This window comes from Salinicoccus sp. CNSTN-B1, assembly GCF_054792835.1.
This window is the reverse complement of record NZ_JBTWMN010000004.1, coordinates 115,344-173,014: the sequence shown is the minus strand read 5'-3', so window position 1 is coordinate 173,014 and position 57,671 is coordinate 115,344. Positions and strand designations below refer to the sequence as shown.

Sequence of the window (57,671 nt, the reverse complement as noted above, 5' to 3'; positions counted from 1 at the left end):
TGACCGCATCGATGATGGACTGGTCATCAAACCGGTCTGAGGTTCCAAGGAATGCACAGATGATTGCACCAAGAAGGCATCCTGAGCCTGTCACTCTCCCCTGTAGGGCATGGCCGTTACCCATTATCGAAAGTCCGCTGTCAGTCATAAGGGCGTCTTGCTCACCTGTAACAAGTACAGGGGTCCTGTACCGATCATAGGCCTTGCCTGCAATTTCTTCGGCAGGAGTCTCTTCTTTAGAGTCGACCCCCTTCATATTGCTTTCAGCTCCTGATAGTGCATGCATCTCTCCGGGATTCCCCTTTATGAGTGAAACTTTATGGCGTGACAATAATTGTTCTGTAATCTCGACTCTGAAGCGTGAAGCACCAAATCCGACTGGATCAAATACAATCGGCACATCATTCCTGTTTGCTTCCTTCATCATCTCATCCATGACCTGTAGTTTGGATTGATCTGCAGTACCGATGTTGATGAGGAGTGCAGAAGCGGATTTCATCAGATCTGAAGCTTCTGCGACTTCCCCGCCTACAAGTGGCGAAGCGCCAATCGCAAGGAGCCCATTAGCCGTGAAGTTTTTGACGACATCATTTGTGATGCAGACAACAAGCGGGTTCATCTCTCTGAGTCTATTTACATTATCCATGAATTACTCTCCTTTATAGCTGAAATGGCTGACCGGTCCATTACCTTTTCCGATATTTGGGTTATGTCTGATTGCCGAAGTGATATAGCGCTTAGCGGTACGGAAACTTTCTTCGATTGATTTCCCCTTGGCCACCTCTGCTGTCATCACTGCTGAAAATGTGCATCCTGTGCCATGTGTGTTGGTTGTATCGATACGCGTTTCACTGAGTTCTATTGCGTTGTCTGCAGTAAATAAATAGTCTGTGGGGCCTGAATCCAGATGTCCGCCTGTTATTACAACGCTCTGCACCCCGATGTCATTCAGGAAAATATCGGCAGCTTTCTTGATATCCCCCTCACTACTGATTTGTTGGCCACTGATCTTCTCTGCTTCATGTATGTTTGGTGTAACGGTCAAAGCAAGGGGTAAAAGCTGTGTTCTGAGAAATTCAGCAGCATCTCCATCTATGAGTGGATCACCGCTTGTGGCAATCATGACCGGATCGATGATATAGGGGACTTGGTGGCGTTCAACACACTCTTTTATGACTGCCATCATCTCTTCGTTGGCAATCATGCCGCTTTTCATGGCGTCTGGTACTTCGTCGGAAAAGATGCTGTCCAATTGCTCCTGTAGAAACTGTCCCGGGATATTATGGACATCTTGGACGCCGATGGTATTTTGTGCGGTCAGGGCGGTGATTGCAGCCATTCCAAACACCTCTTGTGAATGGAAGGTTTTGATATCAGCCAAAACACCAGCGCCGCCAGTCGGATCGGTCCCTGCAACAGTCAACGCAATGGGCATTCTAGACATTCATATCCACCCCGCCCAGTGTTCTCTTGTCATCGCCATATTGAAGAACCGCCTTTCATGCTCTGCACTCTCTCTGAAATTTTTGCGCAGCAGGCCTATTTCATCATCATTCATATTCTCCGCTTCTTTGTCGATGGCGTTGAACATCACATCAGCCGTCTCATCGATATTGCTACTGTAGAATTCGAACCATCCCCGGTATTGGTGGTTTTCCTGGAATACGTTTTGCGCCATCGCCTTTTCCGCCAACTTTTGATAGATGTAGGGGCACGGTGCCATGGCACTTAATGTGAATGCGATATTTTCCTTAGCATAGGCGTTATAGTACATATGTTTAATATAATGATCGGCAGAAGGATACCATTCTCCATCCTTTATGATTTCTGCATATGGCTTTCCTACAGCTCTTGCCAAAACTTCATGTGCCTCGACCTCTCCCCCAAGTATGAAACGCATCTCTTCGAGAAGATATTCCATCATGTCCTTGGAAGTGGTCTTCGAGATCAGCATGGCATAAATATTTGCGAATTCTTCAAGATATAATGCATCTGCCTGAAGATAGTGGATGAGTGAAGCGTGATCAATATCTTCATTTATGAGCCCCTGGATGAAATCATCCCCGTATATTTCGTCAATAAACTGCTCTGCATCCTGCTTCAATTGTGTACTTAACATCATAATCCTCCTATTTAGAATGATAAAAACCCATTTCCAGCGTAGGAAATGGGTTTAGTATGAAGACAGGATATGTCCGACCATCCCACATTCCTTACGCTGGCATTATCCAGATCAAGTCAAAGGGATCGGTCTGTGACCGTCTCAGCTAAAAAGCACCCCTAGTGGTGTTGCGTATTCAGTTGATTATCATGTTAGCCGACTCATTCCTCAAAGTCAAATATGGATATGAGTCATCAGACTGTCAATGTGTTTCAATGATTTCCCGGGAAATTTGACGACATCAATGATAGATAGAACATCGAGGGTCATCAACCATTAAAAAAGATATGGCCACACGGCCATATCTTTTACTCGGCGCTCAACTCGTCATGGATCAGATTGATGTTGTAATTCAGATACTTGATATAGGTGTCCACTTCTTCTCCCGGTTTTCCAATTTCATCGGAATAGATGGGTTTTTTGGAAAAGGAACGCCCGTCTGATCGGAGACGGTCTCCATCGGACGCGGATCGACGTTCGATTCGATGAAGAGTACAGGCACGTCATTTTCTTCAATGAATGAAACAAGTGAATTTATCTGGTTGGGTGAACCGGTATCTTCAGTATCAATTGCCCATATATACCCTTCCTTCAAACCGTAATCACTGGCAAGATATTGGAAGGCGCGTTCACTTGTAACAAGTACCCGACCTTCTTTCGGAATGTCATCTATCTTCTGTTGGTACTCCCCTTCTACATCTTTCAATCGTTTAAGATATTCGTCAGCCCGCTTCTCGTAGTTTTCTTTTCTTTCCGGGTCTTTTTCAATGAAAGCGTCACGCATATCCTCTGCCATCTTTATCCCCACTTTAGGACTGATGAAAGCATGCGGGTTGATTTCTTCTGCTTGGGTCTCTTCATCAGTGATGTACATCGGTTCGATGCGGTCTGATAGGGAGTAGACATCGTCTAGGTCCTGATTGACGGAATCGATCATTTTAAAGAACCAACCATTTCCACCACCCTCAAGGTTCAAGCCATTATAGAAAAGAATATCCGCGTCAGTGGCCTTTTTCATGTCTTTAGGAAGTGGTTCGTATTCATGGGGATCCGTGCCGGTCGGTACGAGGTTATGAATGTCGACATCCTCGCCTCCAATCTCACGGGCGAGATCCTCTAGAATCGTAAAGGATGTGACCACTTTCAATTTATCATCCTCATTCGCTTCACCCGCAGCACTGCTTTCATTTGAACAAGCATTCAACACTAGTACGACCATCAACAGGCCGATCAGATAAGTAATCTTATTCTTCATGTTTAATCTCTCCTAAAAATTTATAATGGCTCATCAATTATGATTTTTTCATCTTGCGAAGCTTTGGCCACAGTACGCCTTGCCTTGGAGAAAAAATCAGCACCAATACAAAGAGGATGGCAGAAGCAATCGCTATGATAGGGCCGGACGGCAGATCATGCATGTAGCTGTAATAGATGCCGACCACTGCAGCGCTGGCTCCAAAAATTGAAGATAATACGATCATGATGGATAGGCGGTTCGTCAGCAGATAGGCGGTCGAGGCCGGCGTAATCAGCAGGGAGACTACCAGTATCACCCCGACTGTCTGCAGGGAGGCGACTGCAACAAGTGTCAGCAGTACCATCAGACCATAGTGGATGAAACGGGTGTTCAAGCCATAAACCCGTGCCATCGTCTCATCGAATGTTGCAATGAGAAGTTCTTTATAGAAGACCACGATAATGACGATGACCAGAAGGCTGACCCCTGCAGTGATCCACATATCGGAAGTCCTGACATGCAGGACGTTACCGAACAGTATCTGCGTCAAATCTGTTGCACTCTGCGCTTTTGTAATCAGTATGATCCCTAGAGCCAAAGCAGTTGAGAACACTATTCCGATTGAAGCGTCTGTCTTGATTCTACTGTTTTGGCTGATGCCACCTATACCCACAGCAGCGATCACTCCTGCTACTACAGCACCATAGAAATACGAAATACCCAACATGTAGGAAATGGCGATGCCAGGCAGTACTGCATGCGAAATGGCATCCCCCATCAACGACATTCCGCGCAGTACGATGAAACTGCCGATTACACCGGATATGATGCCGACCATTATTGAAGTGATCAAGGCTTTCTGGAGGTAATCATAGAACAATAGGTCATTCAAAAAACTCATGATAGTTTACCTCCCATGTTCTCTAAAACAGCTAATGGCGCATTAAAAGTTTTCTCCATCAGATCTGGGGTGAACACTTCAGCAACCGGCCCTGCAGCAACCAGACCGCCATTCACTAAGATCAAGTCATCAAAATAATCTTCTACTTTGGTCAGGTCATGGTGGATGACGAATAGCGTTTTTCCCTGATCCCTCAAGTCCTTCAGAATTTTGATGATGACTTCCTCACTGTGGATGTCGATTCCAACAAATGGTTCATCCATGAATAAGATATCGGCATTTTGAGAGAGACTTCTCGCTACGAACACCCTTTGCTGCTGTCCACCTGAAAGTTCACCTATCTGTTTATCGGCGAATTCTTCCATTCCGACTTTTTTTAATGCTTCCATGGCTATTTTCTTTTCTTTCTCTTTAGGGCGGCTGAATAGGCCCAATTTAGGATAGGTGCCTTGTATCACCGTGTCTTTGACCAGGATGGGGAAATTCCAATCTATATGTGATCTTTGAGGAATATAGGCGATATTCTTACGGATTTTATCGATGGATTTTCCAAATATCTGTACCTCCCCGAATCTTTTGGCACCAAATCAAGGACTGATTTTACAAATGTTGATTTTCCGGAACCGTTCGGTCCGATAATGCCGATCAGTTTGCCCGAATCCACTGAAACATCAAAGTTTTTTATGGCAATTTTATTAGAATATGAAACGGTTAAATCTTTAACGTCGAGTGACTGCTCCAAAACGTGATCCCCCTATTACTATATATCCCTCTGGGATAGTTAATATTAGGGGTCCCTAAGTTAGGGCTCCCTAAACTTAATTCACTATAACAAAAGTAATTGGTTTTTACAAATAAAATTACTAAAGATATGCAAATTTACAGTCATTTAAGTAAATTACATCAAAAAGGGGCCTACTTTGTTTAGTAGGCCCCTGCTAGAATCAACTTTCAAATTTGCTTAGTTTATTGACTTTTTCTTCATACTTCGGCATTTTATTCTTCAATAGCAGCACTAATGATATGAGGATGAAAGCTGCCAGTATCGTCACGAGCAATACATAGATCACCGTACTGAAATTATAATCGAATCCTTGATTGAACACTGCATCCCTGAAACCGGTCACTACAAAGGCCATCGGCACCACTTGATAGAGTCCTTGGTAGAAATCGCTTGAGGTCTCGATCGGGAAAGTACCGGCACTTGATGATAATTGAATGATGAGCAGTACAATGCCTAAAAACTTCCCGAAATTCCCAAAAATCATGACAAGCAGTCCAATCATTGCAATGGAGGCAGTCGACCACACTAGCATGGCCAAGAAAAATTTCCCGTGACTGGCGATTTCAATCTGCATAATCCAGACAATTACAATATATAACAGTGTCGACATCAATAAGGCATGGCTAAGGAACAGTGAGATTCTGCTCACCCACTGGCGTAGTACAGATTGTCTGTCTTCAAAAATCTTATTCATCGGATAGACGACATTGAAGGTGATGCTGCCGATGAACAAGCTTACTGCAATGATGAGCGGCGCAAAGCTCTGGGCATAATTCTGAGTATCTACAATACTTTCAATATCCAGATTGACGGGTGTGGCAATGGCTTTTGCACCATCTTCTGTAAATGCAATATCGTTTTCGTCCAACTGGGATAAAACTTCGTTGAACCTTGTATCAATTTCATCGAGTGCACCAGCAAGTTCTCCCGAACCTTCTACCAAATTCCCTGTGCCAGACTCAAGCTGTGATAAACCGGAATTCAATTCGCTAGCTCCTTGAGCCAACTGGGAACTGCCCGCTTCAATTTGCCCTGCACCGTCTTCCAGTTCTCTTTGTGCACCCAGGACCGCCTGGGCATTGTTGCCGAGAATTGGTGAAAATTGTTCCAATTGTCCTGTGAACTGCGTTTCACCATCATGAAGTGCTTTTGACGACTGACTGAGCTGAGCGGCCCCCTCATTAACCTCAGCAGAGCCCTGATTCAATTGGGCAGTGCTTTCTTCAGCTTCGATCAATCCATCATTGAGATCATGGGCGCCATTTTTAAATCAGCCAATGCCTGCTTGGCTTCATCACTTTGTTCCGAGAGGTCATTCAGTTGGCCGATGAGTGTAGATGTATAAGTTTCAGTGACGCTCGTTTTTACAGTATCCGTCAGCATGGAACCTGCCTGTTCAGACATTATCGAGCCGATGAAATTATGCCCTGGGTTCGTTTTCAACACCATATCTACTGGTTTCGGATCATCACTCAAAAAAGTCATTGCATTGTCGGAGGCATCTTCAGGAATCCGCAGATAACCGTACGAATCCCCTTTTTGCAGCGCTTTTTTGGCCTCATTCAAGTCGGTGAACTGCCAATCAAGCTGATCATTCCGCTTAAGTTCCTCTTCTATTTCTGCGCCTAGATCAATATCTTCGTTACCCTTATCTTCGTTCACGACATGGAAAGCCATATCATCAGTACGATCATAGGGATTCCACATGGCACCGAGAAAGATGGATGCATATATGACTGGTAATAAAGAAATGACGAGAAGGGAAGTTAGAAGCATTGGTTTTTTGAAGATAAATTTAAAATCTTGGAACATTGAATCACCTTTCCATTATTTGTGCTAAAATATAATTAATGAACACTGTGTACAATAAAATATTATATGTCGTTTTACTTATTGTTCAATGGTTAATATAATCCATTGTGTAGGATAACCAACATAATACTAAGAAAGGTTGGGTATTTTTGAAGAAAGATCTAAGGGTACAGAAAACATTACAAAGCATAGATGATGCAATCATCAAGCTATTGAAAGAGAAGTCATTTGAAAATATTACGATAAAAGATATAAGTGATGAAGCGATGATCAACAGAGGAACTTTCTATAGCCATTACAGCGACAAATATGAGTTGATCGAGAGTTTTCAAGTCGCGCTTGTTTCTGACATCGAGGCATTGTTGTACGGTAACATTGTGGGTGAAAGCTACAGTGAAATTGCAGAAAGCCAGATTAAAGAGACTATCCTGAAAGTTTTTGAGTACCTTAAGGAAAACCGAATACGCGTGTTGACGGTAGCCAACAGTGTGGGTACCACAGAGTTTGCAAAGTATTTTTCCCGTCATATGTATGATTTCTATAAAGTGAAGAGTGAGGAGTTCGGTGTGGATTTGAACTCGGAAGGGTTTACGGATTACTTGATAACATATGTGACGAATGCACATATGGGCATATTTTTGAAATGGCTCAAAAATGACTGTCAGGAATCAACCGAAGAGATGGCGGGTCTAATTGAAACATTCACCATAAATGGCGTGTTTAAGGCAGTTGATATATGAACCGCTGCTGATAAGCTGAATAAGGGTTTGTCCGAGCAATAGCAAGATAAATATGTAAACCCAGAACTGAAGAGTGGGCGGAAGGTGACTGAATTGAAGAAACTACTGTATCTATTTACCATTATCATTATATTGGCGGCATGCCAATCCCCCGAAAAGGCAGAGCAGAATACAAGTTCTGTAAAAGGCTCCCAAGGCGAAGAAAACAATCCGGAAGAGATAGAACAAAAAGAATCTAAGTCTATCGAAGAATCGAATTATCCAGGGATAGATATCATTACTGAAATTGAAGACACTGAAACATTGAATGCAAGCACGCAATATCCTGAAACCGCTGTTGATTCCATTGATGGTGCAATCAAGCAATATATTGAGGCTGAGAGGGGCTATTTCAATAAGCAACTTGAAGATTTTGAAGCGCCGCCTTCAGGCCAAGAGGCAATTTTCAACCTCAGCTATGAGACCGAGCGCGTAAATGACAACCTTTATACATTCGACTTTACTACGTATATGTTTACATATGGGGCCAATGGCGAGACGAGAAAGAATATAATAATGGCTGATGTAAAAGAAGGAGAAGTGATAGAAGGTCAGGAAATATTCGATGATACTGCAGAAAATAGGGGATTACTCTATGATTATATTCTTGAATATGCAGAAGAAGATGAAGACTTGAGCCGCTATCTATTTGAAGATGAATTGAAGGAATGGATTGAAGCACCGGATAATGACTTTAATAATGTTTATATAACCAATGTTGGATTGAGTCTGTCATTCAATCAATATGAAATAGCAGCGGGTGCTGCAGGGAGCATTGAGGTTGAGATACCTTCCGATAAAGCACGCAATCTTGTAAAAGAAGAATACACTCAATTCCTGACTGCGTCTGACGAGGAGGATGACACAGAGAAGGAAGAGGATGCAGAAGCGAAAGTATATACTGAACGATCCATTGATAAACAAGCAAAGAAAGTGGCACTTACTTTTGACGATGGCCCCCATCCAGAGCATACTTTGAATATATTGAACACACTTGACCAGTATGATGCAAAAGCAACATTCTTCATGCAGGGCAAAAGGGTAGAGTATTATATGAATGCAGCAAAAGAGGTGGCAGAGAGAGGTCATGAGATCGGCAACCATTCAATGAATCATCCAGATTTCACCACACTTTCCTTTGAACAGATCGATTTTGAAGTATCTCGGACCAATCAACTGATAATGCAGGCGACAGGTTTGAAGCCTACGGTCTTCAGACCGCCGTATGGAAGCACAAATGAGGAGATCAACAATTTCATCAACATGGAGCCAGTCCTCTGGACGATAGATACGGAAGACTGGAAAAATAAAGACCCCGATATAATTGAAGAGAGGATAAGAGTTAACATGCATGATGACGCTATTATTTTAATGCATGATATCCACGGAACAACAGCTCAAGCACTGCCTGATATTTTGGGATATCTGTCTTCTGAAGGGTATGAATTTGTAACTGTTTCAGAATTGGATTAATAAATTGCCCCGCTGATATCATAAATTGATATCGGCGGGGCTTTGATTTATCTAAATGGGAAGTATGATCAGCTATCAGGTTGTTCTACGAATAGATACTGCGAAGCGGAACTGCGTAGCTCTATATCCATACCTTGGGTTAGGTTCTTGACCAACAGTGAATCATTAGCTAAGTCACGGCTGATAACTGTCAACTTGTCTCCGACATTCAGCTTTTTATTTTTAAAATAGGATACGAGATCACTCTCATTGACTATCCTGGAAATAAGCAATGTTTCTTCTTCCTTGGCTTCTGACAAACGGTAGATGTGATGTTCCTGATTGTCTATCAGATTCAATGGAATGGCACCTCCATGAGGGCAATAATCAGGGTATCCAAGGTATTTCTCTAAACGATCGGCCAGGACGTTACTGGTGGCATGCTCCAAAACTTCTGCTTCATCATGGACTTCATCAATTTCAAACCCCAGATTATCGACAAGAAACACTTCCCATAGACGATGTTTATGGATAAGGTGTTTTGCACGCTCAGCCCCTTCGGGAGTCAATAGACTGCCTTTATAAGGAAAATATTCGGTCCACCCTATTTTTTCAAGGCTGACCATCATTTCCGTAACTGTAGGCGGGGATGTACCCAAACGCTCTGCTATTTCCTTGTTAGACACTTTTGTCGCCTGGCCACCCAAATCGAAAAGTGCTTTAATATAATCTTCTTTTTTAGGACTCATCTCGACTCTCCTTATATTCCGGGCTGGGAATAGGCATATTGGTATTTGTCTTGTGACAACATCTGACCATTATTATAGTTTATAAATGACGTGAGGACAAAATTTATTATGTACAGTGAAAGATTGAATCGTGAGAAAAAAACCCTTACCACATGGAAGTCCTCCACATGATAAGGGTTGATATATTCTAACTTACATCCTACCACCAGTTATTTTGCTGACGGAATGCCATAGCTGCTTCTACAGAACCGTAACGTTCTTGAGCATAGTTGATCATGCCTTTTGTCTGTGTTTCAACAGATCCAGTACCCCAATGTTCTTTTGTTTGACCTAGGCCGCTATAACCGAGGTGATTGACTGCATTCGGGTTACCGCTTGATTCCTGGCATAACGATATTAGTCCACATTGCTTGCGTACCACCAGCAGCGAGGAACTGTTCTTTTACTGAACCGTTAGAAGCTGCCTGTGGGCTTGGAGCAGATTGTTTTTGTGTCTGCACTGTTTCCTGGACAGGTTCAGGTGTAGAAGTTTCAACAGATTCTGTTTGTTGAGGTGCTTGCTCTTGAGTATTGTTTTGAACTGTTTCCTGTGTATCGTAGGATTCAGTCACTTTTGGTGCAGGCTCTTGAGTCTGAGCTTCCGGCTGCGGCGCTACGCTTACGCTGTTATCGTAGCCGCCGTAAGACCAAGTGTACTGCGTACCGTTGGATTCGAAGCTGTAGTCCACACCGTTAAGAGTGAAGTTATACTCATAAGCGCCTTCATGTATTGGAGCATTGTTCAATTCAGCAGCGCCATTTTGGGCCATTGCCGCAAGCTCTTCTTTGTTGATGTCCTGAGCAGATGCTTCTGCAGATTGGCCAGTAGCGAGTGAAGTGATTCCAAGTCCAAGTGCCATAGTAGTAGTCAGTATTGTTTTCTTCATAAAAATTTCATCCTCCAAAAAGGTATATATTAAACGTAGTCTAACCGTTGTGTTCATCATGATTAAGGTGTTTATTTCTAAGACATTGAATAATATATCATGGATTGGAGGATGGTGGGTTACAGTCCAATAATAAGGAGATTACAATTTAGGCCTGACAGTGTAATATTGACATCTTACTGTATTATTTCTGAATATTATTATACTAAAGATGCTCTATTGGCCTTTTTTACGTAGTTTATCCCGAAATTAGAGCAGTTAAACAATAATTCGGCTGAAATGAAAATAATCCACATCACCGGGATGTGGATTATAGCATGTTCTGTATGCGGTTTGAGGATGTCACCCTAAATTTCAATGGATGGAGGTCTAGATGTACCTCCGACCTCTTGCAGTCGCAAGCTGTTCTCCTTCTTCCATGTATTTTTCAATGCCTTCGGCTGCCCGATATGCCAATGCACCGATGGTAGGTGTCGGGTGGTGTCCGCCGAACTGTGGGAAGGCAGATCCGCCCACGACGAACAAGTTATCTACATCCCACATCTGAAGATAGTTGTTTACTGCAGATGTTTCGGGATCGTCTCCCATGACAACACCACCGGTATAGTGTCCGCCAGCATATACATGGTCGAATTCATCTGGGACTTCCCCATCTTCGATGATGTCAGCACCCATTTCTTCCATGATTTCGTGACATTTTTCGATGCCGAATTTACCGATGTTCCTTTCCTGATCGCCAAATTTATAAGTAGCGCGTAAGAGAGGATCGCCATATTCATCTTTATATGTTGGATCAAGGTCGAGGTAGTTATGCCAGTAGGACATGGTAATCGCTGTATACCATATTACCAATGAACGATAGGCATAATGGAGTGATTTGTCCTTGTACTCTTTCCCCAGCTTGGTGTATCTCCTGGTACATGGCCACTGCTGGAGATAGCTCCAAATCCATATTGTCTCAATTCAATGGCACCGCCGCCGATGAAATCAAGGTCCGAGTGGTCGAAGTTATCTGCAGCATAATCGTTTACAGCAGCCCCGAGCGCCCCGGCTCCCATATAAAGGTTGAATTTCTCATTTTCGAAATAACCACGTGCGCCATGGAAAGCAGAGTTATACTGGCCATTGAAATTACGACCGATCGTACCTTTTTTCGTCTCGGGATCGTATTGTTCACCGATATCGGAAAGCATCAACAGACGGTTATTTGAAAATGCGAATGCTGCCAATACGACTACATCTGCAGGTTGCTCATATTCGTCACCGGTGGCTTCGTCAACATACATGACACCAGTTGCTTTCTTAGAATCATCATCGTACAGTACACGGCGTACATTCGCACGTGTCCTCAGTTCGAAGTTATCCTGTCTTGAAGCAGTTTTTACTACGGTTGCGATAGGATCTGATTTAGCAGAGAAATCACACCCGGCTCGTGTACAGAATGAACAGTACATGCAGGCGTTGAGCTGTTCCCCATCTGGATTCTCGTAATTTTGTGAGAGGTTGCCTGCTGCAATCTGGAAAGGGTGCAGGCCGAGATTCTTTGCCGCATCCTTAAAGAGCTTCAACGAAGGTGTTTCTTTTAGAGGTGGGTTTGGCCATGGTTTCTTTCTCTTTGGTGCCATTGGGTCCTGCTCTCCTGAAATGCCCGCAGTATATTCCCACTTCTCGTAGTATTTCTCCATCTCATCATAAGTAATGCCCCAATCCTGAAGGTTCATATCTTCAGGGATTTTATCTTCACCGTAACGATCGATCGTCTGGCTCCGTATTTCGAACTCATATGGCCAATAGCGGTACGAGGCACCAGCCCAGTGTACGCTGGCTCCGCCGACACCAGTTCCAAGCTGCATATCTTCCATTGTGCGCACCGGCAAAGCAGTTTCATCGATTTCATTCCTTGAGGTGATGGTATCCCCTGAAAGTTCCTGCATGATTTGATATCGGTTATCGAACCTCAGTTCATCTTTGACGCCGACATAATCTTCCCGGGTTTTATCGACACCTTTTTCCAGTGCCACAACCTTTTTTCCAGCTTTAGCCATCTCGGCGCTTACGATGCCTCCGGCCCATCCCATACCTACTACAACGACGTCCACCTTATCTAACTTTTCGGCCATCTATATGCCACCTCCCTGATATTGCCTCAATGCTTCTGGTTCCAATGACTGGAACTCTTTTGATTCTATTTCATTAATCCATCCCATACGCGGTCCAGGATATTCGATCATTTTCCATCCTTGCATATCCTTATTGCCACCATATGCAGGATCAGAATAGACGCCTTCTATTGTCATATTTCTGAGCAGGTTAAAGAAGAATTCAGAAGTTACCCCTTTAATGTCAACGTCCCCTGCTTCGAAACTTTTCAAGATTTCATCTTGTGCTTCCCCGTCAAGATCCGGGAACGCCTTATCATGTTTTTCGTTGCTCACTTCATCCAGACGTCTCAAACCGAAAAGGAATATGTCCCCACGTATCAGTTTTGCCTGAAGTCCATGTGTGTCTGAAGCCATCGGTTTAAAAGGCCCCATTGTGTAATCTTGGCTGTTCTGGCCGTAGAACCCACTCATCTGGCGATCGATGAAGTAAGGCACGCCGAGGGCAATAGCCCCAGGACCATTGTCATCTTCAGGATAGATACGCTCAGTGGCTGCAGCCAACGTTTCGAAATCTTCACTCCGGCTGAAGAAAGTACGTGCAGCCACATTGCCGTCTTCGGCACCAGAATCGGATCCGGTTGTTTCATTGGAAGTTGCGGTTTCTTCATCATCGAATAGGTCCGTTTGATCCATGACGACCCCGCCGAGTAAAGAACCTCCAATGATTCCGCCGGTAAATACTCCGGTGGTCTTCAAAAAGTCACGTCTCGAAAATTGCTTTTCATTATCATTGCCGCTCATAGTCATTCTCCTTCCATAGGGTTATTTAGACATAAACTGGACATATCCATACTTTAAGTCTAACTTTAAACTTAGCGTTGTCAATGAGCATATGAAAATAAAAAAAATAGTGTATTGCCGCTCTATTCAGAAACAATCAAATGTTGGATATAAATTTATGTGAATAGATATATCAAGACGGTTGTGGCTCATGAAATGGAATTAATAGAACGACTTTTTAAGGGTAATCGGTTGGAAAAGCAATACCACCAGGGGTATAATAGGAGTTAGTAGAAAGGAGGATACAGATGTTTTCAATATTTAATCCAGTAAAATCTGTTTCCACGGAAGAATTGGCTGAAGCACTGCAAAGGAATAGCAAACTACTCGATGTAAGAACTCCAGGAGAATACCGTTCCGGTCATATCAGAAGATCGATCAACCTACCATTAAATAAGATAACTGATTACAAAGATGACTCAAAGCCAGTCTATATCATCTGCCAATCCGGCATGAGAAGTAGGAAAGCGACAAAAATCCTCAGAAAAAATGGTGTAGAAGCCATAAATGTCCATGGCGGAATGAACCAGTGGCGAGGCAAGCAAGTGACAGGGAAATAATAAGAAACTGACAGTACCATTCAAATTAATATTCGGGTGATACTACACAAATGGGTGGTTGTACAATAGTCGGGATTGTAATCTGAGTAATGCATGGTACATTGGAAAGGAATGGTTTACTCGGTGTAAAAGCATGATTCGGCATCAATGGCCATATAAGAATAATGGGAGTGTGGGTATGGATATTAAGGTTCTGTATGAAGACAATCATCTTCTTATTGTTGAGAAGCCAGTGAATCTACTTGTGCAAGGAGATGATTCGAAAGACGAGGATCTACTGAATATATTAAAAGGGTACATTAAAGAAAAGTACAACAAGCCAGGGGACGTCTACCTGGGACTGGTACACAGGCTTGATCGCCCTGTGGGAGGCGCGATTGTGTTTGCGAGGACTTCAAAAGCCGCTTCAAGATTATCCGAAGCATTGAGGACTCATCAGATTTATCGTAAGTATGTTGCTGTAACGCGTGGACATCTGCCTGAAGACCGGGGTAGGTTGACCGATTATCTTTGGAAGGACCGCAGCAAAAATATAGTAAGTGTGGTCAAGCCGGATAAAAAAGATGCTAAACAGGCAGTGATGGATTACAAAGTTCTAAAAAGCAACGAAGAAGGCAGTCTGATTGAAATTGAATTGAAGACAGGACGTTCCCACCAGATAAGGGTCCAGCTGGCCAATCAGGGGACACCTCTTTATGGTGATCAGAAGTACGGTCGAAGTATAAATAAGCCAGGTCAGCAAATAGCACTTTGGGCCTCGAAATTGAGTGTGAAGCATCCTACAAAAGACGAGATGGTTGTTGTGGAGTGCCCACCACCAGAAACGTATCCCTGGTCCTATTATATGTGAATTAATGAAGAACCCCAGTCCATATAAAACCCCCTCCCTAGTCAATAAATTGATTTAGGAGGGGGTTTTATGATAAATCCTTGAGGTTTTGTGTTCAGGTCAATGGCGGCATTTGTAATTAATCTTCTTCTTTTAATCCAGTCTTCAAATCTTTGGCTTCAAATACTTTAGTCCTAGCCGGATAACGGGGATGATCTTCCTTTAATGACCGGAACAGTGACCACATCATAAAGATGATGACAAGTGAAAATGGTAGTGCCGCGATAATCAGTAGGTTTTGTATACCTTGTGTGCCGCCCGTGTAGATCATGATGAGGGCGAAGGCGGATAAGGTGATGCCCCAGATGATCTTGACTATGCCACTTGGAAAATTATTTCCATTTGTCGTCAACATCCCGATCACGTATGTCGCCGAGTCGGCAGATGTGATAAAGAATACCGCGATGACGATAAGGGTAAGCAGACTCAACAGGAAACCTAAAGGATAATTCTCAAACATTGCAAACGTCGCAGTTTCCGTTGCGAATCCTGAAATATCCGCTATGCCATTCTCCTGCAGATTGATTGCCGAACCTCCAAATACCGCAAAGAATATGAAGCATACGAGTGTCGGAGCAAATAAAACGCCCAATATGAATTCTTTGATGGTCCGCCCTTTCGACACACGGGCGATGAAGATACCGACAAATGGAGCCCAGGAAATCCACCATGCCCAGTAGAAAACGGTCCAATTTTCAAGCCATGCAAATGCATCACTGTCATTCATGGGCAGTCTCAAGCTCATATCGAAGAATCCGGAAATATAATTCCCAAGAGAATTGGTAAACATATTAAGGACATAAAGTGTAGGGCCAACAAGGAAAAGGCCGATCAGTACTACCACTGCAATGACCATATTGAAATTGCTCAACATTTTAATCCCCTTATCGATCCCAGACCAGGTCGACCATGTGAAGAGCAGAGTCGCTACGGCTATGATGAGGAATTGGACAAGAAAATTAGCGGGAATCCCAAACAGGAAGTTGAATCCCTGATTGATCTGTAAGGCGCCAAAACCGAGGGTTGCAGCTACTCCCGTCACTGTAGCGATTACAGCAAGCACATCCAGGAAGGTGCCTAGGGCACCCTGCATCAATTTTTTCCCAAACAAAGGCGTTAACGTGGCGCTTACGAGGCCTTTATAGCCTTTGTGAAAATTAAAGTAGGCAAACACAAGTGCCACTATGCCATACACCGCCCATGCGTGTATGCCCCAGTGGAAGAAGGAGAACTGCATAGCCTGATCAATGGCTTGCTGCGACCCGGGGGATGCAATAGGTGATGAAGAAAAAGCATGGCTGATTGGTTCGGCTGTGGTCCAGAAAACTAGCCCTATGCCCATTCCGGCACTGAAGAGCATCGCAAACCATGAATGGAGGGAAAATTCAGGTTCTTCTCCTTCCTTACCAAGGGTGATGTTGCTGAATCTGGAAAAAGAAGATAGATACAGACAAAAAGTATGGCCAATACCAACAGCAGATAGTACCAGCTGAAATTTGTGGATATGAGTGATGTTACATACTGCGTAGATGACTCCAGTCTCTTAGGTACGGCTGCTCCCACTGCCACGAAGAGGATACAGATGGCTAAAGCCCACCAAAATACTGAACTAATTGATTTTTTATCATTCAATTCAACCACTCCTATATATGAAAGAATATGATGTTTCCCGGGAAATGCCCATGGAGGTTGGAATGCCTGCTGATCTATCAGCAGGCATTCCAATCACATGGCTATTCTACCAAGTTGGCTTTAACAAGATAATCTTTTGCAACGCGGTAAGGGTCTTCATTTTCAACCGCAACTCTATAGTTCATCTCCTGCATTTCTTCGTTCGATATTTTACCTGCCAACTTGTTCAATGGTTCTACTATTTCGGGATGCTCCTCCAAATAGGCCTCCTTGAAAAGAGGTGCACCTTGGTAAGGGGGAATACATTCTGGTCATCCTCCAGGATTACCATCCCGAATTGTCTGAGTTCAGCATCAGTTGAATATGCATCGACAAGATTGATGTCACCACTCTCCACCGCCTGGTACCTCAGGCTCGGTTCCATTGTGCGTACATTGTTGAAGTCGAGGTCATACGTTTCTTTTATGGCTGGATAGCCATCTGTCCTGTCGCTGAATTCAAGTGTGAAACCAGGTTTTATCTCATCTTCTATACTTCTTAGGTCCCCTATCGTTTCAAGATCATTCTCTTCTGCAAACTCTTCCTTTACGGCAAGTGTATAGGTATTATTGTATTCCATCGGTTTAAGAAGCGTCATATCAAATTCATCCTCCAGGCTGGATTTGGCCTGTTCATAGACAGCTTCTTCTTCTTTGGAGTCAAGCTCTTCCTTAGTCAACTCGCCAAGGACTGTCCCTGTAAACTCAAGATAGCCGTCAATGTCATCGGATTTCAAGGCACTGAATAGGAAAGAAGTCTTACCGAGTCCATCTTCGACTTTAACTGCATAGTCTGTTTCTTCTTCAATAAGTATTTTATACATATTTGTGATGATGGAAGGCTCTGTTCCAAGTTTTCCGGCGATGGTCACTGTTTCTTCCTTTTGGGAGAAGAGCGGCCCTACTGAGATCAGCAACATGGCCAGAAGTATTGCACCGAGCGTAATGGTTATTTTCTTATAGGATAGATTCTGGATTATCCGAAGCGCAACATCAAAGAATATCGCAAGCAATGCTGCAGGAATAGCACCGAGTATAATCAGGGAAGTGTTGTTGCGGTCGATCCCGAGTAATATCAAGTCCCGAGACCGCCAGCCCCGATTAACGCCGCGAGTGTCGCTGTTCCAATGATAAGTACCATGGCTGTACGTATACCAGCCATTATGACAGGCATTGCAATGGGAAGTTCAACCTTTGTCAGACGTCTCATTGGCTTCATGCCTATCCCGCTCGCTGCTTCAACCAAGGAATCATCCACTTCATCGATGCCCGTAAATGTGTTTCTGAGTATTGGCAGCAATGCGTATATGACGAGGGCAATCACTGCCGGCACTTTACCAATGCCAAACAAAGGTATCATCAAGCCGAGCAGTGCGAGAGAAGGTATCGTCTGCAAGACAGCTGCAGTATTGATGACTGCTTCCGATAGCTTTTTTGTTTTCGTAAGTGCGATGCCAAGTGGTACTCCTATAAGGACTGCAATAAGTAAAGCGATGAATGAAATCTGGATATGTTCTATCAAAGTGGTGAGGAGTTCGCCTTTTCTATTGCTGAAAGTTTCGAAAAAAGTACTCATTAGCGCTCCTCCTTGCTGCTAGACATGTACCTGAAAACATCTTTGGGACGGATCCGCTTCCTGCCCTGGTCAGTAAGGACGATTACACTGTCATTTTCCGACAAGCGATCAAATGCATCACGAAGAGAAGCATTGCCTGAAAGTTCAGGAACACCGATATTTTCCTCCCCATCTAATGGGGGTATTTCTTTAGCCAATTCGCCTAAAGCCACTTGTTGCATACGATAATTATCCAGGTCGCCAATGAATTCCCTGACGAAATCATTGGCAGGTTGTGACATGAATTCGTCAGGAGTGCCGATTTGTTCAACTCTACCTTCCCGCAGCAAACAGATTCTGTCACCAAGTTTCAAAGCTTCCTGAATATCGTGTGTGACAAACACAATGGTTTTTTTAATCTTTTTCTGAAGGTCTACAAGATCATCCTGGAGTTTTTCCCGACTGATCGGATCAAGTGCGCTGAATGGTTCATCCATGAGGATGACAGGCGGATCTGCTGCAAGAGCCCGGACGACCCCCACCCGCTGCTGCTGACCCCGGATAGTTCACCCGGATAGCGATTTTTAAACTGTTTGGGTTCAAGTCCGACCATATTCATCAGCTCGTCTATCCGGGCGTCAATCTCCTTGGTGGACCACTTCTTCATCTGTGGTACCTGAGCTATATTTTCTTTGATGGTCATGTGCGGGAACAATGCAATCTGCTGTAGGACATAACCGATATCCCACCGCATTTCATAGACCGGATATTCACTGATGGGGTTATCCTTGAAATAAATATATCCATTTGATAAGGAAATAAGCCGGTTGATCATCTTCAAAGTGGTGGTCTTGCCACAACCTGAAGGGCCGATCAGAACAAAAGTCTCGCCTTCTTCAATGTTGAAGCTTACATCTTCGACCGCTAACTTGTCGCCGTACCGCTTGGTAACATTTTCAAATTTAATCATAGAGTCTCTCCTAGTTAAATGACTTATTAGGTATGTGAATGGATGGGAAGGTCAGGTCTCGGCAGGATAGACGACTGTACCATCTTCTTCAATAATAGGCATGGCGCCCCACTTCCCGAGCTCATGTTCAACAACCTGGGGGGCCTCCTTGTCATAGATCAGATGGTGCACATCCCAACCGTTTGCTGCCATCCAATTGCTGATTATAAGCCGGTGGCAGCGTGCAGGGTGTCTTTCAGAACACATGCAGGCTACTTTATAGTCATCAGCTATGGCTTTGATTTCTTGAATCCCTTCCATAAACTCATCTGTCAGGGTGTAATCGGCGTAATTATGAAACGATTGGTTGCGCCATCCATCGTTCAGATTACTCCCCACTACGGAGGAGATGCTTTTTCTACCACCGAGAAGCGGATGATGCCGATAGGTTATATGTGATTCTTCGAGCCATTCGCTCATTTGTTCTATATCAAAATAAGGATGTTTACGGCTATGGGGAAATGCTCGTATATCAGCAATATAATCAATCTTTTCATAAGCGAGCAATTTTAGGAAGTCGGTTTGGCTATTTGTGGAATGCCCCACTGTATAAATGTCCATAACAGCCACTCCTCCAGTCTAACATTCTTGATTCATTAGAAGTCCCCTGGCAATAAGCAGGGGACTCTGTTAATTTTTAAATTTTAAAAGCAGCGGCACACTTACAGCAGCGGCACCTAATACGAGTGGGTACCATTTCATGGATGAATTTGATCTGCTGGCGCGCGTGCTTCTTTTGCTAGAACCAGTGACAGAATCATTTTTTTTCGAAGAATCCTTCTGTCCCAGCCCTTTTAGTATCTGTAGCGCCATATTTAGCCCTGCCAGGACTTCCGGGTCTTTCAATGCGGCGAAGAGCTCCCTGTAACCGGAAGATCGGTCACTTTTGTCATATTTGGCAGCTTGGGCAATCCCATTATTCAATTTATGGGCGACGGGCTCCAGACTATCCATATCGAGGCTACTGAGCAGTTCAAAAAGCAGCAGCAGATTATGGATTGAATGAGGCGCCTTGGAACCGTCCAAGGCTGTAACAAGGCGAGTGACGATTTTACTGCTTTGACCAAGCGAGGCATTTGCTATATTGAAAAATTCACGCTCACGCATTTTTTCCATCATTTTAAGAACATCGTTCAATGAATCTTTATGTTCTATAAACAACTCTTCGATTTCGTGCAATGCCTTATCATGCTCAACTTCCGGGTCGACTTTCATTTTATGGATGACTTTTGTCGCTCTTGCCATTATTTATTCGACCTTCTTTCCTTTACGATATCACCTGGGAAGATATAATCATCTCTTGCCCACTTCTCCTCGACGCGTACGCCTATCTGAGGCTGAGGATTTCCATTACGGTGGTTGATTCTAGGCATTGGGCTCTCTCCTTTCGGTTCGAGAACCTCCATTTTAACGGAGACTTCCTTATATGCAGGTGTATCCGTGTCTTTATCGGAGTGGGAACTGGTCAAGTAGTTTATCGCGCCTTCACCATTAGTGTTCATCGGCAGATAAAGCTGATTGCCGAACACCCGGTCTGTAACGATGCAACTTACTTTGACGCTACCGTAAGGCGAGGTTAATCTGACTACTGTGCCATCTTCCAGATTACGTTCCTTGGCAAGTTCGTGTGAAACTTCAAGGAATACTTTCGGAGTCTTTCTGGTGATGCCTTCAGATTTATAGGTCATGTTCCCTTCGTGGAAGTGCTCGAGTATACGGCCATTGTTGACATGTAGGTCGTAATCTTCACCAAATTCCACTGGCTTTGTCCAATCCACCGGCCACAAACGGGCTTTGCCATCAGGGAATGGGAACTTGTCTTCGAATAGGAGTGGCGTATCAGTACCATCTGCATCTACAGGCCATTGCAGACTATCATACCCCTCGAGTCGGTCATAGCTTACACCTGCAAACATCGGTGTTAATGAAGCTGCCTCATCCATGATTTCTGAAGGGTGGCCATAATCCCAGTCAGCCCCCATACGGTTGGCGATTTCGACGATGATCTGCCAATCTGGTTTAGAATCTCCGAGCGGATCCAAAACTTTGTAGAGACGCTGGAAACGCCTTTCTGTATTGACAAAAGTCCCATCTTTCTCAAGACTCGGACTGGCAGGGAGGACGACATCGGCGTATTCACATGTTTTGGAGAAGAATATATCCTGAACTACGAAGAAATCGAGTTTCTCAAAAGCGGAATGTACATAGTTGATATTAGAATCGACGATGCCCATATCTTCACCCTTAAGATAGAGGACATCTAATTTGCCATCGTGTATGGCGTCAACCATTTCATGGTTATTCAAGCCTGGTTCCTTCGGTATTTCAGAGCCCCAACTCTTCTCAAAGCGTGCCCTTACCTCGTCATCAGTAACAAACTGATAACCTGGGAAACGGTCCGGCATGCTGCCGAAGTCACTAGCTCCTTGAACGTTATTGTGTCCACGCAGAGGGTATGCTCCGGCACCTGGTTTCATATAGTTGCCTGTAACGAGCAATAGGTTGGATATGGCCGTACTTGTATCACTGCCCCCACCATGTTGTGTGACACCCATGGCCCAAAGTATGGAAGTGGTTTCGGCCTGGTGAATGGAGGTGGCTATCTCAATCAGTTCATCTTTCGACATTCCTGTGGTTTCGGAAGCATAATCCAGTGTGTATTTATCTAGACTTCTGATGTACTCTTCGACATCATTGACATGCTCACTCAAGAAGGTTTCGTCATGCCACCCCTGATCGATGATATATTTCGTGACAGCAGATAGCCATACTAGGTCACTGCCGGGTGCAGGTCTGACAAACAAATCCGCACGATCTGCCATTTCATGTTTGCGCAAGTCTGCGACAATCACTTTTTGGCCATACAGTTTCTGGGCACGCTTGACACGTGTTGCGAGTACAGGATGTGATTCTGCTGTGTTGGACCCGATTGTAATGACAAGTTCAGCTTGACCGATATCCGTGATGCTACCGGAGTCCCCACCGTATCCGACCGTACGCCATAGCCCCATAGTAGCTGGAGATTGGCAATATCTGGAACAATTATCGATATTATTTGTACCGATGACACCTCGTCCCAATTTCTGCATTAAATAGGATTCTTCATTCGTACACTTTGAGGAAGAGATGAATGCTAACGCATCTGGCCCCTTCTTACTCAATGTTTCTTTGAATTTACTTTCTATAAGGTCAAGCGCCTCTTCCCATTCTGCTTCGCGGAAGGCATCGCCCTCTCGTATCAGTGGTTTTTTCAGACGTTCTTCACTATTGACGTAATCCCATCCAAACTTCCCTTTAACACACGTGGAGATACCGTTAGCAGGCGCCTCCTCCTGAGGTTCTATTTTTAATATTTCGCGGCCTTTTGTCCAGACATCGAAAGAACAGCCGACTCCGCAGTAGGTACATACGGTTTTTGTCTTTTCAATTCTTTCTTCGCGCATCTGGGCTTCCATATCTGAAAGGGTCATCAAAGAGCCATAGCCAGTTTCTACATCTTTAGTTATGTTGACCATTGGTCTGAATGATTCTTGCGCCATCCCGGTCAGGAAACCGGCCTCCCCTTCCATACCAGTCTCCATCATGGCATTACAAGGACATACCGTCGCACAATGTCCGCAGTTTACACAGGATGATTCATCTATCGTCGTATCATTGTCCCATATGACCCTTGGCTTTTCGAGAGTCCAGTCAATCAGGAGTGTTTCGTTGACCTGGAGGTCTTGGCACGCCTCGACACAGCGTCCACATAGAATACACTGGTCAGGATCATAGCGGTAGAATGCATTTCGATTGATTTCCGCCCCCTTTGTTTCATGGGGAGTGTCCTGGTGTTCGATTCTCATCTCTTTCACTGTATTATGTATCTCACAGTTCCCGTTGTTGAAATCACATACTGTACAATAGAGCTCGTGATTACCGAGTATACGATCCATTGCGATAAGTTGCGCTTCATGCACGTCATCACCAAGTGTTTCCACCACATCTCCAGGCTGTAATTCTGTGGAACATGAACGTACAAATTCTCCATTGACTTTTATGATGCATGTATCACATGTTTCAATCGCACCAAGGCTTGGATGATAACAGAGGTTCGGTGGTTCTAGGTTAGTGTTCTTCAAATAATTCAAAGCTGTAGTATTTTCTTCGATTGATTGTGTACTGCCGTTTAAAGAAACATCGAAAGGCTGCATGATAAGATTCCCCTTATTAGACAGATTTATAAAGTATTTCCCTTATGAAAACGAATCCAAACATTTTTATAAGCTTTTATATAGGAAAAGACTTTTTAGGATGCGAACAGCATAAGAGTTGCTTATCATTCTACTATTAATGTAAATAAATAGAAAGTTCGAAATTAATGTTGAAATTAAGGGCGGCAGACCAGTCAGTATGCTTGATGATAAGAAGGTGCCGGAGTTCGGCGAGGGGAACGATTCGAAAAGTTGTAACGGTTTTAACTAAAGGGGGCGAAATTTATAACGCCATCTATTGAATAGGAAAGAGATAACGGGGAAGAAACGCTTAGAATGCTATAAAATAAACGTTTTTAAATAATAAATAACGCTGTGCATTATAAATTTAAGTAATGCACAGCGTTATAAATAAAGAAAATGGAATATATACTTAAATACTTTGCTGCCTGTTGCCAGGGAAATCAAATTCCTATGTTTCAATACTTTTAGGACGAGGATTTTCTTTGGGATGAATATAGGAATAATTTTCGACTTTTTCAGCAGGTATAAGTCTTTCTGTTATTTCATATGGGGTACTGTAGTTCATTTCAGAAATGACGAGCGAACCATCTTCTTTTATCGATTCTATATAAGCGACATGTCCCAGTTCCCCACGTTCCGTTTGTAACACAGCTCCAGGAGTGGGTTCTTGGTCTACTTTATAATCATCATCGGTTGCATTCGAAGCCCACATCTCAGCATCATACCAGTCCACTCCTATCATATTGCCATCCTCTTTAATTTTTTCAAATACATAAAAGGTGCACTCTCCTTTCTCATAAGCGTTATACACCATAGGATCAGGGAGGACCATGTATTCTATCTTAGCCCACAATCCATCTTCCATCTGATTGTCTACGTAATAAAGACCAATTGCGAGCAAGGCTATGATGGTGGCTGCAAACCATTTTTTCACGTGGAACATCTCCCTTTAATTACTGATGTTTGGTGGTCTAGATCAAGTGTTTAGAAGTGTAGTTATTTAAAAAAAAGCAGCTGATGGCAGCTGCTTTCCTCTCTGTTCATTCACTTTTTACTGAATGTTTCAATTAGACTCAATAAGCTGAGCGATGCCCATTTAAGAGCGTTCTTGCTACCTTCGAATCCATGCCCTGCTTTAAGGTGCTTAAATACCGCAACACCTAAGACGCCACTGATCATCAGTGAACCGATACGGTTAAATGATTTGCCGAGGAATGACGCAAATAGGAATAGTGAGCCGATAGCTTCGAGATAGCCTGCAATCTTCATCTGGTCTGGGTAACATTAAATTCTTTTTCGAAGTCCTCTCCCATTTGACCTTCATTTTCTATTTTTGCCAGACCGCCTTCAATGACATTCTTGCCTATGTAGGCATTTAATAAATATTGTATCATTAACAACATCTCCTTTCATAATCTATAGTTTCTCAGACTGAAGCAATAATGTCATCAAATATGCTTACTTAATGTAAGTGCTAACGGATATACCGATATGACATCAGTTTTTGTAACATATCAATCTCTTCCTGCAGTCTTATGCCGATATTTGTATCCTTTATTTTCTTCCTCTCAACTTCCTCATCAACGACTCGTCTGACGGAAAGTGCATCTGCTCCATGCCTCAGCACATTTTCTTTCGAATTGAAGTGCTGGTGAGCCACTAGCTGCATGCCATATGAGTTGAATAGGAGGGTATAGCCAGCTATGCCGGTCGTTTTCTGGTAGGCTTTCGAAAAACCTCCATCGATGACGATCATTTTCCCATTGGCCTTAATTGGATTCTCTCCATCTCTTTCTTTAATAGGTGTGTGCCCATTGATGATGTGTCCGCTAACGGGATCCAAATCAAATTCTTCAAGCATTTTTTGACACATCTCCACATCTTCTCTCAAGTGATAATAAGGGTTCTTCTCTTCTTTATGGGAGCTTTTGTCAGCGATGAAATACCGTTCAAACGTCGTCATTGCACGTTTTCCGAACAAGGAAGAATATTTTCCTGTCCATAGATACCAAACAAGGTCAGTGGCAAGATCATCCGTCTGTTCGAGGTTGGAGAATGATTTGCGCAGGTAGTATTCAAATTTATCAAGTAGCTCCCGTCCTTTATAGACGGCTCCATCTATTTCCATGGCTTCCATATCACCGTTTTCGTCAACTGGGATACATCCATGTATGAGCAAATTGCCATTGTATTTAAGGTAGAGGTTCCCCTTTTTCATAAGAAAGTTCATATGCCGTTTCAACTTTTCAGACTGTTGTAAGGATAGTAGCAGTTTATCAATAACTTCCTCCTCTTCTTCAAGAAGTCGGGTCGGATCATCGGGGTCGACTGTAGAGAAGCAAGTATGCTGTAGAGAATAAGTTTTCCCATAAACTGTTATTTTGTGGTTGTCGTAATCGACTTTTTCAAGTACCAGACGCTCGTCCATATCAAAATACGGACGACGCTTTATTATGGGGGCCTCCAACTTGAATTGTATCATTGCGATGGCTTGATGGATTTTAGTAATCTGTAGCTTTTCCTGTTCCGGGAGGGCAATGTCTGAGTGCTGTTTTGGATGGAACTGCGGATTATCATCATAATATTTCTCTGCCAAGTTCAAAAGAGGTCTTAAGTTTATACCGTAGGCATCTTCAATGATATCCAAGTTATCATAGCGGGCGCAGATGCGTATGATGTTGGCAAGGCACACTTTAGAACCTGCGTAGGCGCCAATCCACAATACGTCGTGGTTACCCCACTGGATATCGAGTGAATGGTAATCGATGAGTGTATCCATTATCTTATCGGGTTCCGGACCACGATCATATATATCGCCTACAACGTGAAGGTGATCTACGACGAGGCGTTGCGTAGTATAGGAGAGACCTGTTATGAGTTTCTCTGCTTGCCCAAGTGCAATGATTTTATCTACGATGGTTTCGTAATAAGATTTTTTGTTTGTATCTTCATCACTTTTGTAAAGCAGCTCTTCAATGATATAGACAAACTGTTTTGGGAGAGCTTTCCTAAGTTTAGAACGTGTATATTTCGAAGAGGCGTAGGAAATCAATTCAATCATATGATGTATTTTGGTTCTATGCCATTCATTTAATGCCTGTTTCGAAGCCATCTGATCCTTAACCAGCTTTAATTTTTCTTCAGGATAGTAGACGAGCGCTGCAAAATCACTTATTTCATCTTCAGTCATGCGGTCTTTGAAGACATCGTGAATCTTAACGCGTACGTTACCCGATCCATTCCTTAATACATGCTGAAAGGCTTGAAATTCACCATGGAGGTCGCTGACAAAGTGCTCAGTTCCTTTTGGAAGGTCTAGTATCGATTCAAGATTGATGATTTCGGTCACTACTTTTTCTTCGCTATCGAACTTGTCAGAGAGAAGGTCCAGGTATCGGGAAGTCATGTCTCTTCCCTTACTTGCTTCCTCATTGAAACCGTTACCAATAGAATTCGCCATTAAATACACTCCCATTTATATGTTATCCCCATTATACTTTAAATGACCATTTTCATAAATCGAATTTAAATAATTATATACAGATCATCTCCGTGGAGAGTCTATCCAAGAGTAGATTCAATTCATATGAGCAATGGTGTCATAGACATTGCTTTTAAATGCTAAAACATTGTGGGGGTCCATAACGCCATAATAACGTCGATGCACCTATGTATGTTCAAATGGAGGATAAATCAAAATTGCTCCTTCAGCCATCTATAATTCAAAAAATAAAAAAAGGGCCGCTATAAGCCCTCTTAGTTATGGCGGGAATACGAATAACCTGCTCATTAATTATAGGAATTTCTATCGTTACCATAGCATTGGAAGATGAAGATCGAATAGCGCACCAACACGTAAGTTACAATGACTACAGCCAAAGCCAATTCGAAGATCGAAGCGAATTTCAGTACTTCATTAGCCAGCCCACCATCATCAACCAGTTGAAAAACTTTGATGATCGAGGTGGCTGAGATCACTACAGGGAATGTGAGAGCAGCATAGCTTGGATGAAATTTATATCGCATGATTTTAGGCAACATGAAAACAATGAAAAAATATAGTAGTTGTGATAGAGCGAGCAGTATATAGACGATGCTCTCCGATGGTTGGTCTATAACAGATAGATAACCGGTCAAACATAATGATCCTGGTGCAGCAATAATGGCGATAAGCGGCAAAGTCGATTGTGTGGCCTTCCTTTTGATCAGTTGGCTTATGACGATCGGCAAAAGCACAAGATAGAAAGCAAGCGCAAACCAAATGATGATCTGCCCAAACTCTGGGCCAAAATTGCTTGATGTGGCCGGAATGACCCCGATACCTACAAACGTAACAAACCACCCTGGATTGATGTATTCTGACCTCATATTACTAGGTGCAAGGAAATATAAAGTGAAGAATCCCATAAGACTGAAATGAAGTATTATAGCAACCCACCATATGAACAATATGATTGAATCATGTACGGTAAAGCGACTTAGTGTATGACAGAGCATCATCATGGACATTGGGAAGGTCGGAGAAATGGCTGCAACGACTGGGTTATCTAAGGTCTTTAAAGTATCTCTGCCTGTGACAGTAATTTTTAAGAAAAATAAAAACATCATCAGTATCCCAATTATGGTGAAAGTCCATCCGATTCTGCCATAGTGTATTGAGAAAAAAAGATGGCCGAGGGATACTAAGCCGAGTATCAATCCACTTATGGAGACGGGGATTTGGGTAAGAAAATGTTTCATATCATGGCACTTCTTTTCTAATTTAATAATGAGGCATCGTGTAAATGAACACAATAATATATTGTAACGAATCGACTAATGATTATCAATCTGAAAATGTTGCTCAAACACAAAGAGCTTAGAGCCTAATCACTAATTTTGTATATGGAAACGTATATTGAAAGAGTGCTCCCGTGACACCACTTCACGATCGAGTCAGAAGAGGTGCCTCTTTTTTATGGGTCTTCTTGTACTGGTTCGATTCTTGCCAATTATGAAAATCCTGAGCGCTATCCCACAATGTCAGAATGACGTAGTAAGGGCCAAGATTCAGCTTTCATAACACGGAGTGCTTTAAAGCCTGTCACAGTAGCAAGGTTCGATTGACGATTCAAAAAGCGTGCTTCAAAAGCTTTTTCCATACCAGTATTGATATAGACATTATTCAAGACGCAAAATCCTTTTGTTTCCAAAGATCCTTTACTTTCAATTATTGAGTAGCCTTTTTCTTCAGAATTACTTCGTATTATCGCCTTTTCTTCTTCTATTGAAACCTGATAGTTATTCTCTACATCTGTGAGAATCATATTGCCACCTCTTCATTTGGTTAGTTCGACACAGATATGACTGTACCCATATGGATAATGGTAGAGTAACCTGCATCATTTATAGAAAGCGTATCATATCTATGGAAGGTTTATCTTGTAATGCATTATTCCATTCATGATATATTAAGTATACAATATATTATTTTCAAGGAGGCTTATTCAATTAAATGATTAAAGTAGTCAATGAGATACGTATTGAAAAAGGAAGGGTTGAAGAGGTAGCTAAACGTTTTTCCACGGCAAAGTCTGTCCATACTTTTGATGGTTTTGTACTGATGGAAGTTCTAATCAAAGAAGATACGGAAGAATATGATGTAATAGAAGTGTGTACAACTTGGGAAGATCAGGAAAGTTTCGAAGTCTGGAGGCAGGATCGTGCCACCAGAAAAGCACATGAATCGAGTGATTCCAAATCGAAAGAGGAAAATAATCCGATCCTAGGGGCAGAGCTTTCAATCTATGAAGTTTATGTACAGCATCGGCCGGAGTAGCTTTAAATTCTATAATAAAATCATTATCGAGATGAGAATGATGATACAAAAAACGCCCATAAAATGGGCGTTTTTTGTATCGCAATGTATTATATCTTAACTACCTGCTTACCTAAGTTCTTACCTTCAAAAAGGTTGTTGAACGCTTTCGGCAGATTTTCAAATCCTTCTTCAACGCTTACTTCTGTGTGGATCTTGCCATCCTTTACCCACTCAGCAAGAGTTTGACCGGCTTCTTGGAAATCATCGGAATAGTTAGCGACTACAAAGCCCTGCATCAAAGCTTGGTTTTTGATGAGTATAGGCTGGATGCGTGGGCCGATATCCTGTTCAACGTCATTATAGTTTGAGATTGTGCCGCACACCGGGATACGTGAGAAAGTATTCAAGTGCTTGAACACAGCATCGGAGATTTTGCCGCCGACGTTTTCGAAATAGACATCCACTCCATTAGGTACAGCTTCTTCGAGGGATTTTTCGAAGTCCTCCGCTTTATAATCGACCGCAGCATCGAAACCGAGTGTATCTTTCAAATAAGCCACTTTTTCTTTGCCGCCGGCAATACCAACGACTTTGGCACCTTTTATTTTAGCGATCTGGCCGACTACGGAACCTACTGCACCTGAAGCTGCAGAGACTACGACTGTTTCACCAGATTGCGGTTGCCCGATCTTCAGAAGACCATGATAGGCAGTCTGTCCTGTCATCCCCAACGTGCTTAGATAAAGGTGTAGGGGGACATTGGCATCCTGCACTTTTTGGATATTATCCGTTGTAATGGTGATATAACGCTGCCAAGGCATTATACCGACTACGTAGTCGCCTTCAGCAAAACCGTCTGCCTTCGAAGCAAGGACTTCACCGACTACATGGCCATGTAAAGGTTGGTCGACTTCAAATGGCGCGATATACGATTCTGCATCAGACATGCGTCCCCTCATATAAGGGTCGACTGATATATAAAGTGGTTTGATCATGACCTCATTATCTGATGGGTCTTTTTTTGATATCTCTTCCAGTCGAAAGGTATTGTCGTTCTGGTGTGCCCTTCGGGCGGTTTGCTAATACAAATTGCTCATTTTTCACTATAATTGCCTCCGTTCAAAATGAATTACATATTCATTTTAACTGTCGGTTACTGAGACGGCAAAGAATCTGATTGAATAAGAAAATCCCCCGTCAGGGAGATTTCATCTAGCTTGACTTAACATTGTGAACTTCGTAGCCCAGATTTTCTACAATAGTTCTTATCTCATCGGGCGTAATTTTATTTTCGTCGTGTTCAACTTTGACTTTACTTGAATTGAACAGCACTTTTGCGACTTCAACACCCTCTTTTTTGGATAGGTTGCCTTCGATTTTTTTAATGCAGCTTGGGCAGGTGAATGTTTCTGTCTTCAAATTGGTTTTCACTTGATATCTCCTCCTGTTAAGTTTATATCCTTACTTTCTATCTATAGTATATAGGTAGAGCACAAAATAAAAATTGACGAGCATCAACTAATGCGAGGAGTTCGATTTCATGAAATTGATCTGGAGTGATATGCTCGTATATATATTCAAATATTGGAGGGGATTAGTTTGAACAGCTGGGATAAAAAGTTTGATGAAGCACATTATATTTACGGCACAGAGCCCAACGACTGGTTAAAAGAAAATATTTATGAAAAAGGAAGTCTGAAGATCGCCTTGCTTGCTGAGGGAGAGGGACGCAATGCAGTGTATCTGGCAAAATTGGGTCACGAGGCGGTAACATATGACTACTCTAAAGTTGGGCTGGATAAAACTATCCGGTTGGCGGAATCAGAAGATGTCAAAATAGAAACTCATCTGCAAGATCTCACAGTAACCGATGCCCTCCCTAAAAACTTCTATGACATCGCAGTCAACATATTTGGGCATGTTCTAGCAGAAGGGAAGAAGAATATGCTTGAAAACCTTATAGATTGTGTGAAACCGGGAGGAAGAATCCTATTCGAATTCTATTCGAAGCGGCAATTGGAATTCCAGACTGGCGGACCGAAGAGGAGTGACATGTTGTATGATCTGAAAGAGCTGGAGGAAGAGTTTTCACATTATGACGTAGAGATCATTTCCTTAAGCGAAAAGATCGTGGAACGTCACGAAGGGACTATGCACCGGGCAGAAGTGCGGTTATCCAAGGCTATCTTAAGAAAAAATGAGACGAAGGGATGACTACATTCATCCCTTCTCTATAGGTCGAGATGGCGATATAATGTTGCCCTACTGATATTTGTTTCGCTCTTTATTTCGTCCAAAGTGTACTTTTTTGACATATACATTTCCAAAGCCCTTTTCATATTGTCATCATTTCTTTTTGGTCTTCCCGAGGGCTTTCCTTTGGACGCTGCTTCTGACACCCCGATGCGTGTCCTGAACTTGACGACATCACTTTGAAATTCAGATAGGAGGTGGAGTGTATCCCGAAAGTTATACGTGGAGTGCCCATTGATTTCCAACGACTTGTTGAGGATGATGATGGATGCATTTTTTTCTACGACAATATCTACAAGGTCCACCAATTGTTTCGTGGAATCGGCAAGTATGAAAAGATCAGTGGTATATACATAATCTCCACTTTTAAGTATGGCAAACAAATGATCTAATTGTGTGCGTTTTTTGTTCTTGGCGTGCTGTTCCTCGAATATTTCATCAGCATGCTTTTCCAACTTCCTTTTCTGTTCTATCTTCGAGTCGTTGAGTCCAACATCTCTGATATACCCATAGATCATGCCTGGTCCTCCTCATCTCTATAAAGCGGTCATAATTCCAAAAAGGGGTATACTTATGAAACTTTGATGATTATAATAAGCTCTATAGAATTATAAAATAGGAGCGTAGAAAATGATAGAGACATTAAAGAAAGAATGGCTGACCGACCCCAAGACCAACATTCTGGCGGGGATACTGGTGGCGCTTGCTCTTATTCCTGAGGCGATCGCATTTTCCATCATTGCCGGGTCGACCCGATGGTTGGATTATATGCCTCATTCATAATAGCAGTATCAATATCAATATTAGGCGGGCGTCCCGCGATGATCTCTGCCGCCACCGGTGCAGTAGCGTTACTTGTTGTACCGCTTGTGAGTGAATATGGTGTAGAGTATCTACTGGCTGCAACATTGCTGATGGGAGCGATTCAACTGGTACTTGGCATCTTGAAGATCGGCAAACTGATGAAGTTCATTCCGAAATCCGTTATGCTCGGGTTTGTCAATGCGCTTGCCATTATGATCTTCATGTCTCAGATTGAACATATTTTCGGCATCTCAATATCGACATATGTTTATGTTGGTGTCACCTTGCTGATTATTTATGTTGTCCCAAGATTCTTCAAGGCGATACCAGCACCACTTATCGCGATTATTGTGCTGACTGCTGTCTATCTCTTTATGGGGGCTGACTTGAGGACTGTCGGAGACTTGGGAGCGATAGAACGTTCTCTACCAAGTTTCATCATACCTGACGTACCTTATACGATGGAAACGTTGAGGATTATTCTGCCATTCTCCATATCCATGGCTATCGTCGGATTGGTTGAAAGCTTACTGACTGCAAAAATTGTCGATGATGCTACAGATTCCTATAGCAGTAAGAATAGGGAATCCCGCGGACAGGGTATATCAAATATCATCGCAGGTTTCTTTGGAGGCATGGGTGGTTGTGCCATGATAGGACAGTCAATAATTAATGTGAGGTCGGGTGCGACTACCCGCCTCTCGACTTTTACGGCAGGCATGGTACTCATCTTCCTTATAATCGTCCTTGGCGATCTGGTTGTTCAGATACCAATGCCGATTTTGGCAGGAATCATGGTGATGGTAGCAATCGGCACATTCGATTGGGGCTCTTTCCAGTATGTTGTAAAAGCGCCGCGGACTGACGCTCTTGTAATGATTGTGACAGTCGTGATTGTCCTTTTCACCAGTAACTTGGCAATGGGCGTGATTGCAGGAGTGGTATTGAGCGCACTGTTCTTTGCTACTAAGATCTCCAACATCACCGTAGATCGTTCAGAATCAGGGAACGACGTAAGCTACCGTTTCAATGGACAGATATTCTTTGCTTCAGTTGATACAATGATGAATCAACTCGACCTCGATGACCATGATAAGGCAATAGAGCTTGATTTCACTGCAGCACATATCTGGGATGACTCTGGTGTAGATGCTGTAGATACGATGATTACAAGACTTAAACGAAGAAATAATCAAGTGCGCATCAAAAACTTGAACAAAGACAGCCGGAAAATCATTAATGAATTGAGTATGATAAATCAAGAAGAGCTTAATATGGGGGATAAAACATGTATAAATCGATTCTGCTGGCAGCTGATGGTTCAGATAATAGCTATCGGGCTGCCAAGGAAATCAGTAAATTCCATTTCGAAGGTACAGTGGTCACCGTTCTTAATGTCATAGCCTATAGCGACTCAAAAACAGATGTGCTTCATGGGTCCAATAATAGGAGTCTGGAACGTGAGCGCCTGGCAAAGATATCAAATATCACAGAGTACTTCGAGTCGGAAAATATCGCCTATGAAGTGCTGTTCGAGCATGGGGAGCCTAAAGAGACTGTGGTGAAAGTGGCAAATTCAGGGGATTACGACGTAGTCGTCCTCGGAACCCGAGGACTCAATAGTCTTCAAGAGATGATGCTCGGCAGTGTCAGCCACAAAGTGGCCAAACGCGCACAGATTCCAGTCATCATTGTTAAGTAGAAGAATGGCTAAAAGCGCAGGATCAAACGGGGTTCTGTGCTTTATTTATATATCAATACTGAACTCTTGTGATTAATGATATAGTCTTAAGAAAACAGGAAGGGTGAGCAGAATGAATATAGAGATACCACTCATGCTCATTGTCGCCCTATTCATCACACTTGGCATTGCGAGTCAATGGGTTGCAGCAATGATCAAATGGCCGGCAATAGTAGTAATGTCCATAGTAGGACTCCTTGTAGGTCCGATATTTCAGATAGTGAATCCCCAGGAAATGATGGGCAGCGAGCTTTTTGGAACAATTGTTTCACTCGCGGTCGCAATAATTCTTTTTGAGGGCAGCAGCAATCTGGATTATCGTGAATTGAAGGGAGTATCCAAAGCGATAGCAAGGATCATCACAGTTGGTGCTGTGCTCGCATGGCTACTCGGTGCGATGGCCATGTACTTTATATTGAACTTCCCATTATCTATATCATTTGTACTCGCAGGCCTCTTCATTGTGACCGGCCCTACGGTCATCCAGCCGTTGCTTAAGCAGGCCAAGGTTAAAGACTCGGTGAACTCCATACTTAAGTGGGAGAGTATTATCCTGGACCCTGTAGGACCGATGTTGGCGCTATTTGCATTCTATGTCTTTCAGATTTTAGGACAGGACTTCGGTCTAGAGTATTTTCTCGAATATATCATTGGATTCAGCGTAGCATTTGCTCTTGGTTTTGGAGCGTCTTACCTATTTAAATGGATGATTCAAGGGGATTTCATACCCAGAACCTCATGGCTCCCATCCAGTTTGTGTTCATTCTGCTATTATTCAGTCTGAGCGACGCTGTACTGCATGAATCCGGTTTGCTCTCAGTGACGATATTCGGATTGGTGATGGCCCGACTCAAAAATCACAGCCTCATTTATAAGCAGTCGAATCATTTTATCGATGAGATGACGCTGATCCTTGTCTCTACAGTCTTCATCCTTATTACCTCCTCTCTTACGCGCGAGGTTTTAAATGAGGTGCTGAGTTGGGAGTTGGTGCTGTTCTGCCTTATCATGATCATAATTGTAAGGCCTGCTTATATCCTGCTATCCACAATAAATACTGAGATTCCTTTTAAAGAGAGAGCATTCATTTCATTCGTGGCACCAAGAGGCATTGTTGCCCTGGCGGTTGCAGAGTTCTTCTCGGGGCTTTTCAACGATCAGAATGTGCCGATGGCGGAATATATCGCACCTGTTACATTCGGGTTCGTTTTTGTGACGGTCGTTTTCTATGGCTTCAGTTTTAAGCCGTTGAGTAAATTATTGAAGCTGTCGAGCATAGAACCTCCCGGCATCATAATTATCGGTGAAAACCGTTTCTCCCTTAAACTTGCTTCGAAATTACAAGAACATGAGATTCCGGTAATGGTATCCGATCTTTTGAACTCCGATGCAAAACGCGCTAAAGAACTGGGCTTGGAAACTTTCGACGGTAACCTGCTGTCTGAAGATGAACGCATACAGGCTGACCTCACTCCTTATGAACAATGTCTATTGATGACACGCTCCTACACATTCAACCACCTGGCATTTAATGAATTGTCCCAGGAGTTTGGCTTGAAGAATGTTAAGATGTTCCCTTATCCAGTAGATCATGAGGAGATGCGAAATCGGGTTGAGCAAGTCATTAGACATCATATTCTGTTTGATGAATATTTTACGTATTATTGGTTCAATCAATTCATCGATGAATACAAAATTACAGAATTGGACCCTTCAGAAGTAGAAAGCATTACAGAAGACGACATCATTCTATATTACATTGATTCTGCAAAGAATGTGACATTCAAGACCATTACAGAAGATCTGACCTATGGTGAAGAAGGTGTAGTAGGCGTATTGAAGGGCGCCCATACTTTCAAGGAAGAAAAAGAACGGAGGATGAATCCTCCGTTCTTTTTATTGCCCGGGAAATCTAAAGTCAATTTAGATTATCTCTCAGCCGAAACATTTGAAGAAGATGATGAATGATTTGTTTGCGGAGATGGTTAGATTATCCGCGATCTGCACTTTCGGAAATCATACGACCCACCTGCTGGCCGCTCAATGTGACCATTGGCATACCTCCTCCGGGGTTTACGGTCCCACCGACAAAATATAAATTCCCGATCTCGCGATCTTTTTTTGGATGTTTGAACCCTTTGTTTTTCTTTTTATCCGATACTGTGCCGTATATTGCACCATGATCGGAATTGTACATTTTTTCAATATCATGAGGTGTCAACATGTATTCTGTAACAATGTGATCCCTTAAATTCTCAAGTCCCATCGATTCAAGTTTCCCAAGAACCGTGCGTCGGAAGTTCATATAATCTTCTTTTGTATATTGTTCATTTTGAAGGGGTGGGATATGGGGTAATATTTTTAGGTTTTCTGATCCTTCAGGTGCTTGTGAAGGATCGGTTTTATTGGTGTTCACCACATAGATTGTAGGATCACCCGGCAAGATCTTCTTTTCGAATACTTCTTCATAGTTGCGTTTTGAATCGTTTGAGAAAAAGAAGTTATGATGCCTCAATTGTGGGTATTTCCGATTGACTCCGAGGTGCAACACCAACCCTGAACTTGCTGGTTCAAATTGCTTTTCCAGTTTCTTGATTTTTTTTGGTATCTGATCGAGCACTTGCCTATAAAAAGGCAGGACTTCCATATTGGAAACATAATAATCTGCTTCTATACGGCTTCCGTCATCGAGCAACAAAGTTTCTATGTTATTTTGTGCATCAGTCAAGGCTGTTTCCACAGATACACCTGTATATAACTTGACCCCTATATCTCGTGCTAACTGGGTGATACCTTCAGCTAGATGGTGAAGCCCACCCTTTACATACCATACGCCTTGCTCATGTTGCATATGGGCCATCATATTCAACACAGCCGGTGCCCGGTATGAGCTTGAGCCGACATATTTTATGAAATAACCCAACATATCTCTCATTTGCGGATTTTTAACCCTCTTGTTTATGCCATGCTGCATCGTGGATGAGTAGTCAAACCCTTTAAATGCTTCGATGGGGCCATGAAAACGCAGCACATCTTTTAGATCATCAAGCCCCTTTTCAAAATACCCAGGGACTGTGGTTCTATCTATTTTTTTGGCATACTCCAGGAAGTTCCTATAATCGCGCATATCTTCTTTTCTGAGCTGAGGGTTTTCTTGTGCCATCTTTTGAAGGTTTCCATATAGATCGATATGGGAGTCATCAGGAAAGAAGGCGCGCCATTGGAGAGGAATTTCTTCAATTTGTACATAATCATCCATAACCCTTCCACTGCCAGTGAAAAGCCGTTCGAACACGTGGGGCATCGTTAGCAGCGATGGCCCGAGGTCAAAACCGAATCCGTCTTGTTCATGACGGTTCAGCTTTCCTCCAAAGTGTGTATTCTTTTCGTATAGTGCTACATCGAATCCCCTTTGTCTCAGGGAGATTGCTGCGGAGAGGCCGCCAAGGCCACCTCCTATTACAACCGCTGTTTGAGTTTTTTTCATGGTGCTCCCCCAATCATTTGTCTTCAAGTGACTTGATATACATTTTTTCCGCTTCCCTTATCTTTATCTTTTTAGCTAAAGACACTGAGTTTCGCTTGGAGAAACAGTCGTATTCATTATGACGGACTTCATTCAAGATCTCCCGGTATATGGAGAGTGAGAGCAGAAGCGGTAACCTGGCTTCCGGTTTATAGTATGTAATCTCTTCACGGGCAGTGTCATATAAACGTTCCGCTGTTTTGGCGAGATCCTCCCACATAGATCTGAAATTTTTATTGATTTCGCCTGAGGCAAGCTGTTTTTCAGTATAACCATGCTTTTTCAACACCGACTTTGGAATATAGATACGGCCATGATCCCTGTTGTCTTCCCCTATATCCCTCAAAATATTGGTGATTTGCATGGCAACACCAAGTTTTTCTGCATTTTGCTTGCGTGGACCTGTAAGATCATTGGATAGTACAGGAAGAAGAAGCCTTCCGACAGACCCTGCAACATGATTACTGTAATTGATCAGGTCATCGAGGTCTTCAGGCTGTTTAAAGCGGATATCCATCCTTTGGCCGTCCAGTTGAGTATAGAGCATTGATGAATCAATATCATAACGACCCATCACATCGGCCAACGCACGCCACATAGGCGCCTGGGGACGTCTCCATTTAAGAAGGTATCCAGTTCCTTCTCCAGTTTTTCCAAATTTACGATGCGTGTCTCCATGTCTTTGGCATGGTCGATTGCATCGTCAGCTGTGCGGCAAAATGCATAGATTGCATACACTGCATCGGCATCTTTTTCGGGGAGGGTGGAAAAAGCATAATAGAAGCTCTTCGAGTGATGCTTGATTATATTTTGGCAATGGTTGTAGTCATTTTTTAATGAAGGTTTGGAATGAGCCATCATGCTTCACGTCTCCTATTGGTGATTTTCATCTTTCAGCAGTTCTCCGACTGCTATTTTTGATGAGAGTAATACAATCGGTACGCCGGCTCCTGGATGAGTGCTGCTTCCGGTAAAATACAGATTGTCGCAATGCGTCGCTTTACTCTGGGGGCGCATATGATTGCTTTGGGTGAGTGTCGGCCTAAGTCCGAATGTAGCGCCATTGTAGGCGTTGAAACGCCCCTCAAACTCTGCTGGTGTCATAGTAGTTTCTACAACGATTTCTTCTTCAAAATTTTCCATACCAGGCAGCTGGCTGATTTTCGACATGATTTTGTCTCGGTACATATTAGAAGTTTCCTCCGTCCACTCATATTTCAAAGTATGTGTGTCTGATACAGGCATCAAGATATATATACCATCCTTATCTTCAGGGGCGAGCGAAGGGTCAATTTTTGAAGCGATATACATATAAAGTGATGGGTTTTCGATGACATCACCCTCAAAAATTTGATTGATGTTAGTATCAAGATCTTCAGAGAAAACAAAGTTATGGACGTTATCGAGTTCAGGGTATTTACGATCCATGCCCAAATATAGAACGAAGCAGGAGCATGAATACTCCATCTTATCAATTTTTTTGTCCTGATACTTTCCTTTATGCTCTGGCTCTTTGACCAGGTTTTTCATGGCATATGGAAAGTCTGCATTACACATCACATAATCAGAAGCAAGCAATGAACCGTTGACCATGACACCCGTTGCTTTTTTATCCTCTATGACAATTTGTTCTACGCTGGTGTTATATGTGATTTCCCCGCCCATTTCCAAAAATAGGCGTTCCATGGCAGACGCCATGGTGCGCATTCCGCCTTTGATGAACCAGATACCGTATAGAAACTCGATCATGGGAATGATGGTGTACAGTGAAGGGCCTTTAAAAGGCGAGATACCGATATAAAGGGTCTGGAAGCTGATCATCTGGCGCATGCGTTTATCTTTGATATACTTCTTCATTAGATTTTCAGCATTGTTCAGAGTTTTCAACTTCATGCCCTGGCCGATCATGAATGGGTTGTAGAAATCTTTCTTGTTTCTGAAGGGACGCTGCAGAAAATGGTTCTTGGCAACATTGAAACGTTGGTACAGATCTGTTAGATAGCGTAGAAAACCTTCGGCATCTTCATCGCTGATTTCTTCAAACATCTCTATATTTTTAACAAGGTCGTTTGTCACTTGATATTCTTTGGTCCCATTGTCAAAGTATCCACTGTACATGGGGTCAAGGCGCATCATCGGGATATAGTCATCAGGATTACGGCCTGTAATCTCGAATACTTCTCTATATAGTTCAGGCATCATCACGATGGTCGGGCCAAGGTCGAACGCATATCCTTCAAGGTCAATCCGGTTCATTTTGCCCCCAGGCGTCGACTCCTTCTCCAATATAGTGACTTGGAACCCTTCATTCTGTAATCGGATGGCACTTGCAAGCCCAGCGACTCCAGCACCTATAACAGTAATCGTCTTTTTCATATCAAAATCTCCCTTGCTGTTCCATGGACCGCTGCTGCTGCCATGAAATCAATTCAGGACTTAGGACAATCGGCCGATTTCTCAGCTCTTCAATATTTTTAGCGTTGGTTACTACGGCAATCTTCTTCATCTGATGGTGGAACTGATCCACGAACTCGATAGCAGCTTCAACACCAGAGTGTTCGACTTGTTCCAGCATCATTTTTGACATTCCTACAGCACGGGCACCAAGGGCCAGACACTTCATCGCATCAAGGGGGTCCGTATCCCTCCGCTAGCCAGTATATGCATCTCTTGTTGGAAGGGCTTTGTTTCGAGAAGCGATGTGACTGTGGAAATGCCCCAGTTATCCATATAGGACATCTCTTGGTTTTTGCGTCTTGAATTTTCAATGGTTGCGAAGTTGGTGCCTCCCTTACCACTGATGTCTGCATACTTGATGCCGATATTCTTCAAAATATGAAGTGTTTCTTTGCTCATGCCAAAGCCCACTTCTTTAACGATTACAGGTATATCAATTTCTTCTGCAATCTGCTGGATATTGTCGCGCCAAGCTTTAAAATTACGGTCCCCTTCAGGCATGATCAATTCTTGAGGCGCGTTGATATGGATTTGAAGTGCATCTGCTTTGAGAAGGTCTACAGCTATTTTTGCCCCTTCCATTGAAACATCCGCACCTACGTTGGCAAAGAGAAGGCCATTTGGGTTAGTTTCTCTCGCAATGGTGAAAGAATCTGCCAGCTCCTGGTTGCTTTATGGCAGCATGCATCGAACCGACTGCCATTGGAATCCCCGTAGCTTCAGCGACAGCAGCAAGCTTTCCATTGATGGAACGCGTCCACTCGCTGCCTCCGGTCATTGCATTGATATAGAGTGGCAAATCAAGACGAAAAGGACCGAGGTCTGTAGAAAGGTTGACATCATCCAAGTTGAAAGAAGGAAGAGACTGGTGGATGAAATGCACACCGTCAAAGTCGGATGATGCAGTTTGCAGAGATTGGTTTAGGGCGTGTTGAACATGTTCGTTTTTTCTTTGGCTACGTTTATCAGTCGGTTTGCTCAAGAGATTCATTCCTTCCATCCTGTCGCTTTACTTTCGGGTGTATGGACCGTTCTCAGATAGGGTTGAGATATCTATGGTTTCTATATCCTTTAAAGGAGCATAAAAAGAGTAAGCAGTAGAGTTGTTTCTTTATACTTACCCCTTTTATAGGAGTATTGATCGAAACTTGTAAAGATGGTTCTTCTTTGATGTGTATTAGTATGATTATCAATGATTGGGAGGTATTTTGCAAACATACTGGAAATAAATGAAAAAAGACATCAGGGGGTTCCGATGTCTTTTTTTCAGTGGAATCTAATTCAATTTTTGTTCCGCTTCCAATTCCTCGTCGCGTTCTTTTTCAGATTGTTCTACATACTCCTGCATGCGACGTTTGTTTGGAGTGATGGAAAGTCCCAGATGTTTACGTTCTTCGTTGGCATCCTTATAGAAGGATACCAGTACGGAGAGTATCACGAAACTGAATGGGAATGCTGAAACGATGGCGGCCGATTGTAATGCCGCTAAACCGGTTTCTCCCCCTGAAAGGAGCAGGATGAAGGCAATTGAAGAAAGTGCAATTCCCCAAATTATTTTAATTTTGTTGGATGGCTGCAGAGAGCCGTTTGAAGTTTGAATGCCTAGGACATAAGTAGCTGAGTCAGCGGATGTTACAAAGAATGATGCGACAAGCATCAGCGCAATGACCGACAGGATCATGCTCATCGGCAACTCATTGAATATCCCGAACAGCATTGTCTCTGCAGGCATTTCAAAAATTTGCGGCGTCTCTTTAGCAATCTCGATGCCTGTAGTACCAAATGCACTAAACCATACGATGGCTACGGCAGTAGGGACAAGCAGGACGGCCATGACGAATTCACGGACTGAGCGTCCACGGGACACCCGCGCAATGAAGGTCCCTACAAATGGACTCCAGCTCATCCACCAAGCCCAATAATAGATCGTCCATGAATCGAGCCATACGCTTTTCTGCTCATTCAGCGGCGCAACGTCCAGGCTGTTGAAAAGGAAAGTATCAAGCAGTGCGCCTGTCGATGTACTCATCATATTCAAGATCAGCATTGTTGGGCCGATGATGAGTATGACAATAAATAGAATAGTCGCAAGGCCTAAGTTGAGATTACTTAAATACTGGATGCCTTTATTCAGGCCACTCCAGGCACTCATTAGGAATAAGAATGTTACGACAGCTATAATTGCACCTTGAACACCGATGTTAATCGGAATTCCAAACAGATAGTTCAAACCACCATTGATTTGTAATGTACCAAGTCCAAGGGAAACTGCCACTCCGATAACTGTTGCGAATACTGCTAAAACGTCCACAGCGGTACCAATCGGCCCATCTACGCGATCACCAAGTAGGGGGCGGAGTGTTTTGGAGAGCAATCCAACTTCGTCTTTTCTGAACTGGAAATAGGCAAGAGCTAATGCGATGATGCTGTACATTGACCATGTATGGAAGCTGTAGTGGAAAAACGTTGAGCGCATTGCTTCGATCATGGCAGCATCTGTCTCCGGATCTGCAGTGGGAGGTGCAAGATAGTGCTGGATCGGTTCTGCCGCTCCGTAGAATACCAAACCGATACCCATTCCAGCACTGAATAGCATGGCGAGCCACGGGATGGTTCTAAATTCTTTTTCATGATACGGTTTGCCGAGTTTCAACTTACCGATAGGACTAAAAATGAGGAAGATACAGAAGAATACTATCCCTGCCGTAATGATGAGATAATACCAGCCAAAATAATCCGTAACCCATGCTCCGGCACTTGCAGTGAATGCCCCGAACTCCTCAGGTAACACGGCACCTATAGCAACCATGATGCCAATTATGATTGATGCATAAATAAAAACGTTAGATATTTTCTTTCCACCTTTTTTGGTCTTTGCCATTAATTAAGCTCCTTTATATATACTTATTCAATTGTCCGAAATTCTTTTGCAAGTGTAATATTAGTTCAACAACTTATAAATAGTAACAAAGGATTTATCGTTTGGCAACCACTCGAACCAGATATATGTGGATGATTCCATTATACCGAGTTCTATCGGTTTTCAGACATATACCCCTGGTGGTATGATGTCGAAATATAATATGATAATTTTGTTCGGGAAGGCCAGGGTTATGGATAAGATCAAAATAGGTATAAAGGAAAATCTGATGCAGTTCACTTTCTTGGTTGTAATGAGCTTTTTTGTCGGCTCCATGGTAGGAATCGAACGAACTGTATTACCTCTACTCGGTGAAGAGGAGTTTGGCTTGATTTCTACAAGCGCAGCACTCAGCTTCATCATTACATTTGGCTTTTCTAAGGCGATAATCAACTACTTTGCAGGTGGGATTGCAGACCGTTACGGACGGAGACGCGTTCTCATAGTGGGGTGGATTATAGGACTTTTTGTTCCGGTTCTCATCATCACGGCAGGGTCCTGGTGGATTATAGTCCTTGCGAATATGATGCTCGGCATAAACCAGGGGTTGACATGGTCCATGACGGTTAACATGAAGATTGATTTGGCAAGAAGTGACCAGAGGGGCACTGCAGTGGGATTGAATGAATTTGCCGGTTACACGGGAGTGGCCGTGCTCGCGGCGGTATCAGCTTCCATCTCTTCAAATTACGGAATGCGTCCGGAACCGTTTTATATTGGTATAGGAATTGCTCTGGTGGGGTTGCTGCTCTCGATCATCATCAAGGATACTGGACAGCATCTAGAACTCGAGGAACGAAAGTCAGTACAGAAAGCAATCATCTGACTGCAAAGCAGATTTTTAAACGGACGACACTGCAGGACCGGAACCTTTCCTCAGCAAGCCTTGCAGGACTATCGACTAATTTGAAGGATGGCATGGCCTGGGTCTCTTCCCGATTTACTTTGCGGCTACAGGACTGACTGTGCCGCAAGTGGGTATGATTGTGGCCATTTACCCTGCAGCTTGGGGTGTGTTCCAACTCTTCACTGGAACTTTAAGCGATAGATTCGGGCGTAAGCCATTTATCGTATCGGGTATGCTAGTGCAAGCTGCAGCCCTGTGGTTCATTATTTCTGCAGAAGGATATGGATTATGGATCACTGGCGCCATCATTTTGGGATTGGGTACAGCGATGGTGTATCCGACATTACAGGCTGCCATTAGTGATGTTGCGGCGACAGATTGGCGCGCCTCCTCTATGGGAGTCTATCGTTTCTGGAGAGATAGCGGCTATGCATTTGGCGCATTATTAGCGGGTATCGCTGCAGATTTACTTGGCGTGGGCGCAGCGATAGGTATCGTTGCAATATTGCCATTTCTATCAGGTGTCGTTGCTTACATCAGAATGGACGAAACATTGGAATGAATATGGCTTGAAGATATAAGTACTGGCCTCGGAGCAATCACTTCGAGGCCAGTACTTGTCATTTTGCGCGGTTTAGGTACCAACTACCCAGTGTCAGATAAGCTGCAAATGTCGTCCATAATGTATATGGCAGCAGTATGATGCCGGAGAGCCGATTTACTTTAAAGAATTTCGTTAATACGGCATACATGGTAACCCAGATCATAACACTGTTGACTAACGCCAATTGACGCTTTCTGAGTCGGAAAAATAGGAACGACCAAGTATAGTTGATCATAAGGTGAACCTTGAACAGTTTGCTTGCCTGACGATTCCCTTTTTTGTTGATGAGAGCATGAGATAGGCCCATCGTCAGATAAAGGAAGGTCCACATCGGCGCGAAAATTTTACGCGGTGGCGCAAATGGCGGTTGTTTCAGTTTCTTGTATTGTCTTGGAGCGGATCTAGTAGATAGCTTACCGACTGTTTTCCCTAATATGAGCGGGGTGACTAGATGAAATATAAACTGGACGATTGATTTCATGGGGCATCCTCTTTCGTAGTTTGATGATAGGTATATGCTATATTTAAGTTTAAATAATAGCAATAATAATGCCGGAGATATAGGAAGTGATTGGATGATGGAATTATATTATAGAACATTTCAATTTGTTACAAAGCGGATAATGGCTCGTCTTCCTTGGCGTGAACCGTTAGTCGTAAAAGGGAAGGACAGCTTTATGGAGTTGCCTCGAATGATTGCAGCGGCCAATTTGGATAGCATACTCATCGTCACTGATGAAGGGCTTTCGAAATCGGGTCTCCTTGATGATTTTCTTCATCAAATGGAAATGATGGGGATAAGAACGCATATATATGATGATGTCCACTCAAACCCTACCATCAGAGATGCCGAGTCCGCAGCAAGCCTCTATACGGATATGAATTGCCAGGGAATCGTGGCTTTTGGAGGGGGGTCACCCATAGATTGCGCCAAAGTCGCAGCAGCACGTCTAACTAAGTCCCATCAACCGATAAGCAGCATGCGCGGAATATTCAAGATCAGAAAAAACATACCTCCTTTTTTTGCCGTCCCGACAACGGCTGGGACCGGCAGTGAAACCACATTAGCCGCTGTTATCACCAACAGCGATACACACGAAAAGTATGCCTTGATGGATCTATCGCTGATACCCCATGTAGCAATACTCGATCCAGTACTTACAATTGGCCTCCCCAAAAAAGTTACAGCAATGACGGGGATGGATACATTGACTCATGCTGTTGAAGCATACATCGGGTACGGAGGCACTTCGGAGACGGATAAGAATGCCAAAGAAGCGGTCCAACTTGTTTTCCATAATCTATATCATGCCTATAATGATGGGAGCGATATAGAGGCAAGGAGCAATATGCAGGAGGCCGCATATAAAGCTGGGTTTGCCTTCACACGCGCATTTGTAGGTAACATCCATGCTGTAGCGCATACACTGGGAGGCTTCTATAACGTGCCACATGGATTATCTAATGCCGTTATAATGCCATATGTACTTGAATATTACAGTGAACTTGGTGTGGCTACTTACCAACTCGCTGAATTGGCGGATATCGTCGATATAACGCAATCTGACGATGATGATAAAGAGAAGGCGCGCAAGTTTATTCTTGCGATAAGGGAACTTAATGGTTCTATGGGAATTCCCGAAAAGATTGCCGGCATAAAAGACACCGACATTCCATATATGATTGACAATGCTCACCGCGAAGCCAACCCACTTTATCCCGTGCCGGCAATATTCGGCCGAGTAGACTTTGAAAAAATCTACAGGATGATTAAAGAATAGTGAACAAGCCCGTACTGTCTCTGTAACGGGCTTGTTCATATATAGATAAATATTATTTTTTCATGGCCTGGAGTTTTTCACGGATTTGATCTACATCGGAACCTATGCTACTTTCAACAGCAGCCAAAAAGCTGCCTTCGACTATCGGAGCTTCAGTCAGATAAACCGAGTGGGGGCCTGTATACATTTCAACAGCCATCTCAAGGTTCATCCTGCTTGAACCGATATCATAGAAGCAAAGAGTATCATCATTGACTTTATCCAGCATTTCAGTAATCTGATCGATGTTGGTGCCGATTCCTCCATCTACGCCGCCTGAAGCATGAATGACGGTGTCCCCGGCCATCTGTGAAATGAGTGCTTTAGTACCTTCCGCTATTTCAGCACTATGGCTGATGATAAGTATTTCAGCCATTCTTTACACCTTCTCCCAAGGCCTGAATGACGTAGACTGCACTTTGGGCGCCAGGATCAATCGTCCCCTTGGAATTTTCCTTGAAATAGGCAGCACGCCCTTTAGTTGCAATCATATCCTCGGTATCATCGGCTAAAGCCTGTAGCGATTCCAAGTCGAGCGATCCTCCCTCCCGAAGTAGATCTGCAGTTTTTGAGATGACATCGTACATTGTTTTTTCACCGCCTGAGACCTTCCCCTTTTCACCCACTGTTTTTGCAAATACATCGAGCATCTCCGCCAAATTATTTGAGTCTATAGTATCTTCCGCCACTTCACTCATTTTAACGAAGCTGAAACCATATAAGGGGCCACTTGCACCTCCTATTGAACTCATGAGTGTCATACCAGTTTGCTTCAGGATTTCTTGTGTGGATCCGTCAGTGACTTTTTCTGCCACGGCGGAAAAGCCGCGTTTCATATTGACGCCGTGATCGCCATCACCAATCTCACGGTCTAGCGCAGTCAATTCCCTTTCTTTGTCATCAAATACTGTTTTCAGACCGTGGAGTTGTGAAATTAATTTCTCAGCATCCATCATCTTTAGCCTCCTAATTGAAATAATCCGAATCTGTTTCTGCATCCAATGCTTTCAACAGTTCATCGGATGCATCGACTATCGTCAGAGAGAATCCTTGCATATCAAGGGAAGTCATATAATCTCCAACAAGCAGTTTCTCCATTTTCATATTTCTTCTTTTGAAGCTTTCGACAGTATATTTTGCAACAATGGAGAGTTCGCTTTGAGGCGTTCCGCCCATGCCATTGACCATCACAACAAGCTCGTCATGTTCATTGTATTTGGAAAGTTCATCCAACAATCTGTCAATGATTTTATCGACGGGTTCGGCCTTTTCACGATATATACCTTTCTCTCCATGGATGCCGATGCCAATCTCCATTTCATCATCTTGTAGATCGAAGCCATATTCTCCGGTTGTCGGAACCATGCAAGGATGAATCGCCATGCCTATGGAGTGGAGTGAAGTCATCATCTCCTCCACCTTTTTTTTAATGGTATTCAGGCTATGGCCACTACTTGCCAGGAATCCTGCATATTTATGCACAAGTACTGTGCCGGCTACCCCTCTTCTTTGTTCCTCGTTTTCAATGGCGATATCATCACGCACTACTACGGCTTTCACCTTATGTCCATTTGCTTCAGCCATCTCCTGCGCCATTTCAAAATTCATGACATCACCTGCATAGTTTTTGATGATGAGAAGCACACCGTCTCCATTATCGACGGCTTCTATTGCGGCCAACACCTTATCAGGTGTTGGGGAAGTGAATACTTCTCCGCATACCGCGGCATCAAGCATGCCCTCAGCAACATAGCCGGCGTGTGCCGGTTCGTGCCCACTCCCTCCGCCGGAAATGAGCGCGACACCGCTTGTCTTCCTATTGCGCTTGACGACTACGGTCTCTTCGACGACTTCTATTTTCTTATCACGATATTTGAGGCCATCCATCATATCTGCCAGGAAATGTGACTTGTCATTAATCAATTTTTTCATGATTGCATCCCCTCTTCTACCAATGTGCTTTAACCTTATTTAAAGTAGCCCTTGATTGATTTGACTTCAAGGAACTCTTCAATTCCGTAGTCTCCCCACTCCCGGCCGAGACCTGACTGTTTATACCCGCCGAATGGCAGATCGGTACGACCTTTAGCAACATTAATCTCAATTGTCCCGGCTTCAATGCGGCGTGCCACATACTGGAGTGTGTCCTGGTCGTTGCCGTATACGTAGCCAGCCAATCCATATTTTGTATCGTTTGCGATTTCAAGTGCTTCGTCGATGTCACTATAGGTGATTACAGACATCACCGGTCCGAATATTTCTTCTTGGGCGATGATCATGTCATTTTGAACATCGGAGAATATGGTCGGTTTGACATAGAACCCTTTGTCCAGACCATCTGGATGGCCAGTGCCGCCATGATAAAGGGTTGCACCTTCCTCGCGTCCTTTTTCAATATAGGATTGGACCGTGTCAAACTGTTTGCTGCTTACAAGTGGTCCGACTTCGACGCCTTCTGCGCGCGGTTCCCCCACTTTGACTGCTTCCATTTTTTTCTTCGCTGCTTCCAGGAACTCTGCTTTAATGGAGGCGGGTATCAATGTGCGGGTACCTGCTGTACAGACTTGACCGGAATTGCGGACTACTTTCTGGACAGCCACTTCAGCAGCTTCGTCTACGTCGACATCATCAAGAATGATGAGCGGGGACTTGCCGCCGAGTTCAAGGGATACTTTTTTGAAGTCTTCACTGGCGTTCCTCATGATATTGGCCCCAGTTGGGCCTGAACCTGTGAATGACATCATGCGTACTTTAGGATGTGAACTGAGCGGCTCACCTACCCCTTCCCCGTCTCCATTTACAAGGTTGAAGACGCCTTTTGGGACGCCGGCCGCTTCAAATATTTCAGCTAGGATAATTGCGGCGAAAGGTGTTTCTTCAGACGGCTTCAATACGACTGGGCTTCCCGCAGCAAAAGCAGCAGCAAGCTTCAATGAAGTCTGATTGGTCGGAAAGTTCCATGGTGTGATGAGTCCGGAAACTCCAACGGCTTCCTTCATGATGAGGTCATCTCCACGGCGTTCTTCAAATTCGAATGTATCAAGTGCGTCACGTGCTGCAGTGAAATGATTGAGTCCGGCTTGGTAGTGGGTCTTCTCTGATAAACCGAGTGGCGCCCCTAACTCATCGGTCATCGTTTCTATCAAATCACCTTTACGTTTTGTATATTCATCAACGATGCGGTCCAGCATGGCACGCCGTTCCTCAACAGGAGTATGCCGGAATCCCAGATAAACGGCGTAGGCTGACTCAACAGCACGGTTGACATCTTCTGCGTTACCTTTTGCTATCTTTCCGAAAGCTTCTCCAGTAGCAGGATTGATGACATCCAGAGTTTCTCCGCTGGCACTATCAACCCATTCTCCATTGATGAATTGCTTTGTTTGATTTCTCATTGGTGGATGCTCCTTCTTTAAAGTGATATTGTTCTTTACCCTCATTTTCGGTATTTAATTTCTATTATGGCAGTAAAAACTGAAATAAAAAAAGCAAGACATCGCCTGAAGATGTCTTGCTGCTGGTTTAACAGACTGAATCATTGGATTTAGGGACGGACAGTCCAAATAGAGGCCTCAGATATAATGCAAGGAACGTTCCGCCGAGTGCCATGATGCCCAGATATATCCGTGCATGCTGAAGGAGGCAATCCCTCCGAAGTACGCACCGATATTACAGCCGAACGCAAGTCGGGCACCATACCCCATCAGCAATCCGCCGATGACTGATGCGGAGAAGTTCCCTAGAGTTATTTTGGTGAATTTGAATAATCCGCCTAGTGCTGAAGCGATGAACGCCCCTAAAATAACACCAAAATTCAGTACAGTTGTGCTGTCTGCAAATATCGAAGATTCGAGTGCAGTCGCATTTGCACCTTGCCAATATCCCCACTGGGCTACATCGAAGCCAAGGAAATCGGCAACTTTTGAACCCCATAATGCAAATGCAGAAGTTATTCCCCAAGGCGTGCCGCGGGTCATCAAGGTCAAGGCATTCAATACAGCGAGAATGATGGCTGCTGTAAACAGGGGCCATGAGCCTCTAAATATGCGTTTCCATCCGTGCTCTGTCGGCAACGGAGCCATTTTAGGTGCATTTTTCCTTTTTTCTACAATCAACGTAATCCATGCGATCAAACCAAAGAGGGCGATGGAAAGAGCCCATGCTCCGCCATATCCGAGGCCAGTGGATGTAGCGAGGGAAATGGGTTCGAATGCTGGAAGTTCCTCTGTCCAAAATGGCAGATGATATGCGCCGACTGTAGCACCAACGATAAAGAACAGCAATGTGATGAACATTACGGTACGGCCACCACCTATGGAATAGAGTGTCCCGGAGGCACACCCGCCCCCAAGCTGCATGCCGATGCCAAAGAGGAAGGAACCGACTATCAGACTCACTCCGACCGGCGAAACATAACCTGCTGTATCAGCACCGAAGAACGATATGCCAAAAGCCAGGATTGGGGCGAACAATGTAACTGCAACGGCCAGCATGAGCATATGGGCTCTCATAGCCTGTCCATTGCCGACTGACATCATTCTTCTGAAGGCAGATGTAAATCCAAAACGCGCATGGAACAATGTAAAACCAAGTGCTAATCCGATGAGCAGCAATACCGGCTGCATCATCGGTTGCGTAGCGGCGAGATAGAAGAAGAGCAGAAGACTTGCTGCTATTCCTCCGACAACAAGTGATTTTTGAACTGGATTCATGGAGGAGGACTGCGTGGCTATAGAATTTTTTACTTTATTTATAGGATGAGCGATGGTGTTCATAAAATACGCCTCTTTTCATATCATTTAAGTAGGAATTTAAATCACTTTAATATATCATAGTAAATAAGTCAAGATAATGATTCCCACCATGAGGAAGAGGTTATTGAAGTACACATAAATGTGGTATTATAATGTGCGCCGGGATATACGGAAATCAATGAAGGAAAGTCGAGGGTGCACAGTGGCAAAATTATATTATCGTTACGGCACGATGCAAAGCAATAAGAGCAACCAGATCATCACCACTCATCACCAATATACAACTCAAGGGAAACGCTGCTTGGCGTACTCATCGAGAGTGGATACGAGAAGCGGATATAAAATGATCAAGTCGCGCATCGGATTGGAACTGATGTGTGAGTATATAACGGATAATATCTACGATGAAGTGCATAAGACCCATATGGAAGAAGAAGTCCATGCGGTTGTAGTGGATGAAGCTCAATTCCTGTCCAAGAATGATGTCATGCGCCTCAGTGATATCGCCGATTATCTGACATACCGGTAATCTGTTTTGGACTTAAGACTGATTTCCGGAACCAGCTCTTTGAAGGAAGCCGTACATTGTTGGAACTGTCGGACGCAGTGGACGAATTGAAGACGATCTGCCAATACTGTAATAAAAAGGCTACTTTGAACATGCGCCTGTTGGATGACCGCCCCGTAAATGAAGGGGAAAGCATTTTAATCGGTGACGAAGAATACGTACCTGTATGCCGAAAATGTTATAAGGAAAGGTTAGAGCTTGTCTGAGCTACTTTCTATGACGGAGGTATGAACGCATTAGATAATGAGGAAAGCGTTATATTGGCGATTTTTTTTGGAAAATCAATCAGCACCAATCAGGAGGCTTGAGGAATGATCGAAATCGAAACTGTTTCAAAAACCTTTATAGGAAGAGAAGGTACATTCAAGGCGATCGATGGCATCACTTTGAAGATCGCAGCGCGCGAAGTGTTTGGCATAATCGGGGAGAGTGGCGCTGGAAAGTCGACATTGATGCGCTTCATCAATGCTTTGGAAATACCGGACGAGGGCTCAGTCAAGATGGACGGGGTCGATGTAGGTCGCTTGAAAGGAAAGGCGCTGAGAGATCATCAAAAAGATATCGGTATGATTTTTCAACATTTCAATCTATTGGGCAATAAGACGGTAGAGGAAAATATAAGGTTGCCCTTGACGCTTCATACTTATAAGCACTCTCTATCGCTCGAAGAAGTGCTCGATTTTGTCGGATTGGCTGACAAACGCAAAAATTATCCAGCGGAGCTTTCAGGAGGGGAGAAACAACGCGTTGGTATCGCTCGTGCCTTAATCACTCGTCCCAAAGTGCTTCTCTGTGATGAACCGACTTCTGCGCTGGATGAGAATACTACATACGAAATAGTTGATGTGTTGAGAAAAGCCCAGAGGGAGTATGATATGACAATCATCGTGGTGACCCATGAATTGCATGTTATTAAAGCGTTATGCCATAGGGCAGCAGTCTTGGAAAAGGAAAACTAATCGATACGGTAGAAGTAGTGAACGAAACGCATGAGAGAAGCATCAAATCATACCATGAACGGATATTGGAAGTGTTGAAGAATGAATGAATTCAACCGGTATATCGAGAGACTTATTGAGTATGCACCAAAGCTGGCTGTCAGTCTGTATGAGACTGGCATCATGATGGGTTTTGCGATGGCCGCAGCCATACTATTAGGCTTACCACTCGGGACGCTACTATTCCTCTCCGCCAAAGGCAATCCCCTGGAGAACAGATACATACAGCAACTGTCCAATGTGTTTATAAATATCATACGCTCGTTCCCTTTCCTGTTGCTCGTAGTTGTCATGCAGCCTTTAATTCGTGCAGTGTACGGAAGGGCTACTGGAGACCCAATTGCAGCATCATTTCCAATGATGTTGATTGCTATAGCATTATATGCGCGTTTCGTCGAACAGTCTCTGCATGATGTACCAAAAGGTGTCATGGAAACAGCAAAATCGATGGGTGCATCCACTCCACAACTCGTATGGAAGTTCCTCTATGTAGAGGCAAGGAGTTCATTGCTGATTGGCTTTACTACGGCATTTGTCAGCTTTATCTCCTACTCCACGATTATGGGAGTCGTAGGGGGTGGCGGTATTGGTGATTTTGCCATAAGATATGGTTATCAGCGATATGAGACCGATATCATGTATACGTCTATAGTAATCATAGTCATTTTCGTCATCATGGTGCAATGGCTTGGCATGTATACCGCAAAAAGATTGGATAAGAGATGAATCATATAAAAGGAGAGATATATCATGTTTAAAAAAAGTATTTTATTGGGTAGCTTAGCTTTGGTTCTAGCTGGATGTAGTGATGGGGAAGCGGTACTGAAGACTCGGCAGACGGTGGAAAACGGAAGAAGAGAAGGTGGTGAAGGTTGCCTCACACCTGCCTCCAATGACGGATGTAGTCGAGATTGCTGGAGAAGCGATTGAAGACCCGTATAAAATAGAGTTGGTTGAGGTGTCCGATAACATCCAATATAATGAGGCGCTCCTGAACGATGAAGTCGATGCCAACTTTGCCCAACACACGCCGTTCATGGAAAATTTCAATGACGAGAGGGATGGCGATCTGGTGGCGTTACAACCCATCTATAACGCCATTGTGGGCTTCTATTCGCCGACCTATGACTCCATCGATGAACTTGAAGAAGGTGCAGAAGTTGCAATTCCTTCTGACGGTACGAACGAAGCACGTGCCCTGATGATCCTCGACCAGCATGAGATCATTGGCTTGGCGGATGGAGCAGAACACGCCGCTACCGTCGATGACATTGAAGAAAACCCTAAAAATCTTGAGTTCACCCATATAGACCTGCTTAATCTTACAGGAGCTTATGAAGATGGCGTTGAACTGGTCTTCAATTATCCAACTTATATAGCGAGTATCGATTTGACTACAGAAGATGCAATATTGCTTGAGGAAGATGACAACGATACATTTGCAATTCAGTTTGTAGCAAGGGAAGATAATCAGGATACAGAAGCAATTCAGGCAGCGAAGGAAGCATTCACCTCACAGGAAGTATATGACTTTTTGGATGATTTGAGTGAGGAAGGACATTTGGAACCGACATTTGAACCCGGTGAATAGTAGAATTGATCATTAGGCAGCATAAAAATGCGTCATATGGGATATCATAAGCTTAAAAGTATGGAAATTATGAGTGTTTCACACGAAACATGGGAGGACAGGAAAAGTGCCTCATATGTTAAAATGCATTATAGATAAAGACTTCATAGGAAAGGATATTTCAGATGAAAGTTGCCCTTTTTGATTTTGATGGTACTTTGTATCCGTACGAAACATTTAATATACTTATGGAACGCTTGAAGACTCATCCCCAATTCAAAAAAAACCATAGGCGTTTCATAAGTGCATTCGCACCTGTATATATCGGCTATAAACTGAAACTCGTCAAAAAACATACAATGCAGCATAAAGCCATGGAATACTATCTGAGATCCTTTAAAAGGAATTCGAGAAAAGAGATAGAATCTTTCTTTAGAGAAGTAGCGAATGATATGGTCGAAGATTTGAGAATGCCACTTTTGGCCAAGATGCGGCAGCTGAAACAGGATAATTATTATGTCATGCTTATATCAGGAGCCTTCAAACCTTTACTGGAATCTGTGTTCAAGGGCTTTGATATAGATTGTGTAATAGGCTCCCAAGTTAATTATAATGGCGAACATCTGGATTCGCAGTCCAAGTTTGAACGTGTTTATGCCGAACGTAAAATTGATATCATCAAAAAGCACTTCGCAGATAAAAAAGTGGATTGGCAGAACAGCGAAGCGTACAGCGACAGTTATGCAGACTTGCAGATGCTCGAATTGGTGGGGAACCCAGTGGCTGTAAAGCCCGACCCGAGATTACTTGCAGTAGCGACACGTAAGGGCTGGAAAATTCATCAAGATTAACTTTAATTATTTCAATGCCGAAAAAATGAGGCTATATTATCATAAATTTTTTCAAGGAGTGAAAACCAATGAAACTGACAGAAATAAACGAGGATGAATTGTATCCTACGGAAAAATTCGGGCCTCATGTCGAGGGCACACTCATTTATAAAGTAGGAGAACAAACCCAGTTCAAGGGTGCATATATAACGACTAACGAGCGAATGATCATGAATGTGGATATGGGTGGAGAAAGCTATAGAAGAGTCTTCAGCTATAATGATATCGTAAGGGCTACTTCAGAAAACGGGACTCTGTTCATAGAGTTCCCTGAAGGGATGGGCAAAATAGCCATGGTGGATGTTATAGAAGGTGACATAGACTCATTTGTAGAATACGTCAACGAAAAAGTATCCTGACTAAATAAGGGCGCCTTGGAGAATAACCTCCTAGGCACCCTTATTTTTATTCTTTTCTTTTATCTTGTCATACATGAAACGTGCTGCCATGACAAGAGAATAGATGAAAATACCCCCTACAGCATTTTGTATATCTGTAAATAGAATAAGGAAAGCAAAGAGAAGAAGCGGTAGAAAAATATATACGAATTTAAATGTCATGAGAACAGCTCCAAAAGTATGTCATAAATATAAATTGTATGTCATATATAAGCCCCCTTTTATATGGCTTATAAAAGGAGTATAATCAATATATGATGAATAGTGAATTTACAATTGCATTTTAGTATATCATCTATACTCAAGTGGGCAATCCTAAACACTGGAGATGGATGATTGAAATGATGTTATCATTTTAACAACAATATTATTGATAAGGAGCTTAGAGATATTATGAATAGTGTAATGAACAAGAGTGACGTCATTATGATTGGCGGCGGCATCATGAGTGCGACTTTGGGTACACTTCTTAAAGAAGTGAAACCTGAATGGAACATGAAGGTTTTCGAAAAATTAGATGCTCTTGCGCAAGAAAGTTCCGATCCTTGGAATAATGCTGGCACAGGACACTCAGCGCTTTGTGAACTCAACTATACTCCTGAGCAGGCGGATGGATCGCTTGATATATCAAAGGCAGTACATATCAACGAACAGTTTCAGATTTCCAAACAGTTCTGGGCTCATCTTGTAGAAAAAGGAGACATGGAGAGGCCTCAAGACTTTATAATGCCAGTGCCCCATCTCAGTTTTGTCGAAGGTGAGAAAAACGTTGAATTCCTCAAAAAAAGGGTTGCAGCGCTTTCTGAGAATCCACTTTTTGAAGGAATGGAAATTGCTGACGATAGTGAAACGTTGAAAGAGTGGCTACCATTGATGATGGAAGGCCGTAATTTTGATAAACCTGTTGCTGCTACAAGAATCAAATCAGGTACTGATGTCAATTTCGGCAATTTGACCAAAAAGTTGTTTGAAAATCTTGAAGAGAAAAATGTATCCATGCATACAAGGCATGAAGTCATGGATCTCCGTAGGACAAAAGGTGGAGAATGGCAAGTTAAGGTGAAAAATCTGGATACTGGTAAAGTAGAGTATCATACATCGAAATTTGTCTTTATTGGAGCAGGCGGCGGCAGTCTGCCACTTCTTCAGAAGACAGGCATTCCAGAAGTCTAAAAACATTGGCGGCTTCCCGGTGAGTGGTATTTTCATGGTATGTCAAGATCCTGAGATCGTGGAGAAGCATGAAGCGAAAGTATATGGTAAAGCGAAAGTCGGCGCTCCACCAATGTCAGTACCACATCTTGATACGAGGCATATACATGGTAAAAGGTCATTATTGTTCGGGCCTTTTGCGGGCTTTTCACCTAAATTCCTTAAAACTGGTTCTTATTTTGATCTTATTGGTTCTGTTAAACCAAACAATGTGTTGACCATGCTGTCGGCAGGTGCCAAAGAGATGGGCTTGACCAAATACCTTGTTGAACAAGTGCTGCAGTCAAGTGAAGATCGGATGGAAGATTTGAGGGAGTTCATACCTACAGCCAAGAGCGAAGATTGGGACATCGTAGTGGCAGGGCAACGTGTTCAAGTTATAAAAGATACAGAAAAAGGGGGCAAGGGCACGCTTCAATTTGGCACTGAGGTCATAACTGCTGAAGATGGTTCCATCGCTGCCCTTCTTGGAGCATCTCCAGGTGCCTCAGTATCTGTAGATGTGATGTTGGATATCATGAAAAGGTGTTTCCCCGAAGAATATCCGAATTGGGAAGACAAAATCAAAAGCATGATACCTTCCTATGGTATGAAACTTGCTGAACATCCGGACAAGTACAAAGAAATACATGATGCCGTCTCAGAGAGATTGAATCTTAAATCTCAAGAGGATGGTGCCCTCTTAAGTTGATGGAGTCGGATAGGCAGACCGGTATATTCACGGTCTGCCTATTTGTATTGCATAGCGGTACTCCGTTATAACGCATGGCAATATATTATAGCGCCCGTAACTAAAAAGAATTATCAATCGTAGCCTTTTAAAGGCCAAAAGGAGCATATATGAAGAATAAAAAAATTGGGTTTAT

At 43.3% G+C, this 57,671-nt stretch carries 52 protein-coding genes, 11 pseudogenes and 1 riboswitch (2 of these 64 cut by a window edge); of the genes and pseudogenes, 20 read left to right on the top strand and 43 right to left on the bottom strand.

The window, feature by feature from the left end; translation table 11 throughout:
* The 8 genes and pseudogenes from thiM to ACYF68_RS01045 all read right to left on the bottom strand — a co-directional run.
* On the bottom strand, positions 1-646 hold the 5' portion of the coding sequence (thiM, locus tag ACYF68_RS01080) for a hydroxyethylthiazole kinase (RefSeq protein WP_344700711.1). Its footprint begins 140 nt before the window's first position; the window shows 646 of its 786 coding nt (coding positions 1-646); it begins with the start codon at positions 644-646; the stop codon falls past the left edge of the window.
* 3 nt (positions 647-649) lie between these two features.
* Positions 650-1,444 carry a bifunctional hydroxymethylpyrimidine kinase/phosphomethylpyrimidine kinase gene (thiD, locus tag ACYF68_RS01075; RefSeq protein WP_344700712.1) on the bottom strand — a complete coding sequence of 265 codons (795 nt, stop codon included), beginning with the start codon at positions 1,442-1,444 and terminating at the stop codon, positions 650-652.
* A complete protein-coding gene (gene tenA / locus ACYF68_RS01070; RefSeq protein WP_461045120.1) occupies positions 1,445-2,122 on the bottom strand; it encodes a thiaminase II in 678 nt (225 codons plus the stop codon).
* A gap of 70 nt (positions 2,123-2,192) precedes the next feature.
* Positions 2,193-2,292: riboswitch (TPP riboswitch) on the bottom strand.
* 221 nt (positions 2,293-2,513) lie between these two features.
* Positions 2,514-3,416, bottom strand: coding sequence for a metal ABC transporter solute-binding protein, Zn/Mn family (locus tag ACYF68_RS01065; RefSeq protein WP_461045119.1), 903 nt, complete (start codon positions 3,414-3,416; stop codon positions 2,514-2,516).
* Positions 3,417-3,453: 37 nt separating this feature from the next.
* Entirely contained in the window at positions 3,454-4,299 is an 846-nt protein-coding gene (locus ACYF68_RS01060; RefSeq protein WP_461045117.1) for a metal ABC transporter permease, read from the bottom strand.
* Positions 4,296-5,041: pseudogene (locus ACYF68_RS01055) on the bottom strand (metal ABC transporter ATP-binding protein). Before ACYF68_RS01055 ends, ACYF68_RS01060 begins: the two are co-directional and overlap by 4 nt.
* Positions 5,042-5,243: 202 nt before the next feature.
* A complete protein-coding gene (locus ACYF68_RS01050; RefSeq protein WP_461045116.1) occupies positions 5,244-6,320 on the bottom strand; it encodes a YhgE/Pip family protein in 1,077 nt (358 codons plus the stop codon).
* The gene (locus ACYF68_RS01045; RefSeq protein WP_461045115.1) at positions 6,317-6,895 is read right to left on the bottom strand and encodes a YhgE/Pip domain-containing protein; all 579 of its coding nucleotides are present in this window, start codon (positions 6,893-6,895) and stop codon (positions 6,317-6,319) included. The genes ACYF68_RS01050 and ACYF68_RS01045 overlap by 4 nt, the downstream gene beginning before the upstream one ends.
* A gap of 149 nt (positions 6,896-7,044) precedes the next feature.
* Between ACYF68_RS01045 and ACYF68_RS01040 the strand changes: the two genes are divergently transcribed.
* Positions 7,045-7,635, top strand: coding sequence for a TetR/AcrR family transcriptional regulator (locus ACYF68_RS01040; protein WP_344700718.1), 591 nt, complete (start codon positions 7,045-7,047; stop codon positions 7,633-7,635).
* Between the two features lie 93 nt (positions 7,636-7,728).
* A complete protein-coding gene (locus tag ACYF68_RS01035; protein ID WP_461045114.1) occupies positions 7,729-9,147 on the top strand; it encodes a polysaccharide deacetylase family protein in 1,419 nt (472 codons plus the stop codon).
* A gap of 68 nt (positions 9,148-9,215) precedes the next feature.
* On the opposite strand, the gene ACYF68_RS01030 is transcribed toward ACYF68_RS01035, so the two are convergent.
* From ACYF68_RS01030 to ACYF68_RS01005, 6 genes are all read right to left on the bottom strand, one after another.
* Positions 9,216-9,875 carry a metal-dependent transcriptional regulator gene (locus tag ACYF68_RS01030; protein WP_461045113.1) on the bottom strand — a complete coding sequence of 220 codons (660 nt, stop codon included), beginning with the start codon at positions 9,873-9,875 and terminating at the stop codon, positions 9,216-9,218.
* 199 nt (positions 9,876-10,074) lie between these two features.
* On the bottom strand, positions 10,075-10,296 hold the full coding sequence (locus ACYF68_RS01025; RefSeq protein WP_461045112.1) for an aggregation-promoting factor C-terminal-like domain-containing protein: 222 nt from the start codon (positions 10,294-10,296) through the stop codon (positions 10,075-10,077).
* Positions 10,244-10,801, bottom strand: a complete 558-nt coding sequence (locus ACYF68_RS01020) for a hypothetical protein (RefSeq protein ID WP_461045111.1) — start codon at positions 10,799-10,801, stop codon at positions 10,244-10,246. The genes ACYF68_RS01025 and ACYF68_RS01020 overlap by 53 nt, the downstream gene beginning before the upstream one ends.
* Before the next feature lie 369 nt (positions 10,802-11,170).
* A complete protein-coding gene (locus tag ACYF68_RS01015; RefSeq protein ID WP_461045110.1) occupies positions 11,171-11,626 on the bottom strand; it encodes a GMC oxidoreductase in 456 nt (151 codons plus the stop codon).
* A gap of 20 nt (positions 11,627-11,646) precedes the next feature.
* Positions 11,647-12,921, bottom strand: a complete 1,275-nt coding sequence (locus ACYF68_RS01010; RefSeq protein WP_461045109.1) for a GMC family oxidoreductase N-terminal domain-containing protein — start codon at positions 12,919-12,921, stop codon at positions 11,647-11,649.
* Positions 12,922-13,704 (bottom strand): gluconate 2-dehydrogenase subunit 3 family protein, encoded by a 783-nt coding sequence (locus ACYF68_RS01005; RefSeq protein ID WP_461045108.1) that lies wholly within the window; start codon positions 13,702-13,704, stop codon positions 12,922-12,924.
* A 287-nt stretch (positions 13,705-13,991) separates the two neighbouring features.
* On the opposite strand from ACYF68_RS01005, the gene ACYF68_RS01000 reads away from it, so the two are divergent.
* Positions 13,992-14,303 carry a rhodanese-like domain-containing protein gene (locus ACYF68_RS01000; protein WP_461045107.1) on the top strand — a complete coding sequence of 104 codons (312 nt, stop codon included), beginning with the start codon at positions 13,992-13,994 and terminating at the stop codon, positions 14,301-14,303.
* Between the two features lie 178 nt (positions 14,304-14,481).
* Complete coding sequence (locus ACYF68_RS00995) at positions 14,482-15,153, top strand: RluA family pseudouridine synthase (protein WP_461045106.1); 672 nt, start codon at positions 14,482-14,484, stop codon at positions 15,151-15,153.
* A gap of 118 nt (positions 15,154-15,271) precedes the next feature.
* Here ACYF68_RS00995 and ACYF68_RS00990 read toward each other — a convergent pair.
* From ACYF68_RS00990 to ACYF68_RS00930, 13 genes and pseudogenes are all read right to left on the bottom strand, one after another.
* Positions 15,272-16,755, bottom strand: a pseudogene (locus tag ACYF68_RS00990) (BCCT family transporter).
* 170 nt (positions 16,756-16,925) lie between these two features.
* Positions 16,926-18,438, bottom strand: a pseudogene (locus ACYF68_RS00985) (ABC transporter permease/substrate-binding protein).
* Positions 18,439-18,718: 280 nt separating this feature from the next.
* A pseudogene (locus tag ACYF68_RS00980) lies at positions 18,719-19,387 on the bottom strand (ABC transporter ATP-binding protein); the annotation flags it as partial.
* A gap of 51 nt (positions 19,388-19,438) precedes the next feature.
* Positions 19,439-19,987: a DUF488 domain-containing protein gene (locus ACYF68_RS00975; protein WP_461045105.1), complete on the bottom strand. Its 549-nt coding sequence runs from the start codon at positions 19,985-19,987 to the stop codon at positions 19,439-19,441.
* A gap of 69 nt (positions 19,988-20,056) precedes the next feature.
* On the bottom strand, positions 20,057-20,671 hold the full coding sequence (locus tag ACYF68_RS00970) for a helical membrane plugin domain-containing protein (protein ID WP_461045104.1): 615 nt from the start codon (positions 20,669-20,671) through the stop codon (positions 20,057-20,059).
* Positions 20,671-23,619, bottom strand: coding sequence for a formate dehydrogenase subunit alpha (fdhF, locus tag ACYF68_RS00965; RefSeq protein ID WP_461045103.1), 2,949 nt, complete (start codon positions 23,617-23,619; stop codon positions 20,671-20,673). Before fdhF ends, ACYF68_RS00970 begins: the two co-directional genes overlap by 1 nt.
* Before the next feature lie 472 nt (positions 23,620-24,091).
* Positions 24,092-24,586 (bottom strand): CHAP domain-containing protein, encoded by a 495-nt coding sequence (locus tag ACYF68_RS00960; protein ID WP_461045102.1) that lies wholly within the window; start codon positions 24,584-24,586, stop codon positions 24,092-24,094.
* Positions 24,587-24,687: 101 nt separating this feature from the next.
* On the bottom strand, positions 24,688-24,912 hold the full coding sequence (locus ACYF68_RS00955; RefSeq protein WP_461045101.1) for a hypothetical protein: 225 nt from the start codon (positions 24,910-24,912) through the stop codon (positions 24,688-24,690).
* On the bottom strand, positions 24,909-25,037 hold the full coding sequence (locus ACYF68_RS00950; RefSeq protein ID WP_461045100.1) for a hypothetical protein: 129 nt from the start codon (positions 25,035-25,037) through the stop codon (positions 24,909-24,911). The genes ACYF68_RS00955 and ACYF68_RS00950 overlap by 4 nt, the downstream gene beginning before the upstream one ends.
* Before the next feature lie 80 nt (positions 25,038-25,117).
* Entirely contained in the window at positions 25,118-27,049 is a 1,932-nt protein-coding gene (locus ACYF68_RS00945) for a fructose-1,6-bisphosphatase (protein WP_461047435.1), read from the bottom strand.
* A gap of 383 nt (positions 27,050-27,432) precedes the next feature.
* Positions 27,433-28,383: a TDT family transporter gene (locus ACYF68_RS00940; protein WP_461045098.1), complete on the bottom strand. Its 951-nt coding sequence runs from the start codon at positions 28,381-28,383 to the stop codon at positions 27,433-27,435.
* A 184-nt stretch (positions 28,384-28,567) separates the two neighbouring features.
* Positions 28,568-28,663, bottom strand: coding sequence for a hypothetical protein (locus tag ACYF68_RS00935; RefSeq protein WP_461045097.1), 96 nt, complete (start codon positions 28,661-28,663; stop codon positions 28,568-28,570).
* The gene (locus ACYF68_RS00930) at positions 28,653-28,949 is read right to left on the bottom strand and encodes an antibiotic biosynthesis monooxygenase family protein (RefSeq protein WP_461045096.1); all 297 of its coding nucleotides are present in this window, start codon (positions 28,947-28,949) and stop codon (positions 28,653-28,655) included. Before ACYF68_RS00930 ends, ACYF68_RS00935 begins: the two co-directional genes overlap by 11 nt.
* 188 nt (positions 28,950-29,137) lie before the next feature.
* Between ACYF68_RS00930 and ACYF68_RS00925 the strand changes: the two genes are divergently transcribed.
* Complete coding sequence (locus tag ACYF68_RS00925; protein WP_461045095.1) at positions 29,138-29,461, top strand: antibiotic biosynthesis monooxygenase; 324 nt, start codon at positions 29,138-29,140, stop codon at positions 29,459-29,461.
* A gap of 89 nt (positions 29,462-29,550) precedes the next feature.
* Here the strand turns inward: ACYF68_RS00925 and ACYF68_RS00920 are convergent.
* Both ACYF68_RS00920 and ACYF68_RS00915 read right to left on the bottom strand, forming a co-directional pair.
* Positions 29,551-30,547 (bottom strand): annotated as a pseudogene (locus tag ACYF68_RS00920) (NADP-dependent oxidoreductase).
* 108 nt (positions 30,548-30,655) lie between these two features.
* Positions 30,656-30,874 (bottom strand): heavy-metal-associated domain-containing protein, encoded by a 219-nt coding sequence (locus ACYF68_RS00915; protein ID WP_461045094.1) that lies wholly within the window; start codon positions 30,872-30,874, stop codon positions 30,656-30,658.
* A gap of 168 nt (positions 30,875-31,042) precedes the next feature.
* Here ACYF68_RS00915 and ACYF68_RS00910 point away from each other — a divergent pair, with 168 nt between their 5' ends.
* A complete protein-coding gene (locus ACYF68_RS00910) occupies positions 31,043-31,657 on the top strand; it encodes a class I SAM-dependent methyltransferase (RefSeq protein WP_461045093.1) in 615 nt (204 codons plus the stop codon).
* Between the two features lie 17 nt (positions 31,658-31,674).
* Here ACYF68_RS00910 and ACYF68_RS00905 read toward each other — a convergent pair whose 3' ends face one another.
* A complete protein-coding gene (locus ACYF68_RS00905; protein WP_461045092.1) occupies positions 31,675-32,214 on the bottom strand; it encodes a recombinase family protein in 540 nt (179 codons plus the stop codon).
* A 112-nt stretch (positions 32,215-32,326) separates the two neighbouring features.
* Between ACYF68_RS00905 and ACYF68_RS00900 the strand changes: the two are divergent.
* From ACYF68_RS00900 to ACYF68_RS00890, 3 genes and pseudogenes are all read left to right on the top strand, one after another.
* Positions 32,327-33,774, top strand: a pseudogene (locus tag ACYF68_RS00900) (SulP family inorganic anion transporter); the annotation flags it as partial.
* A 14-nt stretch (positions 33,775-33,788) separates the two neighbouring features.
* Positions 33,789-34,202, top strand: a complete 414-nt coding sequence (locus ACYF68_RS00895; protein ID WP_380570074.1) for a universal stress protein — start codon at positions 33,789-33,791, stop codon at positions 34,200-34,202.
* 112 nt (positions 34,203-34,314) lie between these two features.
* Positions 34,315-36,092 (top strand): annotated as a pseudogene (locus ACYF68_RS00890) (cation:proton antiporter); the annotation flags it as partial.
* 139 nt (positions 36,093-36,231) lie between these two features.
* On the opposite strand, the gene ACYF68_RS00885 reads toward ACYF68_RS00890, so the two are convergent.
* The 6 genes and pseudogenes from ACYF68_RS00885 to ACYF68_RS00860 form a co-directional block, all read right to left on the bottom strand.
* A complete protein-coding gene (locus ACYF68_RS00885) occupies positions 36,232-37,728 on the bottom strand; it encodes a phytoene desaturase family protein (RefSeq protein WP_461045091.1) in 1,497 nt (498 codons plus the stop codon).
* Between the two features lie 13 nt (positions 37,729-37,741).
* A complete protein-coding gene (locus ACYF68_RS00880; RefSeq protein WP_461045090.1) occupies positions 37,742-38,365 on the bottom strand; it encodes a phytoene/squalene synthase family protein in 624 nt (207 codons plus the stop codon).
* Positions 38,341-38,628, bottom strand: a complete 288-nt coding sequence (locus ACYF68_RS00875) for a squalene/phytoene synthase family protein (protein WP_461045089.1) — start codon at positions 38,626-38,628, stop codon at positions 38,341-38,343. The genes ACYF68_RS00880 and ACYF68_RS00875 overlap by 25 nt, the downstream gene beginning before the upstream one ends.
* A 12-nt stretch (positions 38,629-38,640) precedes the next feature.
* A complete protein-coding gene (locus ACYF68_RS00870) occupies positions 38,641-40,143 on the bottom strand; it encodes a phytoene desaturase family protein (protein WP_461045088.1) in 1,503 nt (500 codons plus the stop codon).
* Position 40,144: 1 nt separating this feature from the next.
* Positions 40,145-41,215: pseudogene (fni, locus tag ACYF68_RS00865) on the bottom strand (type 2 isopentenyl-diphosphate Delta-isomerase).
* A gap of 285 nt (positions 41,216-41,500) precedes the next feature.
* Positions 41,501-43,105, bottom strand: a complete 1,605-nt coding sequence (locus ACYF68_RS00860; protein WP_461045087.1) for a BCCT family transporter — start codon at positions 43,103-43,105, stop codon at positions 41,501-41,503.
* A gap of 232 nt (positions 43,106-43,337) precedes the next feature.
* Between ACYF68_RS00860 and ACYF68_RS00855 the strand changes: the two are divergent.
* A pseudogene (locus tag ACYF68_RS00855) lies at positions 43,338-44,553 on the top strand (MFS transporter).
* Positions 44,554-44,611: 58 nt separating this feature from the next.
* Here the strand turns inward: ACYF68_RS00855 and ACYF68_RS00850 are convergent.
* Positions 44,612-45,076: a TspO/MBR family protein gene (locus tag ACYF68_RS00850; protein ID WP_461045086.1), complete on the bottom strand. Its 465-nt coding sequence runs from the start codon at positions 45,074-45,076 to the stop codon at positions 44,612-44,614.
* Positions 45,077-45,170: 94 nt separating this feature from the next.
* Between ACYF68_RS00850 and ACYF68_RS00845 the strand changes: the two genes are divergently transcribed.
* Positions 45,171-46,376 carry an iron-containing alcohol dehydrogenase gene (locus ACYF68_RS00845; protein ID WP_461045084.1) on the top strand — a complete coding sequence of 402 codons (1,206 nt, stop codon included), beginning with the start codon at positions 45,171-45,173 and terminating at the stop codon, positions 46,374-46,376.
* Positions 46,377-46,428: 52 nt separating this feature from the next.
* On the opposite strand, the gene dhaM is transcribed toward ACYF68_RS00845, so the two are convergent.
* From dhaM to ACYF68_RS00820, 5 genes and pseudogenes are all read right to left on the bottom strand, one after another.
* Entirely contained in the window at positions 46,429-46,791 is a 363-nt protein-coding gene (dhaM, locus tag ACYF68_RS00840; RefSeq protein WP_461045083.1) for a dihydroxyacetone kinase phosphoryl donor subunit DhaM, read from the bottom strand.
* Positions 46,784-47,368: a dihydroxyacetone kinase subunit DhaL gene (dhaL, locus tag ACYF68_RS00835; protein ID WP_461047433.1), complete on the bottom strand. Its 585-nt coding sequence runs from the start codon at positions 47,366-47,368 to the stop codon at positions 46,784-46,786. Before dhaL ends, dhaM begins: the two co-directional genes overlap by 8 nt.
* A gap of 13 nt (positions 47,369-47,381) precedes the next feature.
* The gene (gene dhaK / locus ACYF68_RS00830) at positions 47,382-48,347 is read right to left on the bottom strand and encodes a dihydroxyacetone kinase subunit DhaK (protein ID WP_461045082.1); all 966 of its coding nucleotides are present in this window, start codon (positions 48,345-48,347) and stop codon (positions 47,382-47,384) included.
* Between the two features lie 35 nt (positions 48,348-48,382).
* Positions 48,383-49,810, bottom strand: coding sequence for an aldehyde dehydrogenase family protein (locus tag ACYF68_RS00825; protein WP_461045081.1), 1,428 nt, complete (start codon positions 49,808-49,810; stop codon positions 48,383-48,385).
* Between the two features lie 127 nt (positions 49,811-49,937).
* Positions 49,938-51,127: pseudogene (locus tag ACYF68_RS00820) on the bottom strand (YeeE/YedE family protein).
* Positions 51,128-51,371: 244 nt separating this feature from the next.
* Here ACYF68_RS00820 and ACYF68_RS00815 point away from each other — a divergent pair.
* The 7 genes from ACYF68_RS00815 to ACYF68_RS00785 all read left to right on the top strand — a co-directional run bounded on the left by ACYF68_RS00815 (position 51,372) and on the right by ACYF68_RS00785 (position 55,554).
* The gene (locus tag ACYF68_RS00815; protein ID WP_461045080.1) at positions 51,372-51,698 is read left to right on the top strand and encodes a hypothetical protein; all 327 of its coding nucleotides are present in this window, start codon (positions 51,372-51,374) and stop codon (positions 51,696-51,698) included.
* Positions 51,689-51,943, top strand: a complete 255-nt coding sequence (locus ACYF68_RS00810) for a thymidine kinase (protein WP_461047431.1) — start codon at positions 51,689-51,691, stop codon at positions 51,941-51,943. The genes ACYF68_RS00815 and ACYF68_RS00810 overlap by 10 nt, the downstream gene beginning before the upstream one ends.
* Before the next feature lie 105 nt (positions 51,944-52,048).
* Positions 52,049-52,696 carry a methionine ABC transporter ATP-binding protein gene (locus ACYF68_RS00805; RefSeq protein WP_461045079.1) on the top strand — a complete coding sequence of 216 codons (648 nt, stop codon included), beginning with the start codon at positions 52,049-52,051 and terminating at the stop codon, positions 52,694-52,696.
* Between the two features lie 81 nt (positions 52,697-52,777).
* Positions 52,778-53,461 carry a methionine ABC transporter permease gene (locus ACYF68_RS00800; RefSeq protein WP_461045078.1) on the top strand — a complete coding sequence of 228 codons (684 nt, stop codon included), beginning with the start codon at positions 52,778-52,780 and terminating at the stop codon, positions 53,459-53,461.
* Between the two features lie 139 nt (positions 53,462-53,600).
* Positions 53,601-54,326, top strand: a complete 726-nt coding sequence (locus ACYF68_RS00795) for a MetQ/NlpA family ABC transporter substrate-binding protein (RefSeq protein WP_461045077.1) — start codon at positions 53,601-53,603, stop codon at positions 54,324-54,326.
* A gap of 164 nt (positions 54,327-54,490) precedes the next feature.
* Positions 54,491-55,156 (top strand): HAD family hydrolase, encoded by a 666-nt coding sequence (locus ACYF68_RS00790; RefSeq protein ID WP_461045076.1) that lies wholly within the window; start codon positions 54,491-54,493, stop codon positions 55,154-55,156.
* Between the two features lie 68 nt (positions 55,157-55,224).
* Positions 55,225-55,554 (top strand): hypothetical protein, encoded by a 330-nt coding sequence (locus ACYF68_RS00785; protein WP_461045075.1) that lies wholly within the window; start codon positions 55,225-55,227, stop codon positions 55,552-55,554.
* A 30-nt stretch (positions 55,555-55,584) separates the two neighbouring features.
* On the opposite strand, the gene ACYF68_RS00780 is transcribed toward ACYF68_RS00785, so the two are convergent.
* A complete protein-coding gene (locus ACYF68_RS00780) occupies positions 55,585-55,755 on the bottom strand; it encodes a hypothetical protein (RefSeq protein ID WP_461045074.1) in 171 nt (56 codons plus the stop codon).
* Between the two features lie 231 nt (positions 55,756-55,986).
* Between ACYF68_RS00780 and mqo the strand changes: the two are divergent.
* Both mqo and proC read left to right on the top strand, forming a co-directional pair.
* Positions 55,987-57,496, top strand: a pseudogene (gene mqo / locus ACYF68_RS00775) (malate dehydrogenase (quinone)).
* A 149-nt stretch (positions 57,497-57,645) separates the two neighbouring features.
* On the top strand, positions 57,646-57,671 hold the start of the coding sequence (proC, locus tag ACYF68_RS00770) for a pyrroline-5-carboxylate reductase (RefSeq protein WP_461045073.1). It continues 766 nt past the right edge of the window; 26 of the gene's 792 nt are visible here — the first part of the coding sequence; its start codon is at positions 57,646-57,648; the stop codon falls past the right edge of the window.

Bases quoted from the DNA above. Each gene is read 5' to 3' on its own strand.
- ACYF68_RS00805 (WP_461045079.1), top strand. From the start codon at position 52,049: ATGATCGAAATCGAAACTGTTTCAAAAACCTTTATAGGAAGAGAAGGT.
- ACYF68_RS00780 (WP_461045074.1), bottom strand. From the start codon at position 55,755: ATGACATTTAAATTCGTATATATTTTTCTACCGCTTCTTCTCTTTGCT.
- ACYF68_RS00970 (WP_461045104.1), bottom strand. From the start codon at position 20,671: ATGGCAAGAGCGACAAAAGTCATCCATAAAATGAAAGTCGACCCGGAA.
- ACYF68_RS00800 (WP_461045078.1), top strand. From the start codon at position 52,778: ATGAATGAATTCAACCGGTATATCGAGAGACTTATTGAGTATGCACCA.
- ACYF68_RS01045 (WP_461045115.1), bottom strand. From the start codon at position 6,895: ATGTTCCAAGATTTTAAATTTATCTTCAAAAAACCAATGCTTCTAACT.
- ACYF68_RS00955 (WP_461045101.1), bottom strand. From the start codon at position 24,912: ATGAAGATTGCAGGCTATCTCGAAGCTATCGGCTCACTATTCCTATTT.
- dhaL (WP_461047433.1), bottom strand. From the start codon at position 47,368: ATGGATGCTGAGAAATTAATTTCACAACTCCACGGTCTGAAAACAGTA.
- ACYF68_RS01005 (WP_461045108.1), bottom strand. From the start codon at position 13,704: ATGAGCGGCAATGATAATGAAAAGCAATTTTCGAGACGTGACTTTTTG.
- ACYF68_RS00870 (WP_461045088.1), bottom strand. From the start codon at position 40,143: ATGAAAAAGACGATTACTGTTATAGGTGCTGGAGTCGCTGGGCTTGCA.
- ACYF68_RS00925 (WP_461045095.1), top strand. From the start codon at position 29,138: ATGATTAAAGTAGTCAATGAGATACGTATTGAAAAAGGAAGGGTTGAA.
- ACYF68_RS00950 (WP_461045100.1), bottom strand. From the start codon at position 25,037: ATGATACAATATTTATTAAATGCCTACATAGGCAAGAATGTCATTGAA.
- ACYF68_RS00845 (WP_461045084.1), top strand. From the start codon at position 45,171: ATGATGGAATTATATTATAGAACATTTCAATTTGTTACAAAGCGGATA.
- ACYF68_RS00975 (WP_461045105.1), bottom strand. From the start codon at position 19,987: ATGGACATTTATACAGTGGGGCATTCCACAAATAGCCAAACCGACTTC.
- ACYF68_RS01030 (WP_461045113.1), bottom strand. From the start codon at position 9,875: ATGAGTCCTAAAAAAGAAGATTATATTAAAGCACTTTTCGATTTGGGT.
- ACYF68_RS00945 (WP_461047435.1), bottom strand. From the start codon at position 27,049: ATGACTTCCCGATACCTGGACCTTCTCTCTGACAAGTTCGATAGCGAA.
- ACYF68_RS00905 (WP_461045092.1), bottom strand. From the start codon at position 32,214: ATGATCTATGGGTATATCAGAGATGTTGGACTCAACGACTCGAAGATA.
- ACYF68_RS00860 (WP_461045087.1), bottom strand. From the start codon at position 43,105: ATGGCAAAGACCAAAAAAGGTGGAAAGAAAATATCTAACGTTTTTATT.
- thiD (WP_344700712.1), bottom strand. From the start codon at position 1,444: ATGTCTAGAATGCCCATTGCGTTGACTGTTGCAGGGACCGATCCGACT.
- ACYF68_RS00885 (WP_461045091.1), bottom strand. From the start codon at position 37,728: ATGAAAAAAACTCAAACAGCGGTTGTAATAGGAGGTGGCCTTGGCGGC.
- dhaM (WP_461045083.1), bottom strand. From the start codon at position 46,791: ATGGCTGAAATACTTATCATCAGCCATAGTGCTGAAATAGCGGAAGGT.
- ACYF68_RS00825 (WP_461045081.1), bottom strand. From the start codon at position 49,810: ATGAGAAATCAAACAAAGCAATTCATCAATGGAGAATGGGTTGATAGT.
- ACYF68_RS00785 (WP_461045075.1), top strand. From the start codon at position 55,225: ATGAAACTGACAGAAATAAACGAGGATGAATTGTATCCTACGGAAAAA.
- ACYF68_RS00995 (WP_461045106.1), top strand. From the start codon at position 14,482: ATGGATATTAAGGTTCTGTATGAAGACAATCATCTTCTTATTGTTGAG.
- dhaK (WP_461045082.1), bottom strand. From the start codon at position 48,347: ATGAAAAAATTGATTAATGACAAGTCACATTTCCTGGCAGATATGATG.
- tenA (WP_461045120.1), bottom strand. From the start codon at position 2,122: ATGATGTTAAGTACACAATTGAAGCAGGATGCAGAGCAGTTTATTGAC.
- ACYF68_RS00960 (WP_461045102.1), bottom strand. From the start codon at position 24,586: ATGTTCCACGTGAAAAAATGGTTTGCAGCCACCATCATAGCCTTGCTC.
- ACYF68_RS01015 (WP_461045110.1), bottom strand. From the start codon at position 11,626: ATGTCCTACTGGCATAACTACCTCGACCTTGATCCAACATATAAAGAT.
- ACYF68_RS00880 (WP_461045090.1), bottom strand. From the start codon at position 38,365: ATGTGGCGTGCGTTGGCCGATGTGATGGGTCGTTATGATATTGATTCA.
- fdhF (WP_461045103.1), bottom strand. From the start codon at position 23,619: ATGCAGCCTTTCGATGTTTCTTTAAACGGCAGTACACAATCAATCGAA.
- ACYF68_RS01060 (WP_461045117.1), bottom strand. From the start codon at position 4,299: ATGAGTTTTTTGAATGACCTATTGTTCTATGATTACCTCCAGAAAGCC.
- ACYF68_RS00875 (WP_461045089.1), bottom strand. From the start codon at position 38,628: ATGATGGCTCATTCCAAACCTTCATTAAAAAATGACTACAACCATTGC.
- ACYF68_RS00930 (WP_461045096.1), bottom strand. From the start codon at position 28,949: ATGATTCTCACAGATGTAGAGAATAACTATCAGGTTTCAATAGAAGAA.
- ACYF68_RS01010 (WP_461045109.1), bottom strand. From the start codon at position 12,921: ATGGCCGAAAAGTTAGATAAGGTGGACGTCGTTGTAGTAGGTATGGGA.
- ACYF68_RS01065 (WP_461045119.1), bottom strand. From the start codon at position 3,416: ATGAAGAATAAGATTACTTATCTGATCGGCCTGTTGATGGTCGTACTA.
- ACYF68_RS01020 (WP_461045111.1), bottom strand. From the start codon at position 10,801: ATGAAGAAAACAATACTGACTACTACTATGGCACTTGGACTTGGAATC.
- ACYF68_RS00850 (WP_461045086.1), bottom strand. From the start codon at position 45,076: ATGAAATCAATCGTCCAGTTTATATTTCATCTAGTCACCCCGCTCATA.
- ACYF68_RS01000 (WP_461045107.1), top strand. From the start codon at position 13,992: ATGTTTTCAATATTTAATCCAGTAAAATCTGTTTCCACGGAAGAATTG.
- ACYF68_RS00940 (WP_461045098.1), bottom strand. From the start codon at position 28,383: ATGAAACATTTTCTTACCCAAATCCCCGTCTCCATAAGTGGATTGATA.
- ACYF68_RS00790 (WP_461045076.1), top strand. From the start codon at position 54,491: ATGAAAGTTGCCCTTTTTGATTTTGATGGTACTTTGTATCCGTACGAA.
- ACYF68_RS00895 (WP_380570074.1), top strand. From the start codon at position 33,789: ATGTATAAATCGATTCTGCTGGCAGCTGATGGTTCAGATAATAGCTAT.